This is a genomic window from Trinickia sp. NRRL B-1857 (genome assembly GCF_050470685.1).
Classification (GTDB): domain Bacteria; phylum Pseudomonadota; class Gammaproteobacteria; order Burkholderiales; family Burkholderiaceae; genus Trinickia.
The window spans coordinates 1,894,995-1,951,998 of record NZ_JBFLUK010000001.1; the positions used below are offsets into that span (position 1 = coordinate 1,894,995).

General features: G+C 62.4%; 54 protein-coding genes, 1 tRNA gene and 1 pseudogene (1 of these 56 running past the window's edge). 16 read left to right on the top strand and 40 right to left on the bottom strand.

Annotation, left to right across the window (positions count from 1 at the left end; all coding sequences use genetic code 11):
* The first annotated feature begins 110 nt into the window (after nt 1-110).
* The 7 genes from waaF (at nt 111) to AB1286_RS08470 (ending at nt 4,944) form a co-directional block, all read left to right on the top strand.
* Entirely contained in the window at nt 111-1,145 is a 1,035-nt protein-coding gene (gene waaF, locus AB1286_RS08440) for a lipopolysaccharide heptosyltransferase II (protein ID WP_430362843.1), read from the top strand.
* 160 nt (nt 1,146-1,305) lie between these two features.
* Nucleotides 1,306-1,758 (top strand): SgcJ/EcaC family oxidoreductase, encoded by a 453-nt coding sequence (locus AB1286_RS08445; RefSeq protein ID WP_430362844.1) that lies wholly within the window; start codon nt 1,306-1,308, stop codon nt 1,756-1,758.
* A 51-nt stretch (nt 1,759-1,809) separates the two neighbouring features.
* Nucleotides 1,810-2,862, top strand: coding sequence for a YheT family hydrolase (locus AB1286_RS08450; RefSeq protein WP_430362845.1), 1,053 nt, complete (start codon nt 1,810-1,812; stop codon nt 2,860-2,862).
* A complete protein-coding gene (locus AB1286_RS08455) occupies nt 2,855-3,439 on the top strand; it encodes a DUF2946 family protein (protein ID WP_430362846.1) in 585 nt (194 codons plus the stop codon). Before AB1286_RS08450 ends, AB1286_RS08455 begins: the two co-directional genes overlap by 8 nt.
* Nucleotides 3,440-3,509: 70 nt before the next feature.
* Nucleotides 3,510-3,998: a cyclic pyranopterin monophosphate synthase MoaC gene (moaC, locus tag AB1286_RS08460; RefSeq protein ID WP_430362847.1), complete on the top strand. Its 489-nt coding sequence runs from the start codon at nt 3,510-3,512 to the stop codon at nt 3,996-3,998.
* Nucleotides 3,999-4,366: 368 nt separating this feature from the next.
* Entirely contained in the window at nt 4,367-4,738 is a 372-nt protein-coding gene (locus tag AB1286_RS08465; protein WP_430362848.1) for a hypothetical protein, read from the top strand.
* Complete coding sequence (locus tag AB1286_RS08470; RefSeq protein WP_430362849.1) at nt 4,735-4,944, top strand: hypothetical protein; 210 nt, start codon at nt 4,735-4,737, stop codon at nt 4,942-4,944. The genes AB1286_RS08465 and AB1286_RS08470 overlap by 4 nt, the downstream gene beginning before the upstream one ends.
* A gap of 258 nt (nt 4,945-5,202) precedes the next feature.
* Here AB1286_RS08470 and AB1286_RS08475 read toward each other — a convergent pair whose 3' ends face one another.
* The 8 genes from AB1286_RS08475 to recA form a co-directional block, all read right to left on the bottom strand.
* On the bottom strand, nt 5,203-6,984 hold the full coding sequence (locus AB1286_RS08475) for a PglL family O-oligosaccharyltransferase (protein WP_430362850.1): 1,782 nt from the start codon (nt 6,982-6,984) through the stop codon (nt 5,203-5,205).
* 81 nt (nt 6,985-7,065) lie between these two features.
* Complete coding sequence (locus AB1286_RS08480; protein ID WP_430362851.1) at nt 7,066-7,653, bottom strand: pilin; 588 nt, start codon at nt 7,651-7,653, stop codon at nt 7,066-7,068.
* A 124-nt stretch (nt 7,654-7,777) separates the two neighbouring features.
* Nucleotides 7,778-8,509, bottom strand: coding sequence for a TerC family protein (locus AB1286_RS08485; protein ID WP_430365016.1), 732 nt, complete (start codon nt 8,507-8,509; stop codon nt 7,778-7,780).
* Nucleotides 8,510-8,721: 212 nt separating this feature from the next.
* Nucleotides 8,722-9,603 (bottom strand): succinate--CoA ligase subunit alpha, encoded by an 882-nt coding sequence (gene sucD, locus AB1286_RS08490; RefSeq protein WP_136894786.1) that lies wholly within the window; start codon nt 9,601-9,603, stop codon nt 8,722-8,724.
* A 39-nt stretch (nt 9,604-9,642) separates the two neighbouring features.
* Nucleotides 9,643-10,812, bottom strand: coding sequence for an ADP-forming succinate--CoA ligase subunit beta (gene sucC / locus AB1286_RS08495; protein WP_430362852.1), 1,170 nt, complete (start codon nt 10,810-10,812; stop codon nt 9,643-9,645).
* 12 nt (nt 10,813-10,824) lie between these two features.
* Nucleotides 10,825-11,541 (bottom strand): DUF2889 domain-containing protein, encoded by a 717-nt coding sequence (locus AB1286_RS08500; RefSeq protein ID WP_430362853.1) that lies wholly within the window; start codon nt 11,539-11,541, stop codon nt 10,825-10,827.
* A gap of 214 nt (nt 11,542-11,755) precedes the next feature.
* Nucleotides 11,756-12,427 carry a recombination regulator RecX gene (gene recX, locus AB1286_RS08505; protein WP_430362854.1) on the bottom strand — a complete coding sequence of 224 codons (672 nt, stop codon included), beginning with the start codon at nt 12,425-12,427 and terminating at the stop codon, nt 11,756-11,758.
* Nucleotides 12,428-12,434: 7 nt separating this feature from the next.
* The gene (gene recA / locus AB1286_RS08510; protein WP_430362855.1) at nt 12,435-13,508 is read right to left on the bottom strand and encodes a recombinase RecA; all 1,074 of its coding nucleotides are present in this window, start codon (nt 13,506-13,508) and stop codon (nt 12,435-12,437) included.
* Between the two features lie 307 nt (nt 13,509-13,815).
* Between recA and AB1286_RS08515 the strand changes: the two genes are divergently transcribed.
* The 4 genes from AB1286_RS08515 (at nt 13,816) to AB1286_RS08530 (ending at nt 18,276) form a co-directional block, all read left to right on the top strand.
* A complete protein-coding gene (locus AB1286_RS08515) occupies nt 13,816-14,604 on the top strand; it encodes a response regulator (protein ID WP_430362856.1) in 789 nt (262 codons plus the stop codon).
* Between the two features lie 7 nt (nt 14,605-14,611).
* On the top strand, nt 14,612-16,201 hold the full coding sequence (locus AB1286_RS08520; RefSeq protein ID WP_430362857.1) for a sensor histidine kinase N-terminal domain-containing protein: 1,590 nt from the start codon (nt 14,612-14,614) through the stop codon (nt 16,199-16,201).
* Nucleotides 16,202-16,443: 242 nt separating this feature from the next.
* Nucleotides 16,444-18,102, top strand: coding sequence for an MFS transporter (locus AB1286_RS08525; protein WP_430362858.1), 1,659 nt, complete (start codon nt 16,444-16,446; stop codon nt 18,100-18,102).
* A gap of 97 nt (nt 18,103-18,199) precedes the next feature.
* Nucleotides 18,200-18,276, top strand: a tRNA-Met gene (locus AB1286_RS08530).
* Between the two features lie 150 nt (nt 18,277-18,426).
* Here the strand turns inward: AB1286_RS08530 and AB1286_RS08535 are convergent.
* The 9 genes and pseudogenes from AB1286_RS08535 to AB1286_RS08575 form a co-directional block, all read right to left on the bottom strand.
* Nucleotides 18,427-19,056, bottom strand: a complete 630-nt coding sequence (locus AB1286_RS08535) for a hypothetical protein (protein WP_430362859.1) — start codon at nt 19,054-19,056, stop codon at nt 18,427-18,429.
* Nucleotides 19,057-19,061: 5 nt separating this feature from the next.
* Nucleotides 19,062-19,967 (bottom strand): DUF4747 family protein, encoded by a 906-nt coding sequence (locus tag AB1286_RS08540; RefSeq protein ID WP_430362860.1) that lies wholly within the window; start codon nt 19,965-19,967, stop codon nt 19,062-19,064.
* Between the two features lie 624 nt (nt 19,968-20,591).
* A complete protein-coding gene (gene istB, locus AB1286_RS08545) occupies nt 20,592-21,359 on the bottom strand; it encodes an IS21-like element helper ATPase IstB (RefSeq protein ID WP_430362861.1) in 768 nt (255 codons plus the stop codon).
* A gap of 12 nt (nt 21,360-21,371) precedes the next feature.
* Nucleotides 21,372-22,895 (bottom strand): IS21 family transposase, encoded by a 1,524-nt coding sequence (gene istA, locus AB1286_RS08550; protein WP_430362862.1) that lies wholly within the window; start codon nt 22,893-22,895, stop codon nt 21,372-21,374.
* A gap of 340 nt (nt 22,896-23,235) precedes the next feature.
* A pseudogene (locus AB1286_RS08555) lies at nt 23,236-23,400 on the bottom strand (IS21 family transposase); the annotation flags it as partial.
* 449 nt (nt 23,401-23,849) lie between these two features.
* Nucleotides 23,850-24,257 (bottom strand): hypothetical protein, encoded by a 408-nt coding sequence (locus AB1286_RS08560; RefSeq protein ID WP_430362863.1) that lies wholly within the window; start codon nt 24,255-24,257, stop codon nt 23,850-23,852.
* A gap of 3 nt (nt 24,258-24,260) precedes the next feature.
* A complete protein-coding gene (locus AB1286_RS08565; RefSeq protein WP_430362864.1) occupies nt 24,261-24,863 on the bottom strand; it encodes a hypothetical protein in 603 nt (200 codons plus the stop codon).
* Between the two features lie 432 nt (nt 24,864-25,295).
* The gene (locus tag AB1286_RS08570) at nt 25,296-25,586 is read right to left on the bottom strand and encodes a hypothetical protein (RefSeq protein WP_430362865.1); all 291 of its coding nucleotides are present in this window, start codon (nt 25,584-25,586) and stop codon (nt 25,296-25,298) included.
* A complete protein-coding gene (locus tag AB1286_RS08575; protein ID WP_430362866.1) occupies nt 25,583-26,065 on the bottom strand; it encodes a DUF2778 domain-containing protein in 483 nt (160 codons plus the stop codon). The genes AB1286_RS08570 and AB1286_RS08575 overlap by 4 nt, the downstream gene beginning before the upstream one ends.
* A 278-nt stretch (nt 26,066-26,343) precedes the next feature.
* Here AB1286_RS08575 and AB1286_RS08580 point away from each other — a divergent pair, with 278 nt between their 5' ends.
* Nucleotides 26,344-26,655, top strand: a complete 312-nt coding sequence (locus AB1286_RS08580; protein WP_430362867.1) for a hypothetical protein — start codon at nt 26,344-26,346, stop codon at nt 26,653-26,655.
* An 84-nt stretch (nt 26,656-26,739) separates the two neighbouring features.
* Here AB1286_RS08580 and AB1286_RS08585 read toward each other — a convergent pair whose 3' ends face one another.
* The gene (locus AB1286_RS08585) at nt 26,740-27,012 is read right to left on the bottom strand and encodes a DUF1778 domain-containing protein (protein WP_430362868.1); all 273 of its coding nucleotides are present in this window, start codon (nt 27,010-27,012) and stop codon (nt 26,740-26,742) included.
* Between the two features lie 53 nt (nt 27,013-27,065).
* Here AB1286_RS08585 and AB1286_RS08590 point away from each other — a divergent pair, with 53 nt between their 5' ends.
* Together AB1286_RS08590 and AB1286_RS08595 are read left to right on the top strand one after the other, a co-directional pair.
* Nucleotides 27,066-28,235 (top strand): Fic family protein, encoded by a 1,170-nt coding sequence (locus tag AB1286_RS08590; RefSeq protein ID WP_430362869.1) that lies wholly within the window; start codon nt 27,066-27,068, stop codon nt 28,233-28,235.
* A 408-nt stretch (nt 28,236-28,643) separates the two neighbouring features.
* On the top strand, nt 28,644-32,291 hold the full coding sequence (locus AB1286_RS08595) for an autotransporter domain-containing protein (RefSeq protein WP_430362870.1): 3,648 nt from the start codon (nt 28,644-28,646) through the stop codon (nt 32,289-32,291).
* Between the two features lie 53 nt (nt 32,292-32,344).
* On the opposite strand, the gene AB1286_RS08600 is transcribed toward AB1286_RS08595, so the two are convergent.
* From AB1286_RS08600 to AB1286_RS08670, 15 genes are all read right to left on the bottom strand, one after another.
* Nucleotides 32,345-33,079 carry a lipoyl protein ligase domain-containing protein gene (locus AB1286_RS08600; protein WP_430362871.1) on the bottom strand — a complete coding sequence of 245 codons (735 nt, stop codon included), beginning with the start codon at nt 33,077-33,079 and terminating at the stop codon, nt 32,345-32,347.
* Nucleotides 33,080-33,112: 33 nt separating this feature from the next.
* A complete protein-coding gene (locus tag AB1286_RS08605) occupies nt 33,113-34,186 on the bottom strand; it encodes a 2,3-butanediol dehydrogenase (RefSeq protein WP_430365017.1) in 1,074 nt (357 codons plus the stop codon).
* 152 nt (nt 34,187-34,338) lie between these two features.
* Complete coding sequence (locus AB1286_RS08610) at nt 34,339-35,460, bottom strand: acetoin dehydrogenase dihydrolipoyllysine-residue acetyltransferase subunit (RefSeq protein ID WP_430362872.1); 1,122 nt, start codon at nt 35,458-35,460, stop codon at nt 34,339-34,341.
* On the bottom strand, nt 35,460-36,479 hold the full coding sequence (locus tag AB1286_RS08615; protein WP_430362873.1) for an alpha-ketoacid dehydrogenase subunit beta: 1,020 nt from the start codon (nt 36,477-36,479) through the stop codon (nt 35,460-35,462). Before AB1286_RS08615 ends, AB1286_RS08610 begins: the two co-directional genes overlap by 1 nt.
* A 35-nt stretch (nt 36,480-36,514) precedes the next feature.
* Complete coding sequence (locus AB1286_RS08620) at nt 36,515-37,504, bottom strand: thiamine pyrophosphate-dependent dehydrogenase E1 component subunit alpha (RefSeq protein ID WP_430362874.1); 990 nt, start codon at nt 37,502-37,504, stop codon at nt 36,515-36,517.
* A 26-nt stretch (nt 37,505-37,530) separates the two neighbouring features.
* A complete protein-coding gene (locus tag AB1286_RS08625; protein WP_430362875.1) occupies nt 37,531-38,670 on the bottom strand; it encodes an ATP-NAD kinase family protein in 1,140 nt (379 codons plus the stop codon).
* A 224-nt stretch (nt 38,671-38,894) separates the two neighbouring features.
* Nucleotides 38,895-40,910, bottom strand: coding sequence for a sigma-54-dependent Fis family transcriptional regulator (locus tag AB1286_RS08630; RefSeq protein WP_430362876.1), 2,016 nt, complete (start codon nt 40,908-40,910; stop codon nt 38,895-38,897).
* A 173-nt stretch (nt 40,911-41,083) separates the two neighbouring features.
* Nucleotides 41,084-41,632 (bottom strand): YbhB/YbcL family Raf kinase inhibitor-like protein, encoded by a 549-nt coding sequence (locus tag AB1286_RS08635; protein WP_430362877.1) that lies wholly within the window; start codon nt 41,630-41,632, stop codon nt 41,084-41,086.
* A 336-nt stretch (nt 41,633-41,968) separates the two neighbouring features.
* Nucleotides 41,969-42,919, bottom strand: coding sequence for a cation diffusion facilitator family transporter (locus AB1286_RS08640; RefSeq protein WP_430362878.1), 951 nt, complete (start codon nt 42,917-42,919; stop codon nt 41,969-41,971).
* Between the two features lie 75 nt (nt 42,920-42,994).
* Nucleotides 42,995-43,636 carry a hypothetical protein gene (locus AB1286_RS08645; RefSeq protein ID WP_430362879.1) on the bottom strand — a complete coding sequence of 214 codons (642 nt, stop codon included), beginning with the start codon at nt 43,634-43,636 and terminating at the stop codon, nt 42,995-42,997.
* A 120-nt stretch (nt 43,637-43,756) separates the two neighbouring features.
* The gene (locus tag AB1286_RS08650; protein WP_430362880.1) at nt 43,757-44,296 is read right to left on the bottom strand and encodes a cytochrome b; all 540 of its coding nucleotides are present in this window, start codon (nt 44,294-44,296) and stop codon (nt 43,757-43,759) included.
* Nucleotides 44,297-44,427: 131 nt separating this feature from the next.
* Complete coding sequence (locus tag AB1286_RS08655; RefSeq protein WP_430362881.1) at nt 44,428-46,170, bottom strand: SulP family inorganic anion transporter; 1,743 nt, start codon at nt 46,168-46,170, stop codon at nt 44,428-44,430.
* A 90-nt stretch (nt 46,171-46,260) separates the two neighbouring features.
* Nucleotides 46,261-46,443: a hypothetical protein gene (locus tag AB1286_RS08660; protein ID WP_430362882.1), complete on the bottom strand. Its 183-nt coding sequence runs from the start codon at nt 46,441-46,443 to the stop codon at nt 46,261-46,263.
* Between the two features lie 15 nt (nt 46,444-46,458).
* The gene (locus AB1286_RS08665; protein ID WP_430362883.1) at nt 46,459-46,743 is read right to left on the bottom strand and encodes a hypothetical protein; all 285 of its coding nucleotides are present in this window, start codon (nt 46,741-46,743) and stop codon (nt 46,459-46,461) included.
* A 184-nt stretch (nt 46,744-46,927) separates the two neighbouring features.
* Nucleotides 46,928-47,080 carry a hypothetical protein gene (locus tag AB1286_RS08670; RefSeq protein ID WP_430362885.1) on the bottom strand — a complete coding sequence of 51 codons (153 nt, stop codon included), beginning with the start codon at nt 47,078-47,080 and terminating at the stop codon, nt 46,928-46,930.
* Between AB1286_RS08670 and AB1286_RS08675 the strand changes: the two genes are divergently transcribed.
* Entirely contained in the window at nt 47,079-48,596 is a 1,518-nt protein-coding gene (locus tag AB1286_RS08675) for a pyrrolo-quinoline quinone (protein WP_430362886.1), read from the top strand. The genes AB1286_RS08670 and AB1286_RS08675 overlap by 2 nt on opposite strands.
* 124 nt (nt 48,597-48,720) lie before the next feature.
* Nucleotides 48,721-49,251 (top strand): TIGR00645 family protein, encoded by a 531-nt coding sequence (locus tag AB1286_RS08680; RefSeq protein ID WP_430362887.1) that lies wholly within the window; start codon nt 48,721-48,723, stop codon nt 49,249-49,251.
* 68 nt (nt 49,252-49,319) lie between these two features.
* On the opposite strand, the gene AB1286_RS08685 is transcribed toward AB1286_RS08680, so the two are convergent.
* From AB1286_RS08685 to AB1286_RS08715, 7 genes are all read right to left on the bottom strand, one after another.
* Entirely contained in the window at nt 49,320-50,270 is a 951-nt protein-coding gene (locus AB1286_RS08685; protein WP_430362888.1) for a sensor domain-containing diguanylate cyclase, read from the bottom strand.
* A 14-nt stretch (nt 50,271-50,284) separates the two neighbouring features.
* The gene (locus AB1286_RS08690) at nt 50,285-50,914 is read right to left on the bottom strand and encodes a chemotaxis protein CheC (protein WP_430362889.1); all 630 of its coding nucleotides are present in this window, start codon (nt 50,912-50,914) and stop codon (nt 50,285-50,287) included.
* Nucleotides 50,907-51,275, bottom strand: coding sequence for a response regulator (locus tag AB1286_RS08695; RefSeq protein ID WP_430362890.1), 369 nt, complete (start codon nt 51,273-51,275; stop codon nt 50,907-50,909). Before AB1286_RS08695 ends, AB1286_RS08690 begins: the two co-directional genes overlap by 8 nt.
* Before the next feature lie 270 nt (nt 51,276-51,545).
* On the bottom strand, nt 51,546-53,015 hold the full coding sequence (locus AB1286_RS08700; RefSeq protein ID WP_430362891.1) for a YncE family protein: 1,470 nt from the start codon (nt 53,013-53,015) through the stop codon (nt 51,546-51,548).
* A 401-nt stretch (nt 53,016-53,416) separates the two neighbouring features.
* A complete protein-coding gene (gene scpA / locus AB1286_RS08705) occupies nt 53,417-55,621 on the bottom strand; it encodes a methylmalonyl-CoA mutase (RefSeq protein WP_430362892.1) in 2,205 nt (734 codons plus the stop codon).
* 49 nt (nt 55,622-55,670) lie between these two features.
* Nucleotides 55,671-56,213, bottom strand: coding sequence for a VOC family protein (locus AB1286_RS08710; RefSeq protein WP_430362893.1), 543 nt, complete (start codon nt 56,211-56,213; stop codon nt 55,671-55,673).
* A gap of 34 nt (nt 56,214-56,247) precedes the next feature.
* On the bottom strand, nt 56,248-57,004 hold the 3' portion of the coding sequence (locus AB1286_RS08715) for an MFS transporter (protein ID WP_430362894.1). The gene runs 503 nt beyond the window's last position; 757 of the gene's 1,260 nt are visible here — the last part of the coding sequence; its start codon lies off the right edge, out of view; its stop codon occupies nt 56,248-56,250.

Consider the following 57,004-nt stretch of genomic DNA (forward strand, 5'->3'; position numbering starts at 1 on the left):
TGGCGGCGCGGCACACCGGCCGCGCTGGCGCTTAGGCGCTCATCGCTCAATCCCCGAACGCGGCGCGCCTTGCACGCCGCGTTCTGCTTATTTCTCGGATATCCATACTGATGCGTCGCGCGTTGGTTATCGCACCGAATTGGATCGGTGACGCATTGATGGCGCAGCCGTTGTTCACGCTGCTCAAACAACTTCATCCGCGTATCGTCATCGACGCGATCGCGCCGACCTGGGTCGCGCCCGTGCTCGAACGGATGCCGGAGATCGGCGAGGTGCACGCGACCGACCTCGCGCACGGCAAGCTCCAGCTCGTCAAGCGCTGGCAGCTCGCGCTCGATTTGCGCGAGAACGGTTACGACGCCGCGTACGTGCTCCCCAATTCGTTCAAATCGGCCTTGATTCCTTGGCTGGCGGGCATTCGCTTGCGTATCGGCTACACCGGCGAGGGCCGGGTGGGCCTGCTGAACGTCCGTCATGCGAATCCGAGCAAGGGCGAGCGCGCGCCGATGGCGCCGCATTACGCCGCACTCGCTTATGCACCGGGGGCCGACGTACCCGAGTTCGAGGCGCGCCTGCGTATGCCGCATCTCGAAGCCGATCCGAACGAATCGGTGCGCGTGTCCGCGCGCTTTCACCTCGACACGCGCGTGCCGTTGCTCGTTTTTTGCCCCGGGGCGGAGTACGGCAGTGCGAAACGATGGCCTGCCGAGCATTTCGCCGCGCTCGCGAAAATGGTCGGCCAGTCGTTTCCGTATACGCAGATCGTCGCGCTCGGCTCCAACAAGGACGCGCCGCTCGCCCAGGCCATCGCGAGCCAAGCCCCGAACGTGCGCAATCTGTGCGGACAGACGTCGCTCGGCGAGGCGTGCGCACTGATCGCGCGCGCCGGCGCCGTCGTCAGCAACGATTCGGGCCTCATGCACGTTGCGGCGGCACTACGCCGGCCGCTGGTCGCGATCTACGGATCGAGCGATCCGCGCCACACCCCGCCTTTGTCCGACTTCGCGAAGGTACAATGGCTGCATCTCGAGTGCAGCCCTTGCTTTGCGCGCGAGTGTCCGCTCGGCCATTTGCGCTGTCTGCGCGAGCTGTCCCCCGAGCAGGTGTTCGCCGATTTGCGTGCCATGTTGCTCGGCGAGCGCTGACGCACGGAAGGCCGCGTGCCTTTATGCGTTCATTGACGCGTGGGCACCGCACGCCGAGCCCGAAGACCGTATTGCCGAGCGCGCCTCGCGATCTAGCCGCGGGCGCGACGAATTAGCCTGACGGCGCGTTTTTGCGCGATATCTACGAGCCCAGAGAGCCATGCCACGTTTTGCCCGCTTGTTCGAAGCCGCAGCCGATACGTTGAACGCGTTCTACCAGACCGTCGCCGACGGCAACGTGGACGCGTTGATGGCCCTTTGGATCGACGAAGAGTTCGCGAGCTACGTGAATGCGGGCGGCGCGCACTGGCACGGCGTGGATCAAATTCGGGCCGGGCTCGTCGCGCTGGCCGAGGCGCGCGCGCTGCCGGCAGCCGTCGAGCCGCTCGACGTGCGCGTATACGACAGCCTCGGCACGGTCGTCTACACGGTCGCCGAAGCGCATCGGTCGCAGGAACCGCTCGTATCGCCGCGGATGGTCTACGCAACGTACGTGATGGTTCATGAACGCGGCGAATGGCGAATCGCGCATATTCATGCGAGCCCGATGCCCGAAGAAACGGCCAGCGAGTTCGCCGCCAAAATTCGACACGGACAAGGCGCATTGCATTGACCGGCCGGCAGTCGATAGCGGGCCGGGCGTTTACAGGACTTGGGGACGGTCATGAGCACCACACATGACAAACCGGCTTCGTCACCGGCTGCGGGGGCCGCGGCCTCCGAAAGGTTAGTCGAGCTGCTTTACAACCCGCCCCGATGGCTTCCCACGAGCCATGCGCAGACGATCGTTCCGGCGCTGTTCGCGCGCCGCCCGGCCGTCGAATACCGCCGCGAGCGATGGGATACGCCCGACGGCGATTTCATCGAACTCGACTGGCTCGCTTATGGCCCCGCCGATGGGGCCGCCCCACGGCCCGATGCGCCGTTATTCGTGCTGTTTCATGGGCTAGAGGGCAGTTCCGACTCGCACTACGCGCGCGTGCTGATGGCGTCCGCTCGTGCGCTTGGCTGGCATGGCGTCGTGCCGCATTTTCGCAGTTGCAGCGGGCCGCTCAATCTCGCGCCGCGTTTTTACCATCTCGCCGACAGCGCCGAAGTGGACTGGGTCTTGCGACGATTGCATGCCATGCATCGCGGGCCGATCGTGGTGGCCGGCGTGTCGCTCGGCGGCAATGTGCTGCTGCGATGGCTCGGCGAGCGCGGCGCCGATGCGGGATTCGTCTCGGCGGCGGCGGCGATCTCGACGCCGCTCGATGTCCACGCCGGCGGCCGGGCGCTCTCGCAGGGCTTTGCGCTCGTCTATACGATGAGCTTTTTGAAGACGCTCAAGCGCAAGGCGCTGAGCAAACTCGAGCAGTACCCGGGCTTATTCGATCGGGACGCCATGCTGGCGTCGCGGACGATGTACGAGTACGACAACATCGTCACCGCGCCGATCCACGGCTTTCGCAATACGGAGGAGTACTGGACGCGCGCGACGACGCGTCCGCTGCTGCCCGACGTCGTCGTGCCCACGCTCGTACTCAACGCCCGCAACGATCCGTTTTTGCCGAGCGCTGCACTGCCGACGCATGCGGAGGTGTCCTCGGCGATCGAACTCGATCAGCCCGCGGCGGGCGGACACGTGGGCTTCATGACCGGGCCGTTCCCGGGCCGCATCGACTGGCTGCCCCGGCGTGTATTCAATTTCTTGGAGCCGCACGCGCACCATGGATGACATCGTCAAAGCCGCGCTTGCCAAGTGGCCGAACGTGCCGCATTGCACGGGATGGCTGTTATTGGATCGGCGCGGTCAATGGCGAATGCGCGACGAAGGGGCGCAAGCACGCGGCGAGCTCGGCACGCAGATTCGGCATGCCGCGCTGATCGGGTTCATCGAGCGCAACTACGCAAGCGACGACGACGGTTGCTGGTTCTTTCAGAACGGGCCGCAGCGCGTGTACGTCGAGTTGGCTTATACGCCGTGGGTCGTGCGGCTTGCCCTGCCCTCGCCCGGTGCGCCCGTGCTGACCGATCAAGCGGGCGACACCTTCGAGCCGTCAGCGGTGTTCGTCGATGACGAAGGCGGCGTACTCTTCAGTGACGGATCGCACCCTTGCCGGGTGGCCGTATTGCACGATCACGACCTCGATTTGTTCGCGCAATTGGCGACGCTCGATGAAACCGGGACGGCCGGCGCGCTCGAATGGCGGCCCGGTACGCAGCTGACGATCGAGACGATGCCTCGCGGCGATGTGCCGCGCCGGTTCGGATTCGTCGCCAGTCCTGCCTCGCAGCAGACGCTGCCTCGTTGAGCGGTTCTCGAGCCTTTTGGCTTCGCCCTCGTTCCCTTGCTAACATAGGTGCCCCTTGAAGGAGCACGACATGCCTGAATTGACCCATTTCGACGCGGCCGGCCAGGCGCATATGGTCGACGTCGGCGGCAAGGACGAGACGAAGCGGATTGCGATCGCGCGCGGCTCGATCCGGATGAAGCCTGAGACGTTTGCGCTCATCCGCGACGGCAATGCGAAAAAGGGCGACGTGATCGGCATCGCGCGCATTGCGGCGATTCAAGGCGCAAAGCGTACGGCCGATTTGATTCCGCTTTGCCATCCGCTCGCGCTGACGCGCGTGGCCGTCGATTTCACGCTCGACGAGGCGATGCCGGGCGTGCATTGCACGGTTCAAGTCGAAACGCTCGGGCGCACTGGGGTGGAGATGGAAGCGCTCACGGCCGTGCAGGTTGGGCTATTGACGGTCTACGACATGTGCAAGGCCGTCGATCGCGGGATGACCATCACCGACGTGAAGGTGATGGAGAAGCACGGCGGGAAGTCGGGGGATTGGGTGGCGGATGTGTCGAAGGTTTGATTCATCAAGCTTTTGCTAGCGCCGCTCGAAGTTCCGTTCAGGCGCCCTGCCGCAAGCGTTTGTGCCTTCGCCGCTCGGGCGTAAGCTCGCCGAAATGTTCGCGGATACTAGTCAATGGGAAGCGGCTCAGACTGGTTCCGATGACACGTGCGTTCGCGGCGTTCGGCGCGGTCGCGGGCCCACAGATCGCGGGGCACCCGCCTCGGGGCGGTAGCAAGCCATTTGTCGGATAAAATTCCCGGACAAAAATATCCGAGGACCAATATGCCCGTAACGTGCCCCAGCTTCAAAGCAGCGTTCCAGAAGAACATGGCCGCCCTCTGAACCTGCCCGCACCCGACAGTCTGTTCTCGACGTACACGACTGCAATGACCAACCTATCCGCAATGCTCGGCGCACTGTCCAAGCTTGGCGCGGATGCCACCATTGCCGAGATGATCGGCGCAACTACCGGTTTGGAAATCCTGGCGGCGGTAGCCGGAATTGGTGCGGCGGCGTACACCGGCGCTGTGATTGGAAGTCTCATGGTCGCGGCCAGTGATTCGATGGTCTGCACCAACAGCGCACAAGTATCGTCGTCGGTTACACGATGGGCTGGTCGCAACGGCGTTCATATTCCGGCGGCAGTGCTGACCTTCTTGCAGCGCAACCCCGAGGTCATCATGGACTCCCCTTCGCGGAAAGGCTATGCGTCCCGCCATCGGATTGCGGCATCCAGAATGCAGGCGGCACTCGCATGAACTGGATTCTTGATCGTATCGCCCTGGTCCTGACAGCTATCGCATGCGCACTGGGCGCGTGGGCCTTCTACCACTACACCGGGCAGTGGTCGGGGCCGATCATCATGACTATCGTGATCGTCGGGTTGTTTGCGGAAAATCACCGGCTGCGTAAGCTTCTGGCTGCTAACGGTATCGAGTCCCGGCCACGACGGCGCAATACCTGACACGCGGGGTGCGCGCGCACACCCGCGGTAGCGCTGGCAAGGCCAGCATGCAGTACAGAATCGCACCAGCGACGCCGCGTCAGCTCTCAGCGGGTAGCCGCTCTTAGGGCGTCGCCCACCTGTTTGCGTATTTCGGGAACCACGAAGACCCCTTTTACGCGGAGCGGACCTGGAAAGATCTCGGCAAGCCGACGACGACCCTCGACATGTTCGCGAGCAACCTACGCCAGCGCGCGACGGCCCCATAACGGCGAACCATCAATCGCCGCTATCCTCCTCGTCATCGGACGCCTTCGGCCCGGGTCCATAGCGCTTGACCAGTTCCGCCTTGAAGGAGGCCAGCTTCGGTTCATCGTCGCACAGCTCGTAGAGCGCCTTGAGCTGCGACGGCCAATCGTGGAGCACAAGCGCGAAAATCTTCAGCCGTTCGACGGTATCGAGCGCTTGATCCTGCTTCCCGTCGAGCGCGAGCAACGTCGCATATCGACGCAGTACCGTCTCACCCGGCAGCAGCGCAAGCGCCTTCTCGTGCATGTCGATCTTTGTCTGCAAATCGTTGCCGTCGATCGGCAACAAGGTCGCCATGCCGTATTCGCCCCAGGCCCCGAACAGCACCGACGGGGCCGCCCGATACTCCTCTGCCGGATGCGCGCCGTAATAGAGCACCTCGGCGCGCGCGTAATCGCGATAAATCGGCATCAGCGCCGCAAACCCACCCAGCACCACGAGGCATTGCATGCCGAATGCGAATCGCCCCGGTACGAACGTGAGCGGCTTCGTCTCCAAAATGCCGAACACGAACATCGCCGGCAGCAAGAAGAACATGTATTGCTGCGGATATTCCACGAGAGCGTGCATCAGTAGCGCACCGATCAGCGCAAGGCCGAAAACGCGCTCGATCGTATGCGGGGCCCGCAGCACGCGCCACAGCCAAGCCAACAGGCCCAACAGCACGATGCCGAGACCGAGCAGGCCGCTCTTGGCGAGCAAGTCGATCACGATGTCGTGCGAATTGTTGGCGATCTCGACGTCGCCGAGCTGCTTCACGAGCCCGAACTCGAAGCGCGGAAACTCGCCCCAGCCCACCCCGAGCAACGGATGCCCCTTGAACATCGTCCAACCGTACTTCCACATCGCAAGACGCAGCACGAATTGCCCTTTGTCCTGGAAGCGGTGCGCGGCCGATACGTCCAAACCCAACTGAAAACGCCCGTTCGCCCAACGCACCGCCATATTCACGCCGACGAACAGCACGACGAGCAAGACGGGCACCATCCATTCCCGCGTACGGCGACGGGAAAGTCCATTACCGCGCGGCGCGACGAGCGCCATCCAAAAACCCGCGACGACGATCACCGCAGTCTGGAGCCAAGGCCCGCGCGATACGGTCAACGCCTGCCCCATTACGCAGATCGCCGAAACGACAGCCCAGACGACAAGGTTCAACCGGCGCGTCTGCACGAGGTACATCGCCCCGGCGAGCGCGAACGCGATGACGGTGGCGAGGTGATTGGCCTGCGCCATGTTCCCGAACGGTCGCCGATCGGTCGTGACGTTGTAAGCCACGACGAACGGGGCAAGCTTCGCTTCGACATGAAGGAGCTGCACGACCTGGCAAAACACCGCGAATAAACCGCCCACGACAAGCGCGGTGGCCATCCAGCGCAACGCGGTCTCGGCGAGCCCCGCCCGCGCGAATCCATACCCCGTTTGCACGGCCATGAAACCCGCCAGGACAAAGCCGGCACCGAGCCATGCCATCGAAGGCTGCGCCAGCGGCAGCACGAAGGTCTGCGTCACCAGCATGGCCCCGAAGGCCAGAGGGACGAGCGCCACGGTCGGCATCGCGTATTGCATGCGATGGCGTTCCGACGTCACCATCAGCAACACGGATGCGCCGACGAGCAAATAGAGCGAGAGCGCCGTGAACTCGGCGTAGAACGTCGGGATCGGGTACGTATGGTTGGTGACGGCGTACGGCAACAGCACCGCGAAAGCCAGGGACGCAAACGACAAATAACGGGTAAATGAAGAATTCATGAGTATGGGAGCCGTCGGCAACCGGCGCACTATACAAAAATTTCCTTTCACTGTGCGTAGCTGTCTGATCGGCGCGAACATTCAAGCACGACATTCGGGCGGCGCGAGGTTGGCCGGCAAGGTCGCAGCCGCGAGCGGCATCGGCCCGGAGCCGGGCGCCGGTAGCGAAGACGCTTGCTTGCCCGAGGTAAAGCACTCCCACGTCAGCGCACCGCCTTGGGCGACGCCGGCCTCGAGCGCCACCCGGGCCGTCGGCGGATCGGACCCGTCGGGCAGCGACGGCACGAGCACCAGCGTATCCATGCCGGACGAGGCCACGCGAGCCGTGTACCGAATGGAGATTTCGCCGCTGGCATCGTCGACCTCGATTGCACTAACGTTGCGCGTGCCGGGCGGCGCGACGTAGCCGCTACTCAACGCACTGCCCGCGGCGGCGTTCTCGGCCACCGCAAGGCGCGCGCCCGACGCAAGCGCCAATCCTTCTCCCACGCGACTGCGGCCAAGGTAATCCTGGTAGGCGGGCACTGCATACGCGGCGACGATTCCGACGATCGCAAGCACGATCATCAATTCGATCAACGTAAAACCGCTTCTCGGACGGCACAGCGGACGATATCGCACGGCTTCCGGCAGGAGCCGGCGAGCAACATAAGAAATGACAACGGACATCGGCAAATATGCTCCTCGACAGGCGGCCCGCCGAGGAAGGGGCGGGCAACGAGTCGAAAGCGTATCGGCGGAGCCTTGACGGGGACAGCCGGCCGAACGGCCAACCGCCGGCGTCCGATGCCTCTCAGTGCGTCCGGTGCGAGCCGGAAGCCCCTGCCGCTTCTCGCCGGGAGAGCCTGCGCTTGAGCCAAAAGCCGACGAGCATCACCAGCAGCGCGCCGGCGACGTGCGCGCCATACTCGGCGAGCGGCGTATCGAGCAGCGGCCAGCGGTCGCCGGCCGGGTCGTTGATGATGAGCCCGCCCGCGATCCACCCAAGCAGCGCCGCTCCCAAGGTGACGATGATGGGGAAGCGATCGAGCATGCGCAGCACGAGCGTGCTGCCCCATACGATGAGAGGAATGCTCACCACGAGGCCGAGAATGACGAGCGCGATTCGGTGCTCGGGATCGGCGGTCTCCGCCGCGCCCGCGATCGCGATCACGTTATCCAAGCTCATGACCGCATCGGCCACGATGATGGTCTTGATCGCGGACAAAAGCTTGTCGGCCGGCTTGACGTTTTCGTGCGCCTCGTGCGACGGCGCCATGAGCCGCACGCCGATCCAGAGCAGCAGCAAGCCGCCGCCGAATTTCAAGAAAGGCACGTCCAGCAACGCGACGGCAAAGACGATCAGGATGACGCGCAGCAAGATCGCGCCGGCCGTGCCCCACAGCACGCCTTGCATCCGTTGGGACGGAGGCAGCTTGCGGCAGGCTAGCGCGATGACCACGGCATTGTCTCCGCCGAGCAAAATATCGATGACGACGATCTGAAAGACCGCGCCCCAATGGAGCGTCGTGAGGAATTCGAGCATAGCGTCGAGCATGAGGGCAATCGCCGTTCCAGAGCAACTTGAGCAACAAGGGCAACAAAGGCGGCAGCAATAAAAAAGCGAGGGAGCGAATTCGCTCCCTCGCTTTTTTGCGTCTGTCGGAAGCCTTACGAAAGAATTTCGCAAGGATACCAAAAACGGCGCATCGGCCGCGCCTCGTGCTCTCGCGCGAGGCGCAAGCCTTGTGCTGCTTCTTACAGAATCGACTTCAGCAGACGGCCCATTTCCGACGGATTGCGCGTCACCTTGATGCCGCAGCCGTCCATGATTTCGAGCTTCGCGTCGGCCGTATCGGCACCGCCCGAGATCAGCGCGCCGGCATGGCCCATGCGCTTGCCCGGAGGCGCCGTGACACCGGCGATGAAGCCGACGACGGGCTTCTTCATGTTGTCTTTGATCCAGTAAGCGGCGTTCGCTTCGTCCGGACCGCCGATCTCGCCGATCATGATCACGGCGTCCGTATCCGGATCGTCGTTGAACATCTTCATGACGTCGATGTGCTTCAGACCGTTGATCGGATCGCCGCCGATACCGACCGCCGACGATTGGCCGAGGCCGAGCGCCGTCAGTTGCGCCACGGCCTCATACGTCAGCGTGCCCGAACGCGACACGACGCCGATGCGGCCCTTGCGGTGGATGTGACCCGGCATGATGCCGATCTTCAGCTCGTCCGGCGTGATCGTGCCCGGGCAGTTCGGTCCGAGCAGCAGCGTCTTGCGGTTTTCACGACGCATACGATCGCGCACTTCGATCATGTCGCGAACGGGAATGCCTTCGGTAATGCAGATCGCCAGGTCGAGGTCGGCTTCGACCGCTTCCCAGATGGCCGCGGCGGCGCCCGCGGGCGGCACGTAGATGACCGAGACCGTTGCGCCGGTTTCGGCCTTCGCTTCCTTCACGCTTGCGTAGATCGGAATGCCTTCGAAATCTTCGCCGGCCTTCTTCGGATTCACGCCCGCCACGTATGCTTCGCGGCCGTTCGCATATTCGCGGCATGCGCGCGTATGGAACTGGCCGGTCTTGCCGGTGATGCCCTGCGTGATGACCTTCGTGTCTTTGTTGATCAGAATCGACATGTATTGACCTCTGTTCGTATCCTGTTGCGCCCGGGCCGCTTACGCGTTGCCCTGGGCCGCCGCGACGACCTTCTGCGCAGCCTCTTCCATGCTGTCCGCCGAGATGATCGGCAGGCCCGATTCAGCAAGCATCTTCTTGCCGAGGTCTTCGTTCGTGCCCTTCATGCGCACGACGAGCGGAACGTTCAGGTTCACGGCCTTCGAGCCGGCGATCACGCCTTCCGCGATCACGTCGCAGCGCATGATGCCGCCGAAGATGTTCACGAGAATCGCCTTCAGATCGGGGTTCTTCAGCATCAGCTTGAACGCTTCGGTAACCTTCTCGGTCGTCGCGCCGCCGCCGACGTCCAGGAAGTTCGCCGGTTCGCCGCCGAACAGCTTGATCGTGTCCATCGTCGCCATGGCCAGGCCGGCGCCGTTCACGAGGCAGCCGATGTTGCCGTCGAGCGAGATGTACGCGAGGTCGAACTTCGACGCTTCGACTTCAGCGGGATCTTCTTCGTCCAGATCGCGATACGCGACGATTTCCGGGTGACGGAACAGCGCGTTCGAATCGAAGTTGAACTTGGCGTCGAGCGCGATGACCTTGCCGTCGCCCGTCAGGATCAGCGGGTTGATTTCGGCCAGCGATGCGTCCGTTTCCCACGTAGCCTTGTACAGACCTTGGAGAATCGCGCGCGCTTGCGGGATCGATGCGTCGGGCACGCCGATCTTCTTCGCGAGATCGTCGGCTTCCGAATCGAGCAGGCCCTTCGACGGATCGACGGCCACCTTGTGGATCGCCTCCGGCGTCTTCGCGGCGACTTCCTCGATGTCCATACCGCCTTCGCTCGAGGCCATCACCACGACCTTTTGCGACACGCGATCGATCACGAGACCGACATAGAGTTCCTTCTTGATGTCCGCGCCTTCTTCGATGAGCAGGCGGTTCACCTTCTGGCCTTCCGGACCGGTTTGGTGGGTGACGAGCTGCATGCCGAGGATCTGGTTCGCGTACTCGCGAACTTGCTCGAGCGACTTGGCGACCTTCACGCCGCCGCCCTTACCGCGGCCGCCTGCATGAATCTGCGCCTTGACGACCCACACCGGGCCGCCCAGCTCTTCGGCGGCCTTGACCGCGTCATCCACCGAAAACACCGGCTTGCCGCGCGGTACCGCGACGCCGAATTTCCGCAGGATTTCCTTACCCTGGTACTCGTGAATCTTCATGCGTGATTCCCTTCAGTCTGAGTGAGAGTTGGATTGAACTTCGTAGTTATTCGTTGTGTTCGAGCTATGCGCATCGGGGCCCGGGGAGCCGCTCACCGATGCCGGTGGCTGCGCCGCCGATGCGTCGCTCGTTTTGAGGCTGCGCGGTACGTGCCCGTACCAGCGCGGATAAAAGCGGCGCACCGCTTCGCCGTCGAATCGCAGCGCGTGGCAGCGATCGAGTTGGAACGGCGGTTCGCGATGTGCGCCGGCGTGTTCGGCATCGCCTTCGGCGGTGTCCGTCGCGCTATCGCGCGTGCTCCAGACGTCGCCCGCGAACGCTTGGATCGCGGCGGTCGGCAAGATGGAGCAGAGTTCGGTGAGATGCGTACAGCCTGCCGTTCCGGCGAGCAAGCGCCGTGCTTGGCGGCGGAAATCGTTGAGGAGGTTGAGACCGATGAGGGCGCGGTAGGCGGGATTGGCGGCTTCGCAGTGACCGGGATACGGCACCCATTCCGACGACGCTTCGGCGTCGACGATGGTGAGCTTGCGGTCGATAGTGATGCGAAGCCAGAGTTCATGGATCGGTAGGCCCTTGGGCCGGACACCGGGCGCCAATGCGACATCGCGCGGCTTATGGTCGGTCAGACACGCCTCGAGGTCCCACAGACCGTCGTCGCGCTCGAAGGCTTCCGCTCGGATTGCGCGGCGATGGCGCAACTGGCGGGAGACGGGCGGCGAAAGCGGCATGCGAGGGGAACGGCTGGAGAGGAAAACCGCTGGATTTTACCATACTGAGTATTACGGCCGCCGGAAGCCCACGTTGTGATACGTCGCAAGGCGCCGAATCGGCGCAGGCGGTTGCACCCACCGGTTGAAGAGCGCAACTACCCCGGCCGCGTAGCGCGCGAGGATCGCGAGGATCGCGAGGAGCGCGGGGTGCGCATGGAGCGCCTGGTGCGTCTTACTCGTCGCTCCAGTCGTCGTCGCCTTTGAGGATCTGCGAGATCGTCGCGTGCGAAAAGCCGCGCATCGCGAGAAAGCGGGTTTGCTTCATCCGCTCGGCGGGCGATTGCGGCAGCTCACCGAACTTCTTGCGCCAAACGGCTTGAGCGCGAGCGCGCTCGGTCTCGCGCAGTTGCGCACCGACGGACTGGACGAGCGTGTCGTCGACCTTATGCTGACGCAACTCGTTGACGATGCGGCTTGCCCCCATCCTCGACGAACGCCGGTTCATCACGCTTTCCGCGAAGCGCGCCTCGGATAGCCAGCCTTCGCGCTCGAGCGCGTCGAGCAGCGGATCGAGTTCGTCGTCTGGCTCGACGAACGGCGCTAACTTGCGGGTCAGTTCGGCGCGGCTGTATTCGCGCCGCGAGAGGTAATCGATCGCCCGCATCTTGAGCGAGCGAACGGGCCGGCGCGAACGGCGGCCCTCGTCGGCATCTTCCGAGACCGGAGACGACGAGTCGAACGCCTCGTCATCGGATTGCGGATCGAGCGGATCGGGGCGCGGCGATGCTTCATCGCGTGAAGTATCGGCACGCGCCTCGTTGTTAGCGCGGGCTTCGCCCGGACGCCCACGGCGAGGGCTGAGCCCGCGCCGGTCATCTTGCGCCGCCCGCCCTTTGCGAATCACGAGCGGCTTACTCTTCTTCGTCCGCTACTTCGACGTCGCCGCCCGTACTGGCCGGCATCGCGTTGACGCCGAGCGATTCACGGATGCGGTTCTCGATCTCGCGCGCCATTTCGGGATTTTCGCGCAGGAACTCACGCGCGTTGTCCTTGCCTTGGCCGATTCGTTCGCCGTTGTAGCTGTACCAGGCGCCCGCCTTATCGACGATCTTCGCTTGCACGCCGAGATCGATGATTTCGCCCTGACGCGAAATACCCTCGCCGTAGAGGATGTCGAAGATCGCTTCGCGGAACGGCGGCGACACCTTGTTCTTGACGACCTTCACGCGCGTTTCGTTGCCGATGACTTCGTCGTTCTTCTTGATCGAACCGATACGGCGGATGTCGAGCCGCACCGAAGCGTAGAACTTCAGCGCGTTGCCGCCCGTCGTGGTTTCCGGATTGCCGAACATCACGCCGATCTTCATCCGAATCTGGTTGATGAAGATGACGAGGCAGTTCGTCCGCTTGATCGTGCCCGTCAGCTTACGCAGTGCCTGCGACATCAGCCGAGCCTGCAAGCCCGGCAGCGAATCGCCCATTTCGCCTTCGATTTCCGCCTTCGGCACGAGCGCCGCGACCGAGTCGATCACGATCATGTCGATCGAGCCCGAGCGCACGAGCGCATCGGCGATTTCGAGCGCTTGCTCGCCCGTATCGGGCTGCGAAACGAGTAGATCGCCGACGTTCACGCCGAGCTTCTGCGCGTATTGAATGTCGAGCGCGTGTTCGGCGTCGATAAACGCAGCCGTGCCGCCGATCTTTTGCATTTCGGCGATGACTTGCAGCGTCAACGTGGTCTTACCCGACGATTCCGGCCCGTAGATTTCGACCACGCGCCCACGCGGCAAACCGCCGACGCCGAGTGCGATATCGAGGCCGAGCGAGCCCGTGGACACCACTTGGATGTCCTCGACCACTTCGCCGTCGCCGAGCCGCATGACCGACCCTTTGCCGAACTGCTTCTCGATCTGCGCGAGCGCGGCGGCCAGCGCCTTGCTCTTTTCAGCCGTCAGTCCAGCCGAGCCTTTCTTGCTTTCTTCCATGAATCGTCCTTTGCTATGATGAGCGGGCGTCTGCGGCGGGCGGGCCGGGCGATGAGAGCCGATGGCTACGCGACCGAGGTTGCGACTACGGCCACGATTTTTGCCATTCGCCGGCTAGCGCTCGAAACGCAGACACTGTATAAAAAAACAGGGTTCTTTGCAAGCCCGATGCGGGCGGATTTGCGTTGCGGCAACGGAATATCGGGGCGGCGCCTCGTGAACCCCTTCCCCGCGTCGGATCCACAAGACCACCGGAGACACCCGCCCGACACCGGCACGAAGGCGCCGGCATGCGGCGCGGCGCATCATGCGAATACTCATTGCCGAAGACGACAGCATACTCGCGGACGGCCTCGTCCGATCACTCCGCCGATCGGGCTATGCCGTCGATCACGTGAAGACCGGGAGCGAGGCCGACGCTGCGCTGTCGATGCAAACGTTCGACCTTTTGATTCTCGATCTCGGCCTGCCTCGCTTGTCCGGGCTCGAGGTGCTGCGCCGCCTGCGCGCGCGCAACTCGGCCTTGCCGGTACTGATCCTGACCGCCGTCGACAGCGTCGACGAGCGCGTCAAAGCGCTGGACCTCGGCGCCGACGACTACATGAGCAAGCCGTTTCATCTGAACGAACTCGAGGCGCGCGTGCGCGCGCTCACGCGGCGCGGCAGCGGCGGCGGACCCGCGCTCGTGCGGCACGGTTCGCTCGCCTACGACCAGGTGGGGCGCGTCGCGTCGGTCAACGATCAAGTGCTCGAACTGTCGGCGCGCGAGCTGGGCGTGCTCGAAGTGCTGTTGCAACGCATCGGGCGGCTCGTGTCGAAGGAACAACTCGTCGATCATCTCTGCGAGTGGGGCGAAGAGGTCAGCAACAACGCCATCGAGGTCTACGTGCACCGGCTGCGTAAAAAGATCGAGCCGGGCGGCGTGCGCATCATTACAGTGCGCGGACTGGGCTATTGCCTCGAAAAGCCCGCGTCAACCTGCGCGGGCACGGCAAACGCGAACCCCGGCGCCGCCGCAACGCCGGCTGCGCCCGTGGCGAACGTGACCGCCCCGCCGCCGCCAGCCGACATTGCCGCTAACGCCCGGCCGAAGTAGGCCCATCGTGGCCTCGCCCGCTTCCGCCAACGACGGCGCACCGAGCTCGGCACCCTCCGAGCAACCGGAGCCGGCGGCCCGCAGCGATGCGCATCGGACCCACGCGCTTCCTGCCGCCGATCCGGTGAATCCGTTCGCCCCGCCCGACGAAACGGGGAGCGCAGGCCGCACCCGGCCTCGTTCGCTGTTCGGGGAAATTCTCGATTGGATGCTCGCGCCGTTGCTGCTGCTATGGCCGATGAGCATCGCCGTCACGTATCTCGTCGCCAAGACGATCGCCAACGGCCCCTTCGACCGCGGCCTCGAAACGGACGCCTACGTCCTTGCCCGGCAGATTCATCCGGTGAACGGCGTCGCCACGTTGACGTTGCCGGAAGCCGCTCGGGACTTCCTCACGGGCGACAACGTCGACAAAGTCTTCTATCAAGTGATCGGCACACGCGGCGAACTGGTGGCCGGCGTGCCCGACATGCCGCTGCCGAACGAAGACGACCGCCCCCAGCCCGGCCTCGTGGAATTCCGCGATGCGACGCTCGGCGGCAATGACATTCGCATCGCCTACACGACGGTGGCGCTCGCCCCGGCCGGCGGCAACGAACAGTCGGTGCTCGTGCAAGTCGGCGAAACGTTCGACAAGCGCAGCGCGCTCGCCAACGAGATCATCAAAGGCGTGATCCTGCCGCAGTTCGTCATCCTGCCGCTGGCGATCGTCCTCGTTTGGTTCGGACTGTCGCGTGGACTTGCGCCGCTCACGTCGCTTCAGGCCAACCTGCGCGCGCGGCGGCCCGACGACCTCTCGCCGCTCGAAGCGTCGAGCGCGCCGCCCGAGATCGAACCGCTCGTGACCTCGTTCAACGATTTGCTGACTCGCCTCGAGCAGAACATCGATCTGCAAAAACGCTTCATCGCCGATGCGGCGCACCAAATGAAGACCCCGCTTGCCGGTTTGCACACGCAAGCCGAGCTCGCGCTGCGCGACGACGTTTCGCCCGAGGTGCGCCGCTCGCTCGAGCAGATCGCGACAGGCGCCGATCAAGCCGCGCGCCTCGTCACCCAGTTGCTGGCGCTCGCGCGGGCCGAGAATCGCAGCTCCGGTCAAGTCTTCTCGCCGGTCGAGGTGGCGCATCTCGCCCGGCTGGCCGTGCGCGACTGGGTACGCGCGGCGCTCGCCAAGCAAATGGACCTCGGCTACGAAGGCCCGGACGAGCCGGTTTTCGTCGACGGCAATCCGGTCATGCTCCGAGAGATGCTCTCGAATGTCATCGATAACGCGATCCGCTACACGCCAGCTTGCGGCCGCATTACCGTGCGCGTGCGGCCGCGCAGAGATACCGGATTCGTCTTGATCGAAGTCGAGGACACCGGCCCAGGCATTGCGCCGGCCGAACGGCCGAAGGTGGTGGAGCGGTTTTATCGGATCCTCGGACGAGAAGGCGACGGCAGCGGCCTCGGCCTTGCGATCGTCCGGGAAATCGCCGTCATGCACGGGGGTACGCTCACGATCGACGATCACATCTACCAGGAATCTCCCCGCCTTACCGGGACGCTCGTGCGCGTCAGCTTACCGATATCGAACGACACCCCGAGCTTACCCTGAGACGAGCGCATCGCCGCGCCCCTCGCTGAAGCAGAATTTCGACGTAGAACACATTTACCAGAATTTTTTCTGCATTTACCAACAGAAGACGGCAAAAAGTAGCCACCACGACGTCACCCCCGGTCTTTTGGAAATGCCGTCCGCGTCAGTAGGCCGTAAGTTTTCGTTCCAATAATCGTCGACGGGTGTGCAAGGAGTTGCACCGCCTGCGAACGCATTATCAAAATTATTGGAGACGAACGATGGCAACCCTTGGCGGGCAGGTTTCGCACGCGCCGATGACTAGCGACGAGAAGCGAGTAATCTTCGCGTCGTCGCTCGGCACCGTGTTCGAGTGGTACGACTTTTATCTAGCGGGTTCGCTCGCGGCCTATATCAGCAAGAGCTTTTTCTCCGGTATCAATCCGACGGCCGCGTTCATCTTCACGTTGCTCGGCTTTGCGGCGGGCTTCGCGGTTCGCCCGTTCGGGGCGCTCGTGTTCGGGCGGTTGGGCGACATGGTCGGCCGCAAGTACACGTTCCTGATCACGATCATGATCATGGGCCTTTCGACCTTTGTCGTCGGCTTCCTGCCGGGCTATGCCTCGATCGGCTTCGCCTCGCCGGTGATCTTCATCGCGATGCGCTTGCTGCAAGGCTTGGCGCTCGGCGGCGAATACGGCGGCGCGGCCACATACGTCGCGGAGCATGCGCCGGCGAACCGTCGCGGCTACTACACCTCGTGGATCCAAACGACGGCAACGCTCGGGTTGTTCCTCTCGCTGCTCGTGATCCTGGGCGTGCGTACGGCGATGGGTGAGGAATCGTTCGGCGCTTGGGGCTGGCGCATTCCGTTCGTCGCTTCGCTGATTTTGCTCGCCGTGTCGGTGTGGATTCGTATGCAACTGAGCGAGTCGCCCGCGTTCGAACGGATCAAGGCGGAAGGCAAGACGTCGAAGGCGCCGCTGACCGAAGCGTTCGGCCAATGGAAGAACCTGAAGGTCGTGATCCTGGCGCTGATCGGCTTGACGGCCGGCCAAGCGGTGGTCTGGTACACGGGCCAGTTCTACGCGCTGTTCTTCCTCACGCAAACGCTGAAGGTGGACGGTGCGAGCGCCAACATCCTGATCGCACTCGCACTTTTGATCGGTACGCCGTTTTTCGTGTTCTTCGGCTCGTTGTCCGACCGGATCGGCCGCAAGCCCGTGATCATGGTCGGCTGCCTGATCGCCGCGCTGACGTACTTCCCGCTGTTCAAGGCGCTTACGCACTATGCCAATCCGACGCTTGAAGCCGCCGAGCAGAAAGCGCCGATCGTCGTCATCGCCAACCCGGACGAGTGCTCGTTCCAGTTCAACCCGGTCGGTACGTCGAAGTTCACGAGTTCGTGCGACATCGCCAAGAGCGCGCTGGCGAAATCGGGCCTGAACTATTCGAACGTGGCAGCGCCGGCTGGAACCATGGCCCAGATCAAGGTTGGCGATACGGTGGTCGACACCTACGACGGCAAGGCCGCCGACGCGAAGGACAAGGGCAAGGCATTCGACAAAACGCTGGCCGGGACGCTCAAGAGCGCCGGTTATCCGGCCAAAGCCGATCCGTCGCAGTTGAATTGGCCGATGACGGTGGCGATTTTGGCGGTGCTCGTGATCTACGTGACGATGGTGTACGGGCCGATCGCGGCGATGCTCGTCGAGATGTTCCCGACGCGGATCCGCTACACGTCGATGTCGCTGCCCTATCACATCGGCAACGGCTGGTTCGGCGGGTTCCTGCCGGCGACGGCGTTCGCGATCGTCGCGGCGCAGGGCAATATCTACTCCGGGCTCTGGTATCCGGTGGCGATCGCGCTCGGTACGTTCGTGATCGGGATGCTTTTCGTGAAGGAAACGAAGGACTCCAACATCTACGCGCAGGATTGAGGGTGGGTTAGGCGGGCCGGGCGGCCGAAGTTTTTCGTAGGTCGCCGCAGAAAGTGGTTGACAGACGGGCCCGCCATGACCATAATCTTTCTTCTTCGGCGAATTAGCTCAGTCGGTTAGAGCGACGGAATCATAATCCGCAGGTCCGGGGTTCGAATCCCTGATTCGCCACCAGTTGCAGAAAGGGCTCAGCGCAAGCTGGGCCCTTTTTCTTTGCTCCGCAAAAGGTCCAACGCTCCGCAAAGCACCGAGCAGCAATACCCACGGCAGCCCTCTCCAACCTTGTCGCGGCCCCACCCTGGGCATGCTCAATTCCGAATGTCGTCAAGGCGACTTCTGCAACACCCCTTTCGCCTTCACCAGCCAGCTCCGCCGCCGATTCGCTGCCATGCGGGCCTGCGTGTCAGCGTCAACTTCTTCCGCAGCTTGAATTAACGTCGCGATGCTGAAGATGTTCAAGCCGCCGGCGACGACTAACAAAATCCCATAGATGAACAAGAAATATGCGAAGGCCCACGAGCCAACTCTAGCCCACTCATTCAGAGTAACCCAGGGCTCCGAAACGGGAATCGGACGCTGGTATAGCGCCGGCAAAACGATCGCCAACAACACTGCGCCGGCCTGAACAAACATCTGATGTGCGAATATCGCGCATATCTTCAGATACAAAGAAACTCGACCACTTGCCTTACGCTTGTGCATCGCCCCTTTATATATCCTGTTCCCAAGACTCAGGAAGATAGAAAATGCCGCGATCGTAAACCCAAGGATCGTAGGCAGCACAGAAACGACCTGCCCCCACCACTCAGGTTTCGACCAAACCGGATAGCAAACCCACGTCAGGATTACGGATATATAGAAGAATTTCGACTTCAATAACGTCGAGATTCCACCATAGGCCTGCCAGTAGCTAGGCAACCCTATAGAAATCTTTAATCTCCCACGCAGACTCATCGCAATCAACCCTTATCCAAATCGCTGCCTAATTTTTGTGACTCCACGAGGAACGCGTCGCTGGCAACAGAAAGCCGGCTATCATATTTTGGCTTATGTGTGATCGGATGATTTTCCGTAGATAGCGTCACCTTCTTTCCCTTCTCATATCCCGTTGCCGTCAGCGCACCATTCGAAGGCGCCCAACCCGCAAGCCTCTTTATCCAATCCCACAGCTCAATCGCCTTCTCATGCGTACGCTGCAACCGAATCTCGATCTCTTCAACACCCGCCCTGGTCATATCAGCGATCGCCTCTTCCTTGTCCTGCGCAGAAATGAGATCATTGGGCCGCGCCAACTTCAGATCGACTGCCGACAGCTCCTCTAGTTTGAGGATACGGCTGATCATTTGTCTACTCTGCTCAATGGTTATCCGAACACGTTCTGTCCCGGCAGGTAGACCAGAATGATTAAAGAAATGATCAAAGAGAGCGAGCACCGATCTATGGCTTATATTTCTACTTTCAGCCTTTGTCTCAAAAACCAGTCGATGATTTTTTGGATAAAAAGCAAATTTAAAGATACCTAAATTTGGTTGAAGATCAGCCGGAACATTGACGCTAACAATATCTTCATCTTGCGCCTGTTTACCATCCGACAGCTTAAGCCACTGGCTAGCAACCTTCGGATTAAACTTCAGGAATCTCGCAATCTCTCCAGCATACCCATTATTGACCCCATCACCATCTATGGCACGTATACTGGTTATCAAATAACCATCATTAAGACGACTAAAAAATTTCTTATTCTTAAAATCACGACGCATCAACTCCGCACACTTCTCAAAGCGATCAGCATAGATTCTCGGAGCATGCGGCTGAATAACAATATTCAGCGCACCAAGATACAGTGTTCTAAAATAATTAGCCATCAGGTCTTCCTCGTTTTATTTTTTCAGAAACCGGACCAACGCAGCTCGCTGAAATAACTGCATCCACACGCTCGCTTACGTTTGTGTCACAGCTTCCCCGACGAGGATAATACTCGCACGGCGTCATCTTTGCATTACGCATTTAAGCTGACAACACCCCGCGCTACTACTTAGACGAGGCTATCGAACAGCCCCCCCTTTGCCTCCCCAAACGCTAAACACCCCGATCCCTGATGTACGTCAACAAACGATCCAAGAATTCATCAAACGCTATTTTCACCTGAGATAAACAACTCTCAGAGACTAAGGTCAAACTCCGTCGGTTCGTACCCCTCAAGCCCCGAGATAGCATCAACTGATCGAAAGGCATCACGCAACTCATCCTGCCGCGCCACCGAGTTCCTAGCCACACTGCCTCCGTCACTTAGTTGGATCGACCCGATCCCCTTGCGCTCACGGACATAGTGCTCCGTCATCGCAATCGACTTGTGCCCCAACTGACGCTGCGCCGCCCGGCACAGGTCATGGTAAGTGCGTATTTCGGCGAACGTGACCGCCGATTTCGGGAACGTGACCGATTCGGCGGGTTTTGGCGTTGCGCGGTGTCGATTGTAGATTTCCTTGTCAGTTTTGGTCGAGTTCGGGCTCCGGAGTGTTGAGTTTGAGTGCCGCTTTTCTGAGCGATTCGCCGGTGAGCGTGATCCGATGATGACGCTGCATGAGGCGATCGAGCATCGCGTCGGCAATGGTTTCGTCGCCGATCCAGCCATGCCAGTGTTCAATCGGTAGCTGGCTTGTGACGATGGTCGCCTTGCCTGCGGCGCGGTCATCGATCATCTCGAGCAAATCGTTTCGAACCGTCGCGTCAAGGGGAGCCATTCCCCAATCGTCCAGCAGGAGCACATCAACGCGGGCCACTTGTAGCAACCATTTGGTGAAGCCGCCGTTGCCGTGCAGCACTCGCAGTTCCTCGCTCAGGCGCGGCACGCGCAGATACAACGCCGAGTGCCCGCACCGGCAGGCGTATTGGGCGAGCGCGCAGGCGAGCCACGATTTGCCAGCGCCTGTCGGGCCGCTAATGAGCAGGCTGTAACCAGCTTCGACCCAATCGCCGAGAGCGAGGCTCATGAGCGAGCGAGAGTCCACGCCTCGGCCAGCGCGGGTGTCCAGGTCTTCGATGGCAGCCTGCGGATACTTCAAGCGTGCTTGTTTGAGCAGGCGTGTGCGGCGTCGATCGTCGCGCCAACTGGCTTCTCGGTCGACCAGCAGCGAGAATCGTTCCTCGAAGCTCAGGCTGGCCGAGCCGGGCTGTGTCAGTTGTTCTTCAAGGCCGTCGGCGAAGCCGTCAAGCTTGAGGGCGCGCAGTTGCGTCAGTGTCTGTTGCATCATCATGGCGGGTTCTCGTTATTGGTAATAGCTGGGGCCACGCACGTGCGCGTGGCTTGGGCTGACCCAGTCGGCAGGCGTTGCCGCCGCGGCGCGATCGCGGTTATTGATCAAGATGTCGCGTACATGGCGGTAGCGATGCACGCCCAGTTCCAACGCGAGCGCACACGCCGCTTCGAGGCGCTCGCGGCCATAGCGACGAGACAGCGAGAGCAATCCGAGACACGCCCGATAGCCGTGCTCCGGGTGGCGTTGCTCTTGCCGTAGTCGAGTGACGAGCACGCCGGTGGCCGCCCCGATCTGCTGCCCCCAATGAATGAGCCGCTGCGGTGTCCATTCGAGATGAGCGCGGTGCGCCGCCGGCATGTGCTCGACGACGGTGGTGTAGCCACCCGCGCGATCGTTGCGAGCATGACTGGCAACGCGACGGCCGCGATGCAATAGCTCGACAGCGCCCGCCGTAATGCGCGCATCAAGCTTCAGACCGACCAGCGCGTGCGGCACGCTGTAGCGGTGTTTGTTGATCTCGACGTGATAGTCGATGTGGACGGTGACCGTCTTAAAGCGTGCTAATTCATAGGGCTGCACGGGCAACGGTTGCAATGCCGGCGCGTCTAGGTCGGCGAATGCGCTCGCACGACATCCGGGCAGTTTCTGGAACGGGCGCTCGTTCAGGTTCTTGAGCAACGGCCGAATGGCGTCGTCGACCGACTGGACCGAGGCGAATCGGTGATGACGCAGGCGCGCCATGATCCAACGCTCGACGACTTGGACCGCGACTTCTACCTTCGGTTTGTCCTGTGGACGATACACGCGTGCAGGTAGAAACGAGGTGCCGTAATGCCGCGCGAAGTCCAGCACGGTGTCGCCAGCGCGAGGTTCATAGCGGTCGGGATCGGCGATCATTGCACGCGGGTTATCCGGCACGATCAGTTGCGGCACGCCGCCATAGAAGGTCAGTGCGCGCGCAATGCCACCCAGCCAGTCCTCCATCGTCTCGGCCGGCGTCGCGCAGGCGAACGTGTAGCTCGATGCGCCCATGGCGGCCACGAACACGTGAGCGCGTCGTCCGGTGGTCAGCGGCAAGGTGGGGCCGGCGAAGTCGACGAACAGCTTCTCGCCGGCGCGGTGGATCTGGCGCATCGAGCGCTTTAATCGCTTCGTGAACGCCTTGTAGTGCTCGCAGAACTGCGTGTACCTGTAGGTTTTCCGGTCGGCGAACTCGGCCTGGTATTCCTCCCACAGCAGCGTCAGCGTCACACCTTTGCGGCGCAGTTCCTGATGGATGCGCCCGTAATCGGGCTGGGCATAGGCCGCTGGCCCCGTGGGCTTGCCGAGCAGCCGCCGCTCGAGCTCGCCTTCGTCCATGTCGCAGGCACTTGCCCAGTCCAGCCCGGCGGCGCCCGCCAGTCCGACGTACTTCGTGACCACGCCTTTGGAAATGCCCAGCGACGCGGCGATCCGATCGTGCGAGAAGCCACCGTCGAATTTAAGTCGTAAAACGTCCTTGATCATGCGCATGTTCATCCGGTGCGCGGGCATGTTCTCTCCGGCCAAAGCCGGCGAGCATAGCCCGCGTGATTGATGTCATGCGCAACGCCAATCCTGCCTTCCGGTCCGTTCGGTCACGTTCCCGAAATGACCGGTCACGTTGCCGAAATCGTCGGTCACAATCCCGAAACGGCCGGTCACGTTCGTCCGAAATACGCAGTAAGGCCGCAGGCGCGAGAGGTTTGCAGCCTCGCCACACCAGGCTAGCAGTCGGCGCAGCCTCTACGCTGGCAGTTTTCCTCGCCGAGACTCACGACGCGCGACTTGGATAACTTGGCTCCGTAATCGGGTCAACGGCGGGCGCAAGATGCGGTCGAGCATGGCTGCGGTTAGCGATCGTGTGTGGCGCAGCAGTTCGCATTCTCTCGACGATATACGCGTGAAATGGATCGAGCTTGGTTGGCCGCGGCTCACGCTGCTTGTAGCGAGGCATGTCCTGAGACGCCAAGTAACGGGTCACGGTGTTGCGAGACACGCCCAAACGCGGTGCGATCTCACAATTCCAACCAGCGTCATCTCTTGCATGATGGCCTCTCCAAGAAGGAAAACACCCTACAAGCGTAACCCTCACTCGCGGGGCGGGGGTAGTCATCTCATTATTGCTGAAAGTCCCGCGACCGACGACGACTGCGACGTGCTCGCCGACCTCCTTCAAGAAGTTGGCAATATTTGGCGGCTGAATGACCGTCACTTCTGGGCACTACAGGCGCTGGGCATCGGCGAGGAAGGAGCAGCGTCCTCCTGCTTTCGCGGACGCATTGGCAGACCGGTTGGTTGAATAAAATTCTGCATCCCGTCATAGATGCAGATGGCCGCATACTCAAGGCAAGCGGCCATCCTTCCATTGCGTCTGCAACGTAACGGCCAGCCCAAGCACAAACCTCAATGGAAACAGCAGAAAGCAAGCCCTCAATCGCTGGTGGCTTGCTCGTTGCAATAGAAGGGTTATCGAGCTTCCGAGGCGAGTTTGACTAGACGAGAAACAACCGTTTCAAAATCGCCATCCGACAGGACCGCGACCCTTTGCGCATCGAGTTCCTCTTTCAACAGAGGGCTAACGGTACGCGGAGACGTAACAAGCGCCACTAGCGGATTGAATGCGGCGTTCGCCTGCTTCAAAGCCAACGTCGTGCGCGCCGTCGCCAAAGGTAGCTCTTGCCCCTCGCTTGGTGTCTTGACCTCAACGATGAGGGTTCTCTGCGACCCGTCTTGCATAATGACGATGTCAGGTCGGGCATCTGGTGACAGTCCTTCAATCGAGGCTGACGCGTAATTCTGCGTAACGCGATACGCAGGGCCAAGCTTCGTTTTGAGCGACGAGGTCAAGCGGTCGACTAGCTCTTGTTCTCGCATTTTTCAGACCTCAGAGTACGCAATAGCTGACGTGCGGGTAAACGCATCGAAAAGTATGAAGAGAACCGCCACAATCAGCGCTATAGCAGCGTTCGAGGCGGCGCGGGCCACATCTGGCGCGGGACTTCTAACACTATATACTGCGATTGCTGTCGCAAGTGGTACGGCCACCTTGGGAGCAATGTGCTCCTTTGCCCGCAGCTTCATCTTGTCGACAAGCGAGCGCAGGCTGACTTCGTACAGTTCCGCGCCCTCGGCGCTGATAGTGCCCGCCAAAGATTTGACGCGATTTTTGCACGACTTCGCCAGACGACCCATCTCTGCAATCTCGCTCTCGATTTCTCGGCGGATAGCCTTAACAGATAGGTGCGCCACGGAAGCTATATGAATCTTCACGACCTGGCGCTCGGTACGAAAATACAACCGCACAGCGCTATTCGACGTGCGCGCAAAGCGCACTTGCTCTATGAATCGCCTGATTCCCCGCAAGGAAGTCAGGTTGGCAGTTTCCTCAATGTCGGAAGATTCACCAAAGCGTTTCCGCAGAACGGCGACGATATCATCCGGCAGCGACTTTTTGAACGTGACGGTGATTTCTGCTTCCATAGCGTCCTATTAATCTTGCCAACGACCGTCAACCGGAGCAACTGGATAGCTTGCGGATGGCAACCCTAAGGCAGGATAGTGCTCGTACCCCATTATAACAGGCCATTTTCAGAAAGATGGCCCGTGGATTGTTCGAGAAAGGCATCGTTGCTGCAATAGCGTCGCCGAAGCCGTCCGAACTGGCCAAACAGCGACCTAAGCAGCGTGTACGCTCAACTAGAAGGGATTGCGGCCGATAGCACCAGAATCCCTGATTCGCCACCAAATCGACGCAAGGCCCGCTGCTCCTAGGAGCGCGGGCCTTTGTCATTGTGCGCCCGCTATGGGCGCGCATGACAAAGCTTGTGGGCAGCAGTCCATCGCCTGCAACCCTGAAAAACCGTCACAGCCGCAAGGAGTAAGTCGGTGCTGTTGCGCGAGGGCGGGACCCCGCTAGGACGCCCTACGCCGACGAGATAGCATACGACAGCCGGCAACGTTCGCGAGCGCGAGTAGAACACCAACCAGCGCGGAACATGCCAAGAAAGTCACGATGATCGCGATCGTCTCGATGTCGTCGGTGTTGTCGAGCTGCGCGCTGCCCGTGAAGCGGATGCCCCCGCGAATCGCCGAATCGAGCCACGATGGCATCTCATAAGGCAAAGTCCCGACGAGTTGAGCGAGCCACCAGCCGCCGACCAGCGCGACGAGAATGTTGGCCAGGATGTAAGCCGCCTTTTTCATTTCACTTCCACCGTGCCATAGGCTTTGAACCCGGAGCCCGGAACCGGCAAGTCCGCGCCGCGCGAGCGCAAGTATTCTGCCAGCCGGTTAAATTGGTCGCCATTGACCACGGTGATACACCCTTCGCTCAAACCCATTGGCCCCATCGGATGGAGCCGAAAGGAACCGCGCTTGATGCCGTCGATGATCGTCGAGTCGCCGGTCTTGGAATTCCAGAGCATGAACCATTTTTTGTGGTCTGTCGTTCCGACACCATGCGCGTCCCAAAAATCGCGGAGCGCGCCGAGCCGACCACCAGATTGACGATCGATGATGTAGTAGATTCCCTTCGGGATGGGGCCGACGTCTTCTTTCTCGACCGCCGCCGGATTGTCGCGGCCAACGCCCCTGCCGGAAAACGCAGAAATGGCGCCGACGCCTGGGCAAGACAAAAGCGATGTTTGTTTGTCGTTAAGACTGAATGTGCATTGAACGGGCATAACGTTCCTTTCTTCTTTTTGGATACTGATTCGAGACGCCACAAAGCGAGCATTATCAGTGATCAATGCCCGTGAGCCAACAAGCGGATTTTTTGACGCAACGCGGAACGACGGTCATGCGCGTAGGGCTGCCACGCTCATCAACCGCAAAAATCAATGACCCCTGCTTTATGCAAGCGGCATGGAAACGTTTTTTCGTTCGTCCGTTTTCGACATGGTCGATAAAATGAAACGGTTTCCAACGAACAAACGGCTTCGCCGTCAAGGACAGGAACCCGATGACTATCGACCATACGGCGCTCCAGGCGCTTTTTAATGCTGCTCTGCCTGGTTTAATGGCACTGGCCTCGCTGTTTTTCGCGAGGATTTATTGGCGTCGATATCGCATCCTTTCTTATTGCTCGATCGGTTTTTGCGTGATGCTGCTCGACTATACGAGCAACGGTGGCCGCTTTGACGCGCTCGCCCAGCGGGCGATGATGCTGACTGCAATCGCCATCGGACTGCAAATCGCTTGGGATGGCTATCGAGCCGGCCGAGACGCCAACTTTTCGGACCAATCAGCAGCTAAGGGAAGAGCCGCGCGCTAGTTATGGGCGACTAGCGGCGGGCTGCAATTGCATCCATCGACGCGACGCATTTCCGCGACCGACTGCGGCGCCTGGTCCACATGCTCATGCGTCGCCCGTGGTCCATGGCGGCTTGACTGCCATCAAGCGGTCAAGACCCGGGTTCGTACGATGCGATGAATCGAGCAACGCGGTAAGCCGCCGCAGCCTATCCTCATCCGGGCTGAAAAAGGCCTGACCGAGCACAACGGCTTCCGCGCGCGCGCAAGCAGCCTCCAGCACGAACTGCGAGCGATTTTTGCCCAATAGACTAGCAGCGTGATCGATTAAGTCACACTGCTCGGGCAGCGCTTGCAAAGTGATGGTGGCGTGACGCATCGACCCTCGTCCAAAGCTCATCAAGGTGCGCGAAGCTTATCATTCGACGTCGCATGGCGAACCATTCTCTTCTCAAGTCCATCCTCGAATACATCGCAGGCGTCCAGGGGGACACTTCGCCCGGTGTCCAGGCAGGCGCTATCGCGGCCTACATCAGCAGCCCGAGACCAAACGTCAACCGCGCACTAGCGCACCTGATCGCCATCGGCGCGATCGAGCGCCAAGGTGCGGGCCGCTCAGTGACGTATCGCGTACCGGAAAAAGCGCCACTGCCCGTCGATGTTACGGCCGTACCGCATGAAGCCGCGACAGCATATGTCTCGCCGCCGTGGAGTACCGTTGGCCGGAACCTGATCACCGCGTTGTCTGCACCGCTCGGTGCGCGACATCGCGTCTCGTACCATCGGTCGTACGTAGATCAGTATCAGCCCAACGTCTCAAGTCTCCTTCCAGCCGCCCTCGGCGCACAGCTCTACGAGATCGGCAAATCGAAAGACCAGCAACCGGCCGGCACTTACGCCCGTAAGTTGCGGGAGATATTACTGATCGACCTCTCGTGGTATTCGTCTCGTCTCGAGGGCAACCGCAAGAGCCTGTCGGACACACAAGCCCTCTTCGAGAGGGGATGCCTCGAAAGCGACGATCGCGACGCAATCATGCTGCTGAACCACAAAGAAGCCATCGAGTTCTTGATCGACGCGGTGCCTAGCGAAGGCATCTCAGTACTCGTCGTGAGAAACCTGCAAAGCGTACTCCTGCGCGACTTGCTACTGGATGCAGCGGACTTGGGTGCGATCCGTAAAAAAGTCGTCAACATCCAGGACACGGTTTATGTACCGAGTCAGCTGCCGAGCCTACTTGAAGAGACACTAGAAAAAATCATCGAAAAGGCACGGCTTATCCGCAATCCCGTCGAGGCCGCGTTCTTCTTGTGGGTCAATCTCGCCTACCTGCAACCTTTCGTCGACGGCAACAAGCGCACGAGTCGCCTCGCCGCAAACATGCCGCTCATGCTAGCGAATTGCTCTCCGCTCTCATTTATCGATGTTGGGCAGTCAGACTACGCACTAGCGATGATCGGTGTCTACGAGCGGCTGGATACGACGCTCGCCGTCGAGCTGTTCGAATGGACTTACCGCCGCTCGGTTGCGAAGTATCACGCCGTCGTCGAAGCCATGGGTGAACCGGATGCGTTGCGCGCGAACCACGGCCGTCCGCACTAACATCTCGCAACTCTCCGCAAGGACTCATTGCAATTCGGCCTAGCAACCTTCCCAGGTCATAACCGAGCACAGCGCTCCGCCTAGGTAAACAGCGTTTTACCGGGCGTCGGCTGCCCGCCCCAGCGCGAACGTTGCACCTTGCGCGCGATGCACCTCGACGCCGAGCACCGATAGTACGGCTCGGCCAGGTCGAAGCGCCCAAGCCGCCGCAACGTATTCGCGAGATGGCGAAACTGATGCGCAAATAAGGATGACTTGCGAAGATATCAAACCGTCGCCCCATTCTCGCATCCTCAAAATTGCGCAACAGCAAACGTTTGCGAAATTTATTGTCTGCCGACTCATTAAGCTTTCGCTTAACTTGCCGTTAACCAGCCGTTACGCACGACTTGGCTACGACGGCTCATCATGAAAACAAAAATCGATGCACGCTCATCCGTAATTGCTTTGCCACATGCGAACCGGCGGCCATTCGCATTGCGCCGCCAACCGTTCGCCGCGGCATCGATCGCCGCTTTCGCGCTCGCAGTGCATGCGGCGCCGGCCTTCTCGGCCGCGTGCTTAACGGTCCTCAACAACACGACGCTGAACGGGTCGACGACCTCATGCGTAGACTGGGCCAACACGGGCAACGCATCGATCGTGGTCACGAACACCGGGGTCCTTTCGGGTGCAACGACGGGAGTCGGCGCAAGCGGTTCCGGTACGGGCGGCTCGCTAACCAATAGCGGGGTGATTTCGGGGACGTCTTACGGCGTTCGCGTTACCGGGACGGTCGGAACATTGTCCAACGAAGGCGGGGGCACCATTGCGGGCGCGTCTGCATACGGGATTTACAACAATGCCGGAACGATCGTTTCGCTGCTCAACGGTAGCGGCGGCAGCATCACGGGCAACTTTATCGGCGTAGACAACTCGGGCTTCCTTGGTTCGCTCACTAACGATGGCGTAATTTCAGGCGACCGAGGCATCGCCAACAGCGGTCAAATCGGCACGCTGACCAATAGCGGCACGATCACGGGTACCACTTACGGTATCTCCGGCGTCTTCGGCATTTCCGGCAATAGCGGCACGATCGGAACCATGCATAACGAGGCCAACGCGTTGATCTCCGGCGGCGAGTACGGTCTGTTCAATCAATGGACGATCGGCACGGTCACGAACGATGGAACCATCACCGGCGGCTGGGACGGCGTGCTGTCGTCCTTCGGGACGGTGGGCCCGATTACGAACTCGGGACTGATCCATGGCGGCCAATTGGGGATCGCCGGCTCGAACCTGACGATCACCAATAGCGGGACGATCAGCGGCGGGACCGACGCGATCGAATTCATGGGCGGCACCAACTTGCTCACGCTGGTATCGGGGCAAACGATGCTCGGGGCGATCGAACTACAAGCCCCCGGCACCAATGCGACCATCGGTGCCGCGAGCTCGGGGCTGACTCTGAGCAACGCGATCAAGCTCGATACGCCCACTTCCGCGCTCACCCTGAACAGCACCGGCAACCTGACTGTAGCCGGTACGATCTCCGGCTCGGGCACCGTGACGGTAGCGGGCGCAGGCACATTGACGCTCGCAGGCGCCAATACCTACACCGGCACGACGACGATCAACGGCGGCACGCTGCAATTGACGGGCGACACGTCGCAGATGGCCGGCAACATCGCGAACGGCGGCGCTTTGATTTTCGGGCAATCGGCCAATTCAAGTTATAGCGGCACGATTTCGGGCAACGGCAGCGTGACGCAAGGCGGCACCGGGACGTTGACGCTGACCGGTGCGCACACCTACACCGGTGCCACCGCAATCGGCACGGGTGCGACGCTCGCCCTATCGGGGTCCGGTAGCGTTGCGCAGTCCGCGGGGGTGACGGCGAACGGCACGTTCGATATCTCCGGGACGACGGGCGGCTCATCCATTAAAAGCCTGTCCGGCACCGGCAGCGTGAACCTTGGCGGTCAGACGCTTACCCTGACCAATGCGAACGGGGTGTTCGCGGGCGTCATCTCCGGAACCGGCGGCCTGACCTTGGCCGGCGGCACCGAGACGCTGACCAACGTGAATACCTACACCGGAACCACGTTGATCGACAGCGGTGCGGTGCTGGTCCTAACCAGCGCAAACAATATCGCAATCGGCAACGTCGTCGATAACGGCACGCTCGAGGTCTCCGGCTCCGTGGGCAACCTATCCGGCTCGGGCACGGTTTCGGTCGGGACGGCGGGATTGTCCCTCGCGGGAACGAACGGCACGTTCGCCGGCGTCATCGCCGGCGCAGGCGGCCTCACGCTGACGAGCGGAACGCAAACACTGACCGGCACGAGCACGTATACCGGCGCCACCACAGTTGCCGCCGGCTCGACGCTAGCCCTCGCAGGGACCGGCAGCATCGCTCAGTCGAGCGCGGTGCTCGATAACGGCGTGCTCGATATCTCCGGCACGGCGGGCGGCTCGCAAATCGCGAATCTTTCGGGAAGCGGCGCGGTGAGCCTCGGCACGCAGCGGCTAAGCGTCGGGGGAAGCGATTCGACGACGTTCTCCGGCACCATCGCCGGCACGGGTTCGTTCGTCAAACAAGGCACCGGCACGCTCATTCTCAACGGCAATAGCGCCGCCTTTACGGGCACCACCGAAGTAGCCGGCGGCTTACTCGAAGTGGGCGACATCGGCACGCCGGGCGCTGTGCTGGGCGGTAACGTGGCAGTCGATGCGCTCGGTACGCTGCGCGGCCACGGCACGGTAGCCGGCGACGTCACCAACAACGGCACAGTCATGCCGGGCGGTTCTATCGGAACGCTCGCGGTCGCTGGCAACTATGCCCAAGCCCGTACCGCGGCATTGTCGATCGAGGTGAGCCCGACGGCAGCCTCGCAGTTGAAGGTCAACGGCAACGCCACGCTGAACGGTGTGCTCGCGATCGCCTACGATCCGGGCACGTACTCCGCAAAGCAATACACGTTGGTTTCGGCCCATAGCGTAAGCGGTACGTTCGCGAGCGTCACGAATACCGGTACGGCGGCTCTCGGCACGCTGACACCTACAGTCTCGTATAGCGCCGATTCGGTGTTGCTAGCGTTGAACGCAGCGGCGACGCCGACCGGTACGACGACGGTGACCGTGGCGCCGACGGATACGACGATTTACACGGCGCTCGGCACCGCCGCAATCGCCGGGGCACAGTCGCAAGATGCCGCGCTGCTCGACCGGCTCGGCAACGGCTCCACGGCAACGCAAGGCGCACCGGCCGGCTGGGTCACGGCCACAGGAAGTCACACCAAAGTGGGCGGCACAAACGGTGCGCCGGGCTTCCAATCGGATCGCTACGGGTTCCTCGCGGGCCTAGATACGAAGCTCGGCGATTACGCCGTGGGTGTGGCAGCGGGATACGATCACACGGCGACCGCCGAGCAAATGACGGGCGATTCGGGGACCATCGACGCAGTTCGTGCCGCGCTATACGGCGCGCGCAAGCTCGGGCCGGTCAATCTCGCGGCAACCTTCGGCGCCGGGCTGGATTTCCTCTCGCTCAAGCGTCCGTTCGGAACGGAAGGCACAGCCGAGGGCGATCACATGGGACAGGAGTTCAACTTCGGTACCCAGGCGAGCCTGCCGATGACGTTCGGCAGCGTAACGGTGACGCCTCGAATCGGTTTGCGCTACGCGTACTTCCACGCCGATAGCTTCGGCGAAAACGGTGCCGGCGGCCAGAATTTGCAGGTCGGCACGGACAACGTGCGCAGCCTTCAGCCGTATGCGCAACTCTCGCTCGACCGCGCCTTCGGCGATGCGCTGAGGCCCGTGAACGTGGAACTACGCGTCGGCTATGCGCATGAACTGCTCGATGCGAATCGAGCCGTCAGCGTGACCTCGCAGGACGGTACGCCGTTCAATGCAACCGGGACGGCGCTGCCGCGCGGATATCTGACCTCGGGTGTCAGCGTGACGATGCATCCGCTCAAGAGCCTCGATGTCGCGCTGAGCTACGACACGGTGTTCAACACCACGCACGCGTCGGTGCAGCAAGGCAGCGTGCGCCTCGGGTATCGGTTCTGACCGGCAGGGCCCCCTTCCCGGAGGGGGGGTGCCGGCTATCCTTCCGAATCCGTCTACGCTAAGCATGAACGCAGCGCCGCCATCACCCGAGCATCGAGCCGATCGGCCGGCTCGAGCCCCTGCCCCGCCGCGCAAAGCGCCTGCTGTACGCTGATCACTCGCCCGGCGAGGTAGTGCTTTCCGCTACCGATCGCGTCCTCGAAGGCATTCGCACGCCGATTGATTTCCTCCGGGTCGGCACTAACGAGCAACACCGCATGTGCCAATACGACATGCAGCGGCGATGCCCCCGGATCCGACCCGGCCTCCAGACGACGCCAATACTGTGCGGTGCCGGCGATCTTGCGCGCATCATCCGGCGGCCCCCAGGCCAAGTTGAAACGGCCGTCGCAAAACGAGCCTTCCACCGCCTGCCAATGCGTCTCCAGCCCCAGCGAGCCGAGCGCGTCGCGCAATAGTTCGCAAAGATGTCGATAGACCGGCTCGGACATCTCGCCCACCGTGCCTCGCACTTGATAGGCCAAGCTCAAATTCAGAATGCCCGGGCCCTGCGGCACCAAGCCGCCGCCCGACATGCGTAAAAAGACCGGGCACCCTCCCCGCGCAAATTCCGCCCGCGCATCCTCGAGCGCCGCGAAGCGCTGATAGCTGCGCGGCACGACGAGCGAGCGCTGCGCCACCCAAAGATGCGCCACGCGCCTTCCCTCCGCCGCCAGCGACATCAACGCCTGCTCCGCGGCGAGCGGATCGTCCGAACCGCTCGCAAAATCGACGAGATCGAATGGCATAGACACTGAAGCGATAGACGTCCTCACCGACGCTTAGACGGTCGCCAACTCGGCCGGCGACACAATGATCTTCACGTTGTTTTCCTTGTGATGGACCAACTGTTCGAAGCCTTTGTCCACGATGTCCTCCAACTGAATCCGGCCGGTGATGAACGGGGTCACGTCGATGCGGCCGTCGGCGATGAAAGCGATCACGTCGGCGAACTCTCCGTTGTAGGCGAGCGAGCCGATCACATGTTTCTCGGTCGAGACAAGGTCGAAGAAATTGAAACTGCTCGGCTCCTCGAAGATGCCGACCATCACACAAGTACCGGCCTTGCGGATCGTATCGATCGCGAGCTTCGCCGTGTCCTTGTGGCCGATGCATTCGAAGCTCACGTCGGCGCCGAGGCCACCGGTCAAGCGACGTATCTCCGCCAACGCATCGCAAGCCGACGGATCGATCACGTGGCTCGCACCGACCGCCTGCGCGCGCGCCGTGCGGGCAGCCGACATCTCCAGCGCAATCACCTGCGCAGCCCCGGCCGCGCGTGCGCACGCGATGGTGCATAGACCGATCGTGCCCGCGCCGACCACGACCACATGCTGCCCCAACAGGTTACCCGCCTTCTTCACGGCATGCATGCCGACGGCCAACGGCTCGATCAACGCGCCCGCCTCCGTCGGAAAGTTATCGGGCAGCTTATAGAGCAAGTTGGCCGGTACGTTGACGAGCTCGGCAAACGCACCGTTATTCATGAGGCCCGTAAACGCCAAGTTCTCGCAAATGTTGTATATCCCGTGCGTGCAGTAGTAACAGTGGCCGCAGTGCTGACAGGCGTCGGCGGCTACTCGCTCGCCCACGGCGAAGCCTTGCACGCCCGCTCCCAACGCCGCGATCTCGCCGCAGAACTCGTGGCCGAGGATGCATTGGCCTTGAATGCCCGTCAGCGGGTGTGGCGTATCGACGGGAATGAAAACCGGTCCCGCCAGATACTCATGCAGATCCGAACCGCAAATGCCGCACCAATGCACGCGAATCTGTACCCAGCCCTCGGGCGGCGCATCGGGCAGCGGCACGGTTTCGACGCGAATGTCGTGACGGCCGTGCCAGACGGCCGCGCGCATGGTGTCGTGCCGAGTGACGGTCGATGAAGTCATGAGGTGTCTCCACAAAAGTTATGGTTGCGCGCCGGCACGGCTGCACAACGCGCAAACCGATTGGATCGACAAAGAGAGACCGAAGCCCAGCCGCGTCGTTGCGGCCGGGCCTCGAGGCATCAACCGCCGGATAGATGGCGCTGCAATGCGGCGTTCACTTCGCTGGCTTTTTCGAGCATCGCCATATGTCCCGTCGCGTCGAATCGAATCACCTTCGCATGCGGCGGCGCATGGGCCGCTTGCTCGGCCGGAATCACCCGGTCCTCGTTACCCCAGAACACGAGCACGGGCTTATCCAACGCCGCAAGCTCGCCGGCTAACACCGCCGACTGCCTACCGCCGCCGAACAGCGCGGCACCGAGTTCGGCGAGCAACGGTTCGACACCGTCCATTCGCTTGAACTTGAGCATGTCGTCGACCATCTGGCGGCTCACCAATTCGGGATCGGCAAACAGCTGCTCGAGCACGGGTTTCAGCTCGCGTCGCGATTGCGCTTGCACGAAGCCGTCGGTATAGCCGCCGTTGATTCCCGTATCGAGGCCGGCCGGACTCACGAGTGCCAAACTCGCCACGCGCGCCGGTGCGCTCACCGCCATTTGAATCGCGATCGCGCCACCCATCGAATGGCCCACCAAATGAGCGGGCCCCGTCACCTCGGCAGCGTGCAGGAACTTCAGCACGAACTCGGCCAATGCCGCGACGGACGCACCGGGCAACTTCGCTTGGCTCTGGCCGTGCGCGGGAAGATCGAGTGCGATGACGGGGTGCTTCTCGGCTACCGCGTCGAGGTTGAAGAGCCAGTTGTTCAGATCGCCGCCGAAGCCGTGAATGAACAGCACGGGCGTGCCCTGCTCCGGTCCGCGCCTTGCATAGCGAACGCGAATGCCGTCGACGTCCGCGTATTCGAACGACGGTCCCGACTCTTCATCGTCGTCCGCGATGGCGGGCACCTCGTAGGCGGCAATGTAGGCTTCGATTTGGGCATCGCTTACTTCGCTATCCGCGAGGACGCCGAGCAAGGCTTTCACGGGCAGCGTCTCGCCGCTTTGCGCGACGATCCGGCGCAAAAGCCCTGTATCCGTGGCCTCGACGGCATTGGAGATCTTGTCGGTCTCCACGTCCACCAGCGCCTCGCCCACGTCGATACGCTGGCCTTCGGTCACGAGCCAATCCTGCACGGTGCCTTCGCGCATCTCCAAACCCCACTTGGGCATGACGATAGGGATGATCTGTGCGGCCATCAGTGCTTCCCTCCCTTGCCCAACGTCCGGCGCGCCGCCTCGGCGATCTGCGCGCTGCTCGGAATGTAGAGATCCTCGAGTGTCGGCGAGAACGGCACCGGCACATGGGGCGGCGCGACCATTTCGATCGGCCCCTTAAGCGCCCCGAAAATGCGCTGCGCCACTTGCGCGGAAATATCGGTTGCGATGTTGCAGCGCGGACTAGCCTCGTCGACCACGACGAGATGGCCCGTGTTCTCCACCGATTCGAGTACGGTGTCGATATCGAGCGGCGACAACGTACGCAAATCGATCACCTCGGCTTCGATGCCTTCCTTGGCAAGCTGCGTGGCGGCTTCGAGCGCACGGTGCACCATGAGCCCGTACGTCACGATCGACACGTGCTTGCCGTCACGCACGACATTCGCCTCGCCGAACGGAATCGCATACGAGCTCTCCGGCACGTCGCCCTCGAATCCATAGAGGTTCTTGTGCTCGCAGAAGATCACCGGGTCGTTGTCGCGGATCGATTGGATCAAGAGCCCCTTGGTGTCGTATGGCGTGCTCGGGCATACCACCTTCAATCCGGGGATATGCGTGAACAGCGGCGTCAGCATCTGCGAGTGCTGCGCGGCCGCGCGAAAGCCGGCGCCGACCATGCAACGGATGACGACGGGCGTCTCGGCCTTGCCGCCGAACATATAGCGAAACTTCGCCGCCTGATTGAAGATCTGGTCGAAGCACACGCCCATGAAATCGATGAACATCAGTTCGGCAATCGGGCGCATGCCGCACGCGGCGGCGCCGATCGCGGCACCGACGTAAGCGCTTTCGCTGAGCGGCGTATCGAGCAAACGATCGCCGTGTTTCGCGTAAAGACCCTTGGTCACGCCGAGCACGCCGCCCCAGGCGTCTTTCTCGCCCTCGGCGCCGGCACCGCCGACAATGTCTTCGCCGAGCATGATCACACTCGGGTCGCGCGTCATTTCCTGGTCGATCGCTTCGTTGATCGCCAGCTTCATGCTGAGTTTGCGGGCCATGATGCGTATTTCCTTTGTTTCGTCGGGTTCGCTGTTCAGTACTTCACGTAGACGTCGGTCAGCAGATCGGCAGGCCTCGGATGTTCGGCCGCCTTCGCTTCTTGCACGGCGCGCTCGATCAGCGCGGCGACTTCGTGGTCGATATCGTCGAGTTCGCCCCGCGTGAGCACGCCCGACTCGGTCACGCGCGATGCGAAAATCTTCAGGCAGTCGCGATGGGCGCGAATCTCGTCGAGCTCGCCCGGCGCTCGGTACGTTTGCGCGTCGCCTTCGAAGTGGCCGTAAAAGCGCACCATCTTGCATTCGAGCAGCGACGGGCCGCCGCCCTCGCGAGCGCGCCGAATCACTTCGCCCGCCGCCTCGTGCACCGCGAAAAAGTCGGTACCGTCCACCGTCACGCCCGGAATCCCGAAGCCGGCGGCGCGATCGACATAGCTATCGACGGCGGTGCCGTACTCGCGCGCGGTCGCCTCGGCGTAGCCGTTGTTTTCGATGACGAAGATGACGGGCAGATTCCAGACCGCCGCGAGGTTCAGGCTTTCGAGAAACGTTCCTTGGTTGGAGGCGCCGTCGCCGGCGAACGTGATCCCGACCTCGCCTTTGCCGCGAAACTTCGCGGCAAGCGCAGCGCCGCAGATCAACGGCGCGCCCGCGCCGAGAATGCCGTTCGCGCCCATCATCCCTTTCGAGAGATCGGCGATATGCATAGATCCACCCTTGCCGTTGCACGAGCCGCCGGTCTTGCCGTAGATCTCCTTCATCATGCCGATCACATCCACGCCCTTGGCGATGCAATGGCCATGGCCGCGGTGCGTGCTGGCGATTCGGTCGCCGTCGTGCAAGTGATGCAAGATGCCGACGCCGGCCGCTTCCTCGCCGGCATACAAATGCACGAAGCCGGGGATGTCGCCGCGCGAGAAGTCGACATGTAGCCGCTCCTCGAAATCGCGGATGGTGCGCATCCTGCGATAGCAGTCGAGCAGTTCTGTACGCCCCAGCGGTAGGGCTGTAGGTTTCGCTGTCATGCGTGTCTCCTTTGATGAGTGTTGTTTCAGGGGTGCAAGAGAATTGGGAGGGACGGCACGCCGGGGCCGGACGCCGGTTGTCGTTGAGCGCGCAACAAACCGTGCGCGGCGGCGTAGCGAAGACAATCGGCCACCGCGATCGAACGAAAGGCGCGCTCGCGCAGCGTGACGGTCAATCGATCGTCGGGACCGAACGTGATTTCGCGTTCGCCGTCCAAGGCCATGACGCCGGCGCGTTGGCGCACCGGTGCGGGCTCGCCGTCGGCTAGCCGATGCCAGCCGTAGACGGGCACCGGTTGAAGCAGGCCCGGTGCGATCGGCGCATGCAAATGAAACAGCGGATCGGCGAGCTCGGTATGCGGCGCACGCGGCTCGAGCGGCGCTACCTGCACACATAGCCCCCCGGGCTCACGACGTCCGACCGGGTCGAGCATGCCGCCGATGGCCGACAAACCGATGGCCTCGGGATCGGCAAAGGCCATATAGACGGCGGCCAAAGAATCGGTCCGCCATAACGCTTTCGCGCCGATGTAATGCTCGTTGGCGATGGCGACATCGACGAGCGCGATGTCGTGGCGACGCGCACCGTCGCGCGCATCGAGCGTCACATCGAGCCGTTTGTTGTAGACGAGCGCGGTATCGGGCGCGATGCGGCCCATGGCATAGAGCCCCACCGCGAGTCCTGCCAACGTGGCTTCGCGCAGTTCGGGATAAGCGTTGTTGGTACCGGTCGACAAGCCGGCGATCGGCACCTGTCCGCATTCGCGTACGACGGCGCGATGCGTTCCGTCGCCGCCGAGTACGACGATGGCCGCCACGGCCGCCTCGCGCAGCAGGCGCGCGGCGAAAAAGGTATCGTCGACGCGGCCCGTCGCGGGCATCGCGAGCCATTCCAGTTGGGGCCACGTCTGATTGCCTGTCGACGCCGCGCGCTCGCGCATCAGATGACGTTCGAGCATCGGCTTCAAGCCTTCGCGGTCCGGCATCATCAGCACGCGCGTCACGCCGCATGCGCCGAGGGCGGCCATCGCGCGCAGCACGATATTGACGCGGTCGGCCAGTTGCAGACTGTTCGCATTCGCCACGACGCGGCGAATGTCGCGAGCCGAAACCGGATTGGCAATGATGCCGACCGCCGGCGGACGAACCGGTGAAGGTTCGCGCATGCCTGTCTCCTAATGTATTTATCTCGACAGGCTTAATTGCAACAGGTATGCCAACCGCAATCCCGTTGCTGGAGATCGGAAATCTTCGGGATTACCCCGAAAAAAGCATCGGCGAAATGGGCGATTTCGAGCAGCGGGCGTGACAGGTGTCACAGCATCAGCTGTATCGCGATTGACAGGCGTATCGGTCGCCGGAGACGGCGCGCGCGTCGCTGTTTAGGGGGCTAATGTTGCGTGTCGTCCGCGCCGGCCGATCGGGCCGAGACGGCGTCGCTGCGATTCGGCGATTGGATGCCGTGGCGCGCCATGCGACGGTACAACGTCATGCGGCTGATCCCCAGCTCGCGTGCGACGGCGCTTAGGTTCCAGCCATGGATACGCAATTGCTGCGTCAGCAGCGCGCGTTCGGCTTCGAGCGTCTTCGGTTCTGCGAAGGCGGCCATCGCAGCCTCGACGGCGGTGCTAGGCGCCGCGAGTTCGTCGATGCCCTCATTGTTGGATTCGCCGATCCCATCGGGCAAATCGCTCGCTTCGATGCGCCGATCGTTGCAGACGGCGCGTGCGTATTCAAGCGCGTTGCGCAGTTCGCGCAGGTTGCCGGGCCAACGGTGACGACGTAGGTGCACGCGTGCCGATTCCGAAACCGTATAGCCCGGCGCCCCCTCGCGCGCGGCGAGAAACTTATCGACCAACCAATCGAGATCGCTGCGATCGCGCAGCGCAGGCAGCACGAGCCGCGCACCGTTCAGCCGGTAATACAGGTCCTCGCGGAAGCGTCCGCCGGCAATCAGCTCATCGAGCGGGTGATGCGTCGCCGATATCACCCTCACGTCGACCGGCACGGGACGCGAGGCGCCGATCGCGAGTACTTCGCCCTCGGCGAGCACGCGAAGCAAGCGCGACTGCAACTCTCTCGGCATGTCGCCGATCTCGTCGAGGAACAACGTGCCGCCGTCGGCTTCCTGGATCAACCCGCGCTTGGCCTTGGGCCCCGCGCCCGAGAAGCTATTGGGTAAGTGGCCGAACAGCTCGCTCTCGATCAGCGTCTCGGGAATCGCAGCGCAATTGACCGCGATGAAGGGGCCGCCGCGACGCGCGCTTGCCCGATGCAATGCGCGCGCGAAGTATTCCTTGCCGCTGCCCGTCTCACCGTTGATGAGCAGATTGATGGGCGCATCCACCAGTTTCGCGGCCAATTGCAGTTGTCGCTGCAACGTGGCGTCACCGCCGGATAGCGCCGCCAGTTCGGCCGGCAACGATACTTGCGCCTCGTCCGCCGTATTCACGGGCAACGGCACCATCGGCGGCATCGCACTCAAATACAGGCGCTTGCCGCTCCTCGCCAGGCGCACCACGCGCTCTTCGCTCGGACGTGAATAAACGAAGCGCCCCAACTGCTCCGGCGCCAACGCGAACAAGGCGTCGAATCGCGTGCCGAGCAGCGCCGAGTCCAAGCCGGTTTCGGCCGTCAACATCTGCTGCGCGCGGCGATTGTGGCCGACGATACGACCGCTCGCATCAAGCGCGATCAGGTACTCCGGGTTGACGTCGATGAATTCCGGCGCGGGGCTCAGCTTGAGGATCCAGTCGCGCCGATGACGCCGCAAGAAATACGCGTCCTCGATTCTGTTCGCGTACGTGCGTACGAGATATAGCGCGAACATCTGGCTGTCTTTCGCGAGCGGCGAACTCAGCGCCGATATATCGAGAATCGCGTGGAGCTGGCCGTGCGAATCGAAGAGCGGCGCCGCGGTGCACGTCAAAGGAATGTGCGTGGCATCGAAGTGATCGGCGCGATGCACGGTCAAGGCATGGCCGGTCGCCAGCGCGGTACCGACGGCGCAGGTGCCCGCCCCGTTCTCGCTCCATTCGGCGCCGAGGTAGAGGCCGGCGCGGCGCAATCCCGCGTCCGTGCCTTCGTCGCCGAGATAATCCACCGCAACGCCGTCGGCATCGGTCAGCAACACGACGTAGCCGGTCCCTGCCACCTGGCTATACAGCGTTTCGAGGCCATACCGGGCGATCCGAGCGAAATCGTCGATGCGCTGCTGATGCTCGCGCAGGCGCTGCGCGGGAACGATCCGCGCCTCCTGCATCCGGGTCGGGTCAAGGCCGTATTGATGCACGCACCGGTGCCACGAGCTTTGGATGATGGCATCGTGCATCCGTGCGGCCACCGGGGGCTGACCGGTGGTCGTTAGGACCACGGTTTCGATGTGATCGCGCTGCCGGACGTCCATGGTTGTCTCCTGTGTCCGGGACGTGCGTTGCTGGACACAATGCCAGCGGCCCGTGAGCCGATGGCTGGTCGGGCGGCGCATCGAGGGCGCACCCGATGTTTCGAGTTTGGGCCTCTAATGTACCATCGCCGCCGCGAGTGTCCAGTCGCGCCGCTTGCGCGCGGCCCGAAGCGCTATCGCTTCATGGCGACAATCGTCGTGGCTTGCCCGAGCGCCTGATAGTGGGCGACGAACCCGACGACAGCCGGCGTGGCGTTCGCATCGAGCGGCAGCTTGGCGACCTTCAACGCCGTCACAGCAACGACGTAGCGGTGCGTTTCCCCCTGCGGCGGGCAGGGTCCAAGGTAGCCGGCGTTGCCGAGATCGTTCTTGATCGCAAGCGCGCCGGCAGGCAACGGAGATGTCTCGCTCCCCGCCCCGCTCGCAATCGCATGCACCGATGCCGGGATATCGGCCACCACCCAATGCCAGAACCCCGAGCCGGTCGGTGCGTCCTCGTCGCGGATCGTCAGCAGGTAGCTTTGCGTTCCGCTCGGCGCACCCGACCATCGGATCGAGGGCGACGTATTCCGGCCGTGGCAGCCGAACTGATCGGAGACCTGAGCGTTGTCGAACGAACCGTTCGTCAGTTGAACGCTATCGATCGAAAAACCGTCCGCCCTCGCATTGCTTGCCGCCATCAATGCCACGCAGAGCGCGAATCCCCTCACATTTTTTTTCATTTGAAATACCCCGGAGAACTAAGGAACGTGTGTGCATTGTTCTCGGAGGTATCGCGCGTAACAAGGCCAGCGGGAATACTAGTATCACCGCCACCATCGTTCTCCTCACACCAATTCGACAGCGGCCGACTGCTGCGGCTCGAAGCCGGCGCGACAACAGGCGAAACGACGGCGGTCGACCTCAGCGCCGTCGCCAAACAGGTACTCACGGACATCGCCCCGAGGCCGATCCGCCAATCTCAACAACTCGAACTCGATGCCCCCGACGAGTTAGGCGGGTTGAAGGTCGAAGTCGACTGGATGAGTCCGCTTCGCGACTAAGCGCATGCCCGCTCGCTAAACGCCGGCCGGCGCAAGACCGCCGCTGTCGCCGCGCCTGCGAGGGTCCACATGCGTCATGACGTTCAGCACACGATGGCGCGTCAAGACATGCTGACGCGCAGCCACCGCGATGTCGTGCCCGGCTTCGACAGAGAGGGCAGCATCGACTTCGATATGCACATCGGCGACGATCATGTCGCCCATTTTGCGCGTACGCAAATCGTGCACGCCGATGACACCGGGTGTGCCGAGCAGCGTTTGCCGGATCGCGTGCACCTCCTGCTCGTCGGCCGATCGATCCATCAAATCGTGGAGCGCATCTGAACCAAAGGTCCACCCCATCTTGAGCACAAGCAAGCCGACGATCAGTGCCGCGATCGGGTCGAGAATCGGAAAGCCCGCGAGATTGCCGACGATGCCCACCCCTACGACGAGCGAGGAGGCGGCATCCGACCTAGCGTGCCACGCGTTCGCCACCAGCATGCTCGACTTGACGCGTTTGGCCACCGCAAGCATGTAGCGAAACAGCGATTCTTTCGCGATCAACGCGGCGACGGCGACCCACAGCGCAGCCATATGAACACGCTGAACCGATGCCGGATCGCCGAGTTTGCGCAGCGCCGCCCACAGCATGCCCGCCCCGACGGCGGCGAGGATTACGCCGAGCGCGAGCGACGCGGCCGTTTCGAAACGCTGATGGCCGTAGGGGTGCGCTTCGTCGGCGCCCTTCCTGCTGTGATGGCTGGCGAAAAGGACGACGAAGTCGGCAACGAGATCCGATAGCGAATGAATCCCGTCCGCAATCAGGCCCTGAGAACCCGAGACGATTCCCGCCAACACCTGTCCCAAGGTCAGACACAGATTGACGGCGACGCTGACCCAGGTGCTGCGGGAGGCAGCCGCGGCGCGCTCGGCGGGCGTGTGTTCGTCGTTTTCCGTGTCGTCGAAGAGCGGTTCAGTCTTCATTTAGAGCGTATATAAAGAGGCACGTCCCGCCATCTGGCACGGCACCTAGCGCGTCGGATCGGCCCGGTCGACGCTTCAGCGGCGCGCGGCCCGGTTATGCTCCGGGCGCCCGGCAGGCTTGATTGAACGTCGCCATCTTAGCTTGCGCTCGTCGACCAGCGCTTTCCAATCGAGCTTGGTCATCGCATAGACCAGCAAAAGCAGCACCAATTGCGTGATGACGAAGTAGGCGCTCAAGTACCCGCCTTCGAACTGCGTTTCCGGATCGATACGCTCGGAAACGAATCGACCGAGATAGGCCCAGATCGTATAGCTGGCGGTCCGGCCCACGAAGAATGCCGCTCCGATATTTCTGAGCGGCAAGCCCGATAGGCCATAGGCGATAAATAGATAGTTCGATGGAAAAGGACTCAGCGAGTACAAGAAAAATGCGCTGACGGTCAGTCGTTTGCGCTGCGCCAGCCAGGCTCTCGCCACGTCGATGTTTTGGCGATCGGATTCGCGCATCAAGTGCCCGCGCACGAGGGTGCGCGCGAACGTCGCTAAAATCAGTCGACCGAGGGTCGCGGCGCCGGCTGCAACCAAGGCGAAGACGAACGGCTTGCCCTCCGGCACGTTGAAACCCATCCACGACATGGCCATCCATGTGGGGGGCGCGAATGCCGGCATGAGATTGATCAGCAGCACCACGACGAACAAAATCGCGAGCGTCGCCACGTTGGTCCTCTCCCGCCTTCAGCCTTTCATTGTGCTGGAGCCGGCCCCGGCACGCTTGACTCACGTCAAGCCATGCCGGAAAGGCTAACGCTTAGTGTGCCGTTGCTCGATAAGCGCGGCTCACCAGGTCATGCGTTCGAGGACCTTGTCCTTGCGCACGAAGCGGTGGAACAGCGCAGCACCGATATGCATCGCGATCAAAGCAAAGAGCACCCAAGCGAGTACGCCATGGACGTCGCCCATCGCATGCGCCACGCTCGAGCCGGTGGCCGCGATCGGCGGCAACGGCAGCGCGCCGGAAAGCGTCGACGCCCAACCGCGCGAGGACGCATTGGCCCAGCCGAGCAGCGGCACGGCGACCAGCGCGGCATAGAGTAGGAAGTGTGTCGCCCGCGAAGCGAAATCCAGCAGCGGCGGCAGCTCGCCCGGGGGCGGGCGGTGCGTGAGCCGCCAGACGATCCGCAACGCCATGGCCACGATCAACGCCGTGCCGATCGCCAAGTGCCAGGCGATGAGTCCGACCGGCTGGGTGTCTCGGTGCACGTCGGGCATGGTCCATCCCACGACGAATTGCGCCGCGATCAGCACGACGACCAACCAATGAAGAAGGCGCGCGACGCGCCCATAAGCCTCGCTACGATATTGTTCCACGGCGGCCATTGTTACCCCTGGGAAGAGAAATGAACGCATGGATCTTGCCTGAGCAGCCTTATCTTTCGCTTAAGATCGATGCAATGCGGCAGGCGATTCGTATCGCATATCGGGATTATTTCGGCTCGACGCGTATTTGATCATCGAATCGCGCGCGATGCGACACAATGCTCGACGGCTTCGCCGACTGTCGCAAAAAACGGCGAGGTTTCGCTGAATTTCTGATACAGCCCGTATTGACGCAAAAGGTCTTTCACCGGCCCCTTCATCTCGGCAAAGCACAGTCGAATGCCCTCGGCGTGCAATTCGTCATGCAAAAGATCGAGCACGTCGGCCGCCGTCACGTCGATATCCGTAATGGGTTCGGCCGCTACGATCGCCCATTGCACATCGTCGGCCGATCGAGCGATCGCGCGCCGCAAATGGTCGGCAAAGATGTTTGCATTAGCAAAAAATAGCGGCGCATCCCAGCGAAAGAGCACGAGCCCCGGCAATTGCCGCGCGTTCGGATGGCGAGTCACGTCGTGATAGCCGCGCACGCCGGGAACGCGGCCGAGCACCGCATCGTAGGGATGCCAGGCGCGCCATACGAACGAGAGCAGCGCAAGCCCCACCGAAATGAAGATGCCCTGCACGACGCCGAGCAGCACGACGCCGACGAAACATAACAGCGATACGGAGAATTCGCTGCGTCTGCGCCGATAGAGACGCGCCACATTCCGCACTTGCATGACGGCGGTCGACGCACAGATGACGACCGCCGCCAGCGCCGAATGCGGCACGGGCGCCAATAGGCTTGGGGCGAACAACAACAGCGCCGCGATGCATGCGGCGGCGAAAATGCCCGTCATCTGCGTTTGCGCACCGGCGGCCTGCGCAACGGGCGTGCGCGATGCGCTGCTGCTTACCGGGCACCCCTGCAAACAGCCCGCAAAAAGATTGGCCGCGCCGAGCGCGATGAGTTCCTGATTGCGGTCGGGGTTGCGGTCCGTACGTGAAGCGAACGCACGCGATAACACGCTGATGTCGGCGAACGAGACGAGCGCAATGGCGACCGCACCGCCCGATAGACGCCGAATCTCAGGCCAGGACACGAGCGGGATATGCGGCAACGTCAACCCGGACGGGATCGTGCCGATCACAGGGACGGCCAGTTGGTGTTCGCGTCGGAGCCACCAGCCGGCGACCGCTGCCATGACGAATACGAGGATGAATATTCCGGGCAGCGCCGGCGCATATCTGCGCAGCACTAGAATCGTTGCGACGCACGCCACGCCGATCGCGGCGGTGGCGACGTCGATCTGCCAGGAGAACACGGCGCGATAGGCATGGAATAGATCGCCGAGAAACGTATCGCCGCCGCCCGGATACCCGAGCAGGGTCGGCAATTGACTAGCCGCCAACGTGACGGCGATACCGTTGAGATAGCCATACCGTATCGGATCGGAAAGCAGATCGGAGACGAACCCGAGTCTCATGAGGCCGAAGAGCGCGCACACGGCACCCGCCATGATGGCCAGCATCGACGCAAGCGCCACGGTGTGACCGGCACCCATCGGAGAAAGCGGCAACACGGTGGCCGCGATCAGGGCGGCGAGCGCCGAATCGGGGCCTAGGACGAGAATGCGGCTCGGCCCGAAAATCGCATAGCCGATCAACGCGGCGATCGAGGCGTATAACCCCGTGATGACCGGTAAGCCGGCCGCTTCCGCATAGCTCATGCCGACGGGCACTAGCATCGCGGTCAGCGCCAGCGCGGCGAACAGATCTTTGGCGAACCAAGCGCGCCGATAGCCACGCAGCATCGAAACGGCGGGCACCCAATGCGCGAGCCCGAATTGGGGGGTCTCGCGCTCGGGCGGCTTACGCGCTGGGTGGACCATGATCGATTAAGTCTCGTCGCACGCTCTAGGGCTAGTCCACCTGGGCAGCGTCTCGCGCGCTTGCCGCCACGCACGATCGTCGCCGCTTAGTCAGCGGCCGGCGCTTCCCACGAATCGCGGTTCGGCGTCGGAAAACGGGTCCGCCGTGCCGGGGTTCGCCTGAGTCACGCCGGCGCTGATCGCCGCCACGCGGCGCGTCAGGCGCGGGTGGAGCTTCAGCACATTGAGCCAAGGATCTTGAACATTGCATTCCCCCTCGGACCATTCAATCAATACTTAGCGTCGTCTTCATTGGAGCCGGCACGCATATTCGCCGCTCCATTTGCCGCTATCGCAACGCTGGCAGGTATAACTCGGACATTGACTGATTCCTTGGTTCGGCAGCGTACACTTGGAAACGATGGTGCCGTCCGCAACCATGCTGCCGTCGGAAGCCTCACAAGCCGCCCCCACCGACGTCCCCGCATTGGCACTGTTCCCTGCCGGGCCTTGCGCCCCCATCGGCGTGCATGCGGCGGCGAGCAGCATCCAGCCGGCTATCGGTATGAACTTGATCCATCGATTCGACGACATAACGCACCTCCGTCGAGCGTTGCCGCGATTTGCCGGGCTTCGATCTGATCCGCATCGCCGCCCTATTGCGCAGCATATACGGCGCACGAAACGACGCAAGATCGTTATAACGATCGGTACGAGAAATGCTCCGTATCGAGCCTATCCGCTCCTGGGAGATGCTCATGGACCGCAGGCACCACTCTCACTTCGCGTCTGTTGCCGTCAGGTATAGCGCGCTCGCCTGCGTCGCCGCGGCACTGAGCACATCCTGTAGCGGCGGGGGACATTCGGGGACCGCCACGCCGAGCGGGAGTGCGGGCGGAAGCGGTAGCGGATCGGGACCCGGTACCGGCATGGCATCGGCCTCCGACGTGCTGACCTATCACAACGACATTGGCCGCACGGGTCAGTACTTGGCCGAAACCACCCTCACCCCGGCCAACGTCAATGCTACGCAGTTCGGCAAAGTCGGCTTTCTTTCCGTCGACGGCAAGGTGGACGCCGAGCCCCTGTATGCCAGCAACGTGTCGATGGGCGGCGGAACGCACAACGTCGTATTCGTCGCCTCCGAGCACGACAGCCTCTACGCGTTCGACGCCGATACGCGCGCTTTGATCTGGCGGCGCTCGCTGCTAGGCAGCGGGGAAACCACTAGCGACAACCGCAGTTGCAGCCAAATCACACCCGAGATCGGCATTACGTCGACGCCGGTCATCGACCGGTCGCGCGGCGCCAACGGTGTCATCTACGCGGTGGCGATGACTAAGGACGCGAACGGCGTCTATCACCAACGTCTGCACGCGCTCGACCTATCGACGGGCGGCGAACTCTTCAAAGGCCCGACAGAAATCGCCGCCACGTTCCCCGGCAACGGCGCGAACAGCGCGAACGGCATCGATCGATTCGATCCCGCGCAGTACGCCGAACGTCAAGCCCTCACGCTCGTGAACGGCAACGTCTATCTCGGTTGGACGTCGCATTGCGACCAAGGCACCTATGGCGGGTGGGTCATGGCCTATAACGCCGATACGCTCGCGCAAACGAGCGCGCTCGATCTCACGCCGAACGGCAGCGAAGGTTCGGTCTGGATGAGCGGCGCTGGCATGGCGTCGGACGGGAACGCTTTGTATCTGCTCGACGCCAACGGAACGTTCGATTCGACGCTGACGAGCGGCGGCCTCCCCTCGAACGGCGACTATGGCAACACGTTCCTGAAGTTGGCGACCTCGCCCAGCCTATCGGTCGCCGACTACTTCGCTCCGATGAATACCGTCGCCGAATCGAACCAAGACATCGATCTCGGCTCGGGCGGCGCGCTTGTCCTTCCGAACCTCACCGATGGAGCCGGCACGACACGGCATTTGGCGGTGGGCGCTGGCAAGGATTCGAAGATCTACGTCGTCGACCGCGATGCGATGGGCAAGTTCGACAGCACGCGCAACGCCATCTGGCAGGAAATCGACGGGCAACTCGGCGGCGGCGTCTTCGGTATGCCGGCTTATTACGGCAACGTCGTCTACTACGGTGCCGTCGGCGATCATCTCAAGGCCTTCCCCATAGCGTCGGCTCGCCTGGCGACGACGCCGAGCTCGAGCAGCGCCGGCACGTTTCCCTATCCGGGAACGACGCCCAGCATCTCGGCGAACGGCACGCAAAACGCCATCGTCTGGGCCGCGGAAAACGGCGCCGTCGGCGCGTTGCACGCATTCAACGCAGGCAATTTGGCGCAAGAGCTATACAACAGCAATCAGGCAGGATCGCGCGACACGTTCGGGCCGGGCAACAAATTCATTACACCGATGATCGCCCACGGTCATGTCTATGTCGGCGCGACCAACGGGGTCGCGGTGTTCGGGTTGCTTGGACAGTAGAATTCGAGCGCGCGTCACGAGCGCTTCGCAAGGAAACTGTAAAATTGCGGGTTCGCGCGGTAAAAGGCTCGGTGCGTCGTTCTACGCCCGCGCGATACCCGCAATCCAACAGGAACAACACCTCATGCATCAACGCAAGCCTTTGGAAAAACTGCTCGAGTTTTCCCTCTTCAAGTCGCGCTGGCTGCTCGCGCCGTTCTACGTGGGTCTCGTGTTCTCGCTCGTCATGCTCGTGATCGCATTCGTGCAAGAGCTCATGCATGCTTTGATGGGCGTGCTGCACGCCACACCCGAGCAAATCATCCTCGCGACGCTTTCGCTGATCGACCTGTCGCTTGCGGCCAATCTCGTCGTCATCGTGATCTTTTCGGGCTACGAGAACTTCATTTCGAAGATCGACACGGGCGATAGCGAAGACCGCCCGAGCTGGATGGGCACGCTCGATTTCTCGGGTTTGAAGATGAAGCTGATCGGCTCGATCGTCGCGATCTCGGCCATTTCGTTGCTGCGCGCATTCATGAGCCTCACGGAGCAAGACATTCCGCTCGACGAGGCACGCGTGCGCTGGCTCGTCATCTTGCATCTGACGTTCATCGTATCGGGCGTGCTGTTCGCGGCCATGGATTGGATCGCCGCGCGCTCCGAAGCGCACTGAGTATCCGGCACCGCAAAAGAAAATGCCGCCGGTCGCGTCGTACGCGCCGGCGGCATTTTTCTGAACGTTCAAGCGTGATGAGCGACGATGCAGACTTGATTTCGCCCCGCGTGCTTGGCGTCGTAGAGCGCTTGGTCGGCTTCGGCCACGAGCGCGGCGACACCGCTCAAGCCCGGCGCGGCGGCGCAGCCGCCCACGCTCACGGTCACTTTCAATTGTCCGGAACTCACGTCGAGCGCATCGGCCTCGATGGCATGCCGAATTTTTTCGGCCACCACCGCCGCACCCGCCTCATCGCAATGCGGCAGAACGACCATGAACTCCTCGCCGCCGTAGCGACCCAGGATATCGCTGCTGCGTAGCTGCGGCGACACCGTCGCGGCGATCTTGCGCAGCACGGCGTCGCCCGTCGGGTGGCCGTACGTATCGTTGATGCGCTTGAAATGGTCGATGTCGAACAGCAGTACGGCAAACGAATCCTGGTGGCGCGTCCAGCTGTTGTACTCCGCGAGCAGCCGGCGATCGACGTGCCGCCGGTTGTACAGGCCCGTCAGCGCGTCGCGCTCCGAGGAGTCGCGCAGCGCATCGAGTGCGGCTTCGCGCTCCTTCCATGCTACGGCAAGCTCGGTCACGTCCGCGATCGTCACGCACACGGCAACGACCTCGCCGTTCTCGATCAGCGGCATGAACGAACAATCTTGCTGCATGAGATCGAGCGAGCCCGTGATGGGGCAATCGTGCTCGAACGGCAACAGCCACGGCCGATGCTGCCACGACGAAAACGAGCCGCTATGCAGTAAAAAGACCGTATCGAACTTGCGCTTGAGCCACGCGCGCGGCAAATCGGGAAAGCAATCGAAGAAACTGCGCCCGATCGCTTCCCCGGCCGCCACGCCGCTATGCTCATCCATGAAGCGATTCCAGAGCACGATGCGGTAGTCGCGATCCACGGCGAAAATGCCGAGCCCAACGCGCTCAAGTGCGAGCTCGCTCAAGCGAGCGGTGCCAGGGATGTCCATACAGCTATACAAAATCAAAGATTGGCGAGAAACCCTTCGAGCGCCGTCACGAGCGACTGGACCGCTTTGGCCGTCATCAGCGTCAACAGATGCGAGCCGAACACGCCGTCTTCGGTCTGCAAGTTGACTTCGAGCAACAACGCGCGGTCCCACGGCAGCTTGGACGGATGCAAGACATCCTCGAGGTCGAGTTGCACGCCGATCACGCGCGGCGGCGTAAACGTCGGCAACTGCCCGAGCTGTTCGAACAATCCCGTCAAGCACGCACCGGCGATCAAATTCGCGACGTCCGACAGCACTTCCGCGTCCGACATGTCTTCGTCGCTCTGCTCGACATGCATCTCGTCGGAACGGAACACGACCTTCATGTGCTCGGCACTGCGGCTGTCGAACAGCGAGATCGCCTCGCCGGCGATGTCGCAGCGAAAGCTTTGACGCAGCGCCGTGACGGGCTCCGTGAAGTCGAGCATGTCGCGCACGGCCGTCGGCAATGTATCGGTGTCCACCATGCGAATGCGCGGCACCGAAAGGTGCACGAAGCGTCCAAGCAACGCGGCTAGACGCGCGCCCGCTTGGCCCATGCCGATGTTGGCGATCTCTTGCAGCGCGTCGCGTTGGTCTTCGCTAAGAATAGGCTCACTCATACAATCCGTACTCTTTCAAGACCGGCAACAGCTTCGCACTTGAAATCGGCTTGTCGATAAAAGCGACGGCGCCGAGCGCCTTCACGCGAGCTTTCGCTTCGGGTTGGATATCCGCGGAGACGACGATCACGAAGCTGTCGAGTCCCTCCGCACGCACGGTCTCGAGCACGTCGAAACCGGTCATGCCGGGCATCGTCAGATCGAGGAACATGATGGAGGCGCGGCCTTGGCGGTATGCCGCCAGTGCGTCCGCGCCGTTGGCGGCCTGAGTGATTTCGACGTCCCACGCTTCAGGCAAAGCGTTGATAAGCAGTCGGCGGGCGAGCGTCGAATCGTCCACGACCAGTACAGGCAATCCCATTTTTCGGTTATTCCTTCGAAACCTGTCTGGTATAACGGCGGCCGCCCTCGAATCTGAAGTACTCCTAAACCCGAACGAAGAAAACGTTTACATCACACGCAAACGTTGGCGTAAACGTTTGTTTTTGCACGCATTCCGGAGTGCTTCGACCTCGATTAATTTTATTAAGTAGTGCCAAATAAAGTTATATGAAGGGTCATTTCCCGCCAGCCAAAAAGGGGCGAATCAGGTTCGTATCGCACCAGCTTCGCCCCCTATTTTTGCTCCGGCTCAGTTTGCTTGAATTTGCACCGGCTCGCGGACCTTGCCGTCGGTCTCCGGCGCAATGACGAGGTAGCGGCGCGCGTCGGCCTGTCCCGATGCCGGCGCCGAAACGGCTTGCCGGATTTGGCCGAGCGCATTGACGATGGCCGCGCCCGCCGGATTCGTCGTGAAGCGCGCCAGGATCTCGATCGTGCCGCTGCCGTCGGGGCGATCGGCGAGCCCGAGAACGTAAGGCCGCTTCGGCTGCAACCCGGTCGCCGCCGCTTGCATCACCTGCAAGAGTCCCTGGTCGAACAACGAAACGCTCGTCCGCGCTTCATGCTCGCCCCCGCGCGGCAGCAGTACGATCTGGGCCGCGCGGCCGGCGACGCCGAGCGGCTGTAAGTTCGCCGCACCGTCGCCCTCCGGCACCGCTTCGGGCACGTAGGCGACGGCCTGCGGCGCTTGTCCGATCGGAACGTTCGCCACGACCTTGTTCGTCAGCGTATCGATAGCAGCCATCGCATCGGCATTTTCGAGGCCGACATAGACGCGACTGCCGTCGCCCGAGGGCCAGACGCCGTGCGGCAAGTTGCCGACGGGGATCGTGGCGACCTCGCTGAAGTCGTCCGTCCGGAAGACTTTGACTTCGTTCAAACCGCCGATCGTCACATAGGCGAACGTCCCGTTCGCATTGCGCGCGATGTTGACGTGGTTCGTGATGGGTCCCGTATCGATCGTCTTGAGCAAAGCAAACGGCGGCCGCGCCTCGAACACTTGCGTCTTGCCCACGTCTTTCAACGTGAACCAAACCTGCTTGCCGTCCGGCGTGGCGGCGATGTCGGGGCAAAATGGACTGGCTTGCGCGACCTTGCCGACGATCTTGTGATCGGCCACCGAAATGACCTCGGTCTCGGGATTGAAGGAGGAACAGACGTAACCGTACTGGCCGTCGGGCGAAAAGATCTGCATGCCGGGACCGCCAGGCACCTTAATGCGCAACTTCTCCTCGAACGTGTCCGCATCCAACACCTCGACATAGTCTTCGCCGCGCACAGTCACCCAAACCTCTTTCCCGTCGGGCGTGAAAAACGCTTCGTGCGGCGAACGGCCCACATAGGTCACATGTTTGATCGCATTTGTCTTCGTATCGATGAATGTGACGGAGTTGGAGCCGATCGATACGACCGCGAGCGTTCTGTGGTCGGGCGAGAAGCCCATCCCATGCACGAGCAGTTGGCCTTTATAGAGCGGACTAAAATTCGCCGGCGTCGGATCGCCGAGGCGGATGACGCCGAGCAACCGGTTGTCGGCCGGATCGATGACCGACACGGTATTCGAGAACTGCTCCGCGGCATAGACGCGGTCTCGATGACTGATCGGGATATCGGCGGCGGCGGCCGCACCGGGCGCTTGCCCCGCGAAGACAATCGGCGTGCAAACGAATGTCAGGGCGGCCAGCGCCGCACCGAAAGTGAGTCGTTCGGCTATTTTCATTAGGAATCCTAATCAGTTGTATTAGGTCAACGGGGAAGATGGAATCGATCACCGGCGTGCAGTCGCCTCGACGGGTTGCTGCCCAACCGATCCGTGCTGCGCGCTCGAAGCGCACGACTACGTGGAGGTCAACACGGCCCCGTGTCTTTTATTCCCAGGTCGATCGAAACGAAATCGCCGAGCCGAGCCCCGACGCCCGGTGGGCTAGGGGCACGCGTTGCGACGCATGGCTTCGGGCGCGAATAGATTTGGGAGCACATGTGTTCGCCCCTAGGGCGGCGTCGGGCCGCCCGCCATGGCATCAAGTAGGCCGGCGCGCCCATCAGGATCCGAGCCCTCTCGGGAGGCAATCGGTTCTGCGCCACCCGCTCGCGCGCATTCGGCAGCGCACGCCCTCTCGATTAGCCGGATATCGTCTCGGCAACGGGCGGCGCATCGGTGCGGCCTGCCACCTTAGAATCCGAAGCCCCGCGCGTGGCGAGTTCGGTTTCGATCCGGCGCAGCATCGTCATCGCGAAATCGACGATCGGCGTTCCTGGGCCGAAGATATCAGCGACGCCGAGACGACGCAGTTCCGGATGATCCGAATCGGGAATCACACCGCCGAGAAAGACCGGCAGCCGGTGCGGCAGATGCCGGTCCATGCCGTCCATCAGGGCCGGAATCGAGACCCCGTGTCCAGCCGTCAACGATGAGATGCCGATCGCCTGTACCTGCTCATCGGAGGCGACCCGGACCACTTCCTCGGCAGTCTGGAACAGCGCGCCCGTCACGACCGAAAAGCCGAGATCCTTGAGGGCGCCCGAGACCACGCCGATCCCCCGGTCATGGCCGTCCTGGCCGAGCTTCGCCATCAGAATACGCGGCGGGCCACCGTGCGTGGCCGAGAACCGCGCGATCGCCGCGACAAGCTGTTGCCACCCGGCATCGTTCGCAAACTCACGCTCATAAACGCCTCCGAGCACCTCCGTGCGAACCGAGTACCGGCCCCACACGGCCTCGATCGCGGCCGAGATTTCACCGACCGTCGCGCGAACGCGAGCCGCCTGGATCGCGGCGTCGAGCAGGTTGCGCCGGCCTCGATCGCCCGGCCCGCACGCGGCCGCATCGCGCAACGCGGCCAGCGCGGCGTCGACCTCGCGCTGGCTACGCGTCGCTTTCAGACGCCGCAAGCGTTCGACCTGCTCACTGCGCACCGCGCTGTTGTCGATCCTGCGCACCTCGGTCTCGCCGTCCGGCGTATCGGGCCGGTATTTGTTGACCCCAACGATCACATCCGCATTCGAGTCGATCCGCGCCTGCTTTCGCGAGGCATCGTGGGCGATCTTGCGTTTGGCCCAGCCCGATTCGATCGCAGCGATCACACCGCCGAGCTGTTCGATCTCGTCCATGACCTGCGTGACTTGGGTGACGATATCCTGCGTTAGCGATTCCATCATGTACGACCCGGCCCACGGATCGACCACGCTTGGGATCTGCGTTTCCTCGCGAATGATCAACTGCGTATTGCGCGCGAGTCGCGCCGAAAACTCGCTCGGCAGCGCAATGGCCTCGTCGAGCGAGTTGGTATGCAGCGACTGAGTGCCGCCGAAGACGGCCGCCATTGCCTCGATCGTGGTGCGCACCACGTTGTTGTACGGCTCTTGCCGCGCGAGCGACCACCCCGAGGTCTGACAGTGCGCGCGCAGCATGCGGGAGCGTTCGCTAGCCGGATTGAATTCGCCGACGAGTTGCCACCAGAGCTGGCGGGCCGCGCGCAGCTTCGCGATCTCGAGGTAGAAGTTCATGCCGACCGCGAAGAAGAAGCTGAGTCGGCTCGCGAATTCGTCGAAGGCAAGACCGCGCGCCAGTACGCTCCTCACATACTCGCGCGCGTTGGCGAGCGTGAACGCCAGCTCGACCGTCGGCGACGCGCCCGCCTCATGCATGTGGTAGCCGGAGATCGAAATCGAATTGAACTTCTTGAGGCGGGTCGCGCAGTATTCGATCACGTCGGTGGCGATCCGCATCGACGGGCGCACCGGGTAGATATACGTGTTGCGCACCATGAACTCTTTCAGAATGTCGTTCTGAATCGTTCCGGTCAGCGCGGACTCTGCGACGCCCTGCTCTTCGGCTGCGACGATGAAGCAGGCCATGATCGGCAGCACGGCGCCGTTCATCGTCATCGAGACCGAAATCTTGTCGAGCGGTATGCCGTCGAACAGGACCTTCATGTCTTCCACGGAATCGATCGCGACGCCCGCCATCCCGACATCGGCGGCGACGCGGGGATTGTCCGAGTCGTAGCCGCGATGGGTCGGCAAATCGAAGGCGACCGAGATTCCGTCTACGCCGTCGCGCAGCGCATTGCGATAGAACGCGTTCGACTCCTGCGCGGTTGAAAAGCCCGCGTATTGGCGGATCGTCCATGGACGCGTCGTATACATCGTCTCGTACGGGCCGCGCAAATACGGCGGCGCGCCCGGCAAGGTGTCCTGGAACGGCAGGCCTGCCGTGTCCGCCGCGGTGTACACCGGTTTCAGCGGGATCTGCTCCATCTCGCGCTGGAGCGCGGCGAGGTTCGGCGCCGCTGCCGGCGCGCCCGGATCTCGATTGTCAGACATGGGGGTTCCTCCAGTGAGACTTCGGGTGACGCGAACGCGCCGCTTACGCCTACTGCCGGACACGTTCGTCGCGGGCGTCGTGCTTGGTCGCCGGCACGGGCTCCACGAGTTCGATCAAAACGCCTTCGCCGCCCAGCGGAAACTGTGCGCTGGCGGCCGGATGAATGAAGGCGACGCGCGCCCCGCCGGCGCCGCGCCGAATCCCGCCATCGGCAAAGCGCACGCCTTGCGCGGCCAGCCACGCGACGGCCGCATCGAGGTCGCTAACGGCGAGGCCGATATGGTTGAGCGCCGGGCGAGTCACATCGGGTTTGCGCGCTGGGTCGAGCGGCTGCATCAAGTCGATCTCGACGGCCCCGGCACCCGAACCCGCGATCAGGATGTCCTCGTCCACGTTCTCGGCATCGCTGCGATAGCGCTCGGTCACCAAGAGCCCCAGCAGGTTCACCCAAAGATTCGTCAGGCGCGCCTTGTCGGGACCGCCGATCGCAATGTGGTGCACGCCCAGCACCGTGAACGGCCGCGATGTCTCGTTTGGTGCCGCGGCGGCCCGGTCGGTGTCGTACGGCGCCTTGATCGCTTCCCCGCTCATGGTGTCTCCTTCGTTGCCTTGGGTACGCGCCGTTTCATGGCTGCGCCGAACGTTCGGCGCGCGGGGCGGCCGCCTGGACCGCGATATGAACGCGCGTCGCCGCGCGCCGGGCATAGCGGTTGGCCGCCAGCGTGATGAGCAGCGCGGCCAGTTCGCACAGCCCGCCGATCGCGCCGATGTCCGCCACGGAGACGTACGCGACGATGAGCGAGCCGAGCGCCGCGCCGAGCGCGAAGCCGAGATACGTGAACGACGAATTGAGCGATAGCGAGACCGGCGCGACGTCGAGGCCGGCGATGCCGATCAGCTTGGTCTGCTGGGCCGGGTTGAATGCCCAGCCGGCCGCGCCCCACGCGGCGATCGCGATCAGGATCGCGACGCGCGCATGCGCGGGTTCGAGATGCAGCGCGCTGGCGGTCAGGCTCTCGTACGACAGCATCATCACGGCCAAGCAGACGATCAGTACCTTCCCGCTGCCGAGGCGGTCGATCGCACGGCCGCTGATGAACACGCCAATGCCGGCGAACACGCCGTACAGCAGCAGCACGGCGCCGACTTGCGCGCTGCTGAAGCCGGGGCGGCCCGTCAGGAACGGCGCGAGATACGGGTAGATAGTCCAGATGCCCGCGGCCCATAGGGTCGTGATGAGCAGGGTGACCAGCACGGCGGGCTGCCGCCCGACGGCCACACGCTGCGCGAGCGAGGGCACCAAAAGGTTCGCGCCGATGCCGCGCGGCAAGCCGACCACCACGCCGAGCGTCACGATCGCAGACAGCACGCCGATGCCGGCG

Bases quoted from the DNA above. Each gene is read 5' to 3' on its own strand.
- sucC (WP_430362852.1), bottom strand. From the start codon at position 10,812: ATGAAGATTCACGAGTACCAGGGTAAGGAAATCCTGCGGAAATTCGGC.
- AB1286_RS08560 (WP_430362863.1), bottom strand. From the start codon at position 24,257: ATGCGAGAACAAGAGCTAGTCGACCGCTTGACCTCGTCGCTCAAAACG.
- AB1286_RS08455 (WP_430362846.1), top strand. From the start codon at position 2,855: ATGGATGACATCGTCAAAGCCGCGCTTGCCAAGTGGCCGAACGTGCCG.
- AB1286_RS08465 (WP_430362848.1), top strand. From the start codon at position 4,367: ATGACCAACCTATCCGCAATGCTCGGCGCACTGTCCAAGCTTGGCGCG.
- AB1286_RS08695 (WP_430362890.1), bottom strand. From the start codon at position 51,275: ATGGGATTGCCTGTACTGGTCGTGGACGATTCGACGCTCGCCCGCCGA.
- AB1286_RS08710 (WP_430362893.1), bottom strand. From the start codon at position 56,213: ATGAGCGGGGAAGCGATCAAGGCGCCGTACGACACCGACCGGGCCGCC.
- AB1286_RS08640 (WP_430362878.1), bottom strand. From the start codon at position 42,919: ATGAAGACTGAACCGCTCTTCGACGACACGGAAAACGACGAACACACG.
- AB1286_RS08655 (WP_430362881.1), bottom strand. From the start codon at position 46,170: ATGGTCCACCCAGCGCGTAAGCCGCCCGAGCGCGAGACCCCCCAATTC.
- waaF (WP_430362843.1), top strand. From the start codon at position 111: ATGCGTCGCGCGTTGGTTATCGCACCGAATTGGATCGGTGACGCATTG.
- AB1286_RS08580 (WP_430362867.1), top strand. From the start codon at position 26,344: ATGACTATCGACCATACGGCGCTCCAGGCGCTTTTTAATGCTGCTCTG.
- AB1286_RS08675 (WP_430362886.1), top strand. From the start codon at position 47,079: ATGGCATCGGCCTCCGACGTGCTGACCTATCACAACGACATTGGCCGC.
- istA (WP_430362862.1), bottom strand. From the start codon at position 22,895: ATGCCCGCGCACCGGATGAACATGCGCATGATCAAGGACGTTTTACGA.
- AB1286_RS08470 (WP_430362849.1), top strand. From the start codon at position 4,735: ATGAACTGGATTCTTGATCGTATCGCCCTGGTCCTGACAGCTATCGCA.
- AB1286_RS08480 (WP_430362851.1), bottom strand. From the start codon at position 7,653: ATGTCCGTTGTCATTTCTTATGTTGCTCGCCGGCTCCTGCCGGAAGCC.
- AB1286_RS08540 (WP_430362860.1), bottom strand. From the start codon at position 19,967: ATGGCTAATTATTTTAGAACACTGTATCTTGGTGCGCTGAATATTGTT.
- AB1286_RS08575 (WP_430362866.1), bottom strand. From the start codon at position 26,065: ATGCCCGTTCAATGCACATTCAGTCTTAACGACAAACAAACATCGCTT.
- AB1286_RS08690 (WP_430362889.1), bottom strand. From the start codon at position 50,914: ATGAGTGAGCCTATTCTTAGCGAAGACCAACGCGACGCGCTGCAAGAG.
- AB1286_RS08525 (WP_430362858.1), top strand. From the start codon at position 16,444: ATGGCAACCCTTGGCGGGCAGGTTTCGCACGCGCCGATGACTAGCGAC.
- AB1286_RS08590 (WP_430362869.1), top strand. From the start codon at position 27,066: ATGGCGAACCATTCTCTTCTCAAGTCCATCCTCGAATACATCGCAGGC.
- AB1286_RS08670 (WP_430362885.1), bottom strand. From the start codon at position 47,080: ATGCCGGTACCGGGTCCCGATCCGCTACCGCTTCCGCCCGCACTCCCG.
- AB1286_RS08595 (WP_430362870.1), top strand. From the start codon at position 28,644: ATGAAAACAAAAATCGATGCACGCTCATCCGTAATTGCTTTGCCACAT.
- AB1286_RS08585 (WP_430362868.1), bottom strand. From the start codon at position 27,012: ATGCGTCACGCCACCATCACTTTGCAAGCGCTGCCCGAGCAGTGTGAC.
- AB1286_RS08615 (WP_430362873.1), bottom strand. From the start codon at position 36,479: ATGGCCCGCAAACTCAGCATGAAGCTGGCGATCAACGAAGCGATCGAC.
- AB1286_RS08620 (WP_430362874.1), bottom strand. From the start codon at position 37,504: ATGACAGCGAAACCTACAGCCCTACCGCTGGGGCGTACAGAACTGCTC.
- AB1286_RS08665 (WP_430362883.1), bottom strand. From the start codon at position 46,743: ATGTCGTCGAATCGATGGATCAAGTTCATACCGATAGCCGGCTGGATG.
- scpA (WP_430362892.1), bottom strand. From the start codon at position 55,621: ATGTCTGACAATCGAGATCCGGGCGCGCCGGCAGCGGCGCCGAACCTC.
- AB1286_RS08685 (WP_430362888.1), bottom strand. From the start codon at position 50,270: ATGGACATCCCTGGCACCGCTCGCTTGAGCGAGCTCGCACTTGAGCGC.
- recA (WP_430362855.1), bottom strand. From the start codon at position 13,508: ATGGAAGAAAGCAAGAAAGGCTCGGCTGGACTGACGGCTGAAAAGAGC.
- AB1286_RS08625 (WP_430362875.1), bottom strand. From the start codon at position 38,670: ATGCGCGAACCTTCACCGGTTCGTCCGCCGGCGGTCGGCATCATTGCC.
- AB1286_RS08535 (WP_430362859.1), bottom strand. From the start codon at position 19,056: ATGAGTCTGCGTGGGAGATTAAAGATTTCTATAGGGTTGCCTAGCTAC.
- AB1286_RS08570 (WP_430362865.1), bottom strand. From the start codon at position 25,586: ATGAAAAAGGCGGCTTACATCCTGGCCAACATTCTCGTCGCGCTGGTC.
- AB1286_RS08680 (WP_430362887.1), top strand. From the start codon at position 48,721: ATGCATCAACGCAAGCCTTTGGAAAAACTGCTCGAGTTTTCCCTCTTC.
- AB1286_RS08475 (WP_430362850.1), bottom strand. From the start codon at position 6,984: ATGAATTCTTCATTTACCCGTTATTTGTCGTTTGCGTCCCTGGCTTTC.
- AB1286_RS08650 (WP_430362880.1), bottom strand. From the start codon at position 44,296: ATGGCCGCCGTGGAACAATATCGTAGCGAGGCTTATGGGCGCGTCGCG.
- AB1286_RS08610 (WP_430362872.1), bottom strand. From the start codon at position 35,460: ATGGCCGCACAGATCATCCCTATCGTCATGCCCAAGTGGGGTTTGGAG.
- AB1286_RS08630 (WP_430362876.1), bottom strand. From the start codon at position 40,910: ATGGACGTCCGGCAGCGCGATCACATCGAAACCGTGGTCCTAACGACC.
- AB1286_RS08605 (WP_430365017.1), bottom strand. From the start codon at position 34,186: ATGCGCGCGGCCGTCTGGCACGGCCGTCACGACATTCGCGTCGAAACC.
- AB1286_RS08700 (WP_430362891.1), bottom strand. From the start codon at position 53,015: ATGAAAATAGCCGAACGACTCACTTTCGGTGCGGCGCTGGCCGCCCTG.
- AB1286_RS08600 (WP_430362871.1), bottom strand. From the start codon at position 33,079: ATGCCATTCGATCTCGTCGATTTTGCGAGCGGTTCGGACGATCCGCTC.
- AB1286_RS08565 (WP_430362864.1), bottom strand. From the start codon at position 24,863: ATGGAAGCAGAAATCACCGTCACGTTCAAAAAGTCGCTGCCGGATGAT.
- AB1286_RS08635 (WP_430362877.1), bottom strand. From the start codon at position 41,632: ATGAAAAAAAATGTGAGGGGATTCGCGCTCTGCGTGGCATTGATGGCG.
- AB1286_RS08485 (WP_430365016.1), bottom strand. From the start codon at position 8,509: ATGCTCGAATTCCTCACGACGCTCCATTGGGGCGCGGTCTTTCAGATC.
- istB (WP_430362861.1), bottom strand. From the start codon at position 21,359: ATGATGATGCAACAGACACTGACGCAACTGCGCGCCCTCAAGCTTGAC.
- AB1286_RS08445 (WP_430362844.1), top strand. From the start codon at position 1,306: ATGCCACGTTTTGCCCGCTTGTTCGAAGCCGCAGCCGATACGTTGAAC.
- sucD (WP_136894786.1), bottom strand. From the start codon at position 9,603: ATGTCGATTCTGATCAACAAAGACACGAAGGTCATCACGCAGGGCATC.
- moaC (WP_430362847.1), top strand. From the start codon at position 3,510: ATGCCTGAATTGACCCATTTCGACGCGGCCGGCCAGGCGCATATGGTC.
- AB1286_RS08450 (WP_430362845.1), top strand. From the start codon at position 1,810: ATGAGCACCACACATGACAAACCGGCTTCGTCACCGGCTGCGGGGGCC.
- AB1286_RS08515 (WP_430362856.1), top strand. From the start codon at position 13,816: ATGCGAATACTCATTGCCGAAGACGACAGCATACTCGCGGACGGCCTC.
- AB1286_RS08500 (WP_430362853.1), bottom strand. From the start codon at position 11,541: ATGCCGCTTTCGCCGCCCGTCTCCCGCCAGTTGCGCCATCGCCGCGCA.